At 70.4% G+C, this 57,111-nt stretch carries 50 protein-coding genes and 1 pseudogene (1 of these 51 running past the window's edge); 21 read left to right on the top strand and 30 right to left on the bottom strand.

The window, feature by feature from the left end; all coding sequences use genetic code 11:
• The 3 genes in view from ABTY61_RS23225 to ABTY61_RS23215 are tightly spaced (each overlapping or abutting the next) and all read left to right on the top strand, a layout consistent with a single transcriptional unit that may run on beyond the window.
• Positions 1-866, top strand: the 3' portion of a protein-coding gene (locus ABTY61_RS23225; protein WP_350506960.1) for a DUF2398 family protein. It extends 445 nt beyond the left edge of the window; 866 of the gene's 1,311 nt are visible here — the last part of the coding sequence; its start codon lies beyond the left edge, outside the window; its stop codon occupies positions 864-866.
• Positions 866-6,232 carry an SbcC/MukB-like Walker B domain-containing protein gene (locus tag ABTY61_RS23220; RefSeq protein WP_350506954.1) on the top strand — a complete coding sequence of 1,789 codons (5,367 nt, stop codon included), beginning with the start codon at positions 866-868 and terminating at the stop codon, positions 6,230-6,232. The genes ABTY61_RS23225 and ABTY61_RS23220 overlap by 1 nt, the downstream gene beginning before the upstream one ends.
• Positions 6,225-7,493, top strand: coding sequence for a DUF2399 domain-containing protein (locus tag ABTY61_RS23215; protein WP_350506953.1), 1,269 nt, complete (start codon positions 6,225-6,227; stop codon positions 7,491-7,493). The genes ABTY61_RS23220 and ABTY61_RS23215 overlap by 8 nt, the downstream gene beginning before the upstream one ends.
• Before the next feature lie 165 nt (positions 7,494-7,658).
• Here the strand turns inward: ABTY61_RS23215 and ABTY61_RS23210 are convergent, their stop codons facing one another.
• Both ABTY61_RS23210 and ABTY61_RS23205 read right to left on the bottom strand, forming a co-directional pair.
• The gene (locus ABTY61_RS23210) at positions 7,659-8,891 is read right to left on the bottom strand and encodes a hypothetical protein (RefSeq protein WP_350506952.1); all 1,233 of its coding nucleotides are present in this window, start codon (positions 8,889-8,891) and stop codon (positions 7,659-7,661) included.
• Complete coding sequence (locus ABTY61_RS23205; RefSeq protein WP_350506951.1) at positions 8,888-10,039, bottom strand: HesA/MoeB/ThiF family protein; 1,152 nt, start codon at positions 10,037-10,039, stop codon at positions 8,888-8,890. The genes ABTY61_RS23210 and ABTY61_RS23205 overlap by 4 nt, the downstream gene beginning before the upstream one ends.
• A 315-nt stretch (positions 10,040-10,354) precedes the next feature.
• Here ABTY61_RS23205 and ABTY61_RS23200 point away from each other — a divergent pair, with 315 nt between their 5' ends.
• Together ABTY61_RS23200 and ABTY61_RS23195 are read left to right on the top strand one after the other, a co-directional pair.
• Positions 10,355-11,665, top strand: coding sequence for a M14 family zinc carboxypeptidase (locus ABTY61_RS23200; protein WP_350506950.1), 1,311 nt, complete (start codon positions 10,355-10,357; stop codon positions 11,663-11,665).
• Between the two features lie 363 nt (positions 11,666-12,028).
• Complete coding sequence (locus ABTY61_RS23195) at positions 12,029-12,772, top strand: M48 family metalloprotease (RefSeq protein WP_350506949.1); 744 nt, start codon at positions 12,029-12,031, stop codon at positions 12,770-12,772.
• Between the two features lie 56 nt (positions 12,773-12,828).
• On the opposite strand, the gene ABTY61_RS23190 is transcribed toward ABTY61_RS23195, so the two are convergent.
• A complete protein-coding gene (locus ABTY61_RS23190) occupies positions 12,829-13,158 on the bottom strand; it encodes a hypothetical protein (RefSeq protein WP_350506948.1) in 330 nt (109 codons plus the stop codon).
• 48 nt (positions 13,159-13,206) lie between these two features.
• On the opposite strand from ABTY61_RS23190, the gene ABTY61_RS23185 reads away from it, so the two are divergent.
• Positions 13,207-14,295 carry an IS630 family transposase gene (locus tag ABTY61_RS23185; RefSeq protein WP_350506947.1) on the top strand — a complete coding sequence of 363 codons (1,089 nt, stop codon included), beginning with the start codon at positions 13,207-13,209 and terminating at the stop codon, positions 14,293-14,295.
• A 14-nt stretch (positions 14,296-14,309) separates the two neighbouring features.
• On the opposite strand, the gene ABTY61_RS23180 is transcribed toward ABTY61_RS23185, so the two are convergent.
• The 4 genes from ABTY61_RS23180 to ABTY61_RS23165 form a co-directional block, all read right to left on the bottom strand.
• A complete protein-coding gene (locus ABTY61_RS23180) occupies positions 14,310-14,849 on the bottom strand; it encodes a 2'-5' RNA ligase family protein (RefSeq protein WP_350506946.1) in 540 nt (179 codons plus the stop codon).
• A gap of 975 nt (positions 14,850-15,824) precedes the next feature.
• The gene (locus ABTY61_RS23175) at positions 15,825-16,553 is read right to left on the bottom strand and encodes a phytanoyl-CoA dioxygenase family protein (protein ID WP_350506945.1); all 729 of its coding nucleotides are present in this window, start codon (positions 16,551-16,553) and stop codon (positions 15,825-15,827) included.
• A gap of 17 nt (positions 16,554-16,570) precedes the next feature.
• Positions 16,571-17,446, bottom strand: a complete 876-nt coding sequence (locus ABTY61_RS23170) for a nucleotidyltransferase family protein (RefSeq protein WP_350506944.1) — start codon at positions 17,444-17,446, stop codon at positions 16,571-16,573.
• 69 nt (positions 17,447-17,515) lie between these two features.
• Entirely contained in the window at positions 17,516-18,055 is a 540-nt protein-coding gene (locus ABTY61_RS23165) for an NUDIX hydrolase (protein WP_350506943.1), read from the bottom strand.
• 127 nt (positions 18,056-18,182) lie between these two features.
• Between ABTY61_RS23165 and ABTY61_RS23155 the strand changes: the two genes are divergently transcribed.
• Positions 18,183-19,448, top strand: a complete 1,266-nt coding sequence (locus ABTY61_RS23155; protein WP_502895402.1) for a helix-turn-helix domain-containing protein — start codon at positions 18,183-18,185, stop codon at positions 19,446-19,448.
• 248 nt (positions 19,449-19,696) lie between these two features.
• On the top strand, positions 19,697-20,329 hold the full coding sequence (locus ABTY61_RS23150; protein WP_350506942.1) for a hypothetical protein: 633 nt from the start codon (positions 19,697-19,699) through the stop codon (positions 20,327-20,329).
• 159 nt (positions 20,330-20,488) lie between these two features.
• Here ABTY61_RS23150 and ABTY61_RS23145 read toward each other — a convergent pair whose 3' ends face one another.
• The 3 genes from ABTY61_RS23145 to ABTY61_RS23135 all read right to left on the bottom strand — a co-directional run bounded on the left by ABTY61_RS23145 (position 20,489) and on the right by ABTY61_RS23135 (position 22,935).
• Positions 20,489-20,701, bottom strand: coding sequence for a hypothetical protein (locus ABTY61_RS23145; RefSeq protein ID WP_350506941.1), 213 nt, complete (start codon positions 20,699-20,701; stop codon positions 20,489-20,491).
• Between the two features lie 192 nt (positions 20,702-20,893).
• Entirely contained in the window at positions 20,894-21,727 is an 834-nt protein-coding gene (locus ABTY61_RS23140) for a zinc-dependent metalloprotease (protein ID WP_350506940.1), read from the bottom strand.
• A gap of 83 nt (positions 21,728-21,810) precedes the next feature.
• On the bottom strand, positions 21,811-22,935 hold the full coding sequence (locus tag ABTY61_RS23135; RefSeq protein WP_350506939.1) for a HesA/MoeB/ThiF family protein: 1,125 nt from the start codon (positions 22,933-22,935) through the stop codon (positions 21,811-21,813).
• Between the two features lie 225 nt (positions 22,936-23,160).
• On the opposite strand from ABTY61_RS23135, the gene ABTY61_RS23130 reads away from it, so the two are divergent.
• The gene (locus ABTY61_RS23130) at positions 23,161-24,609 is read left to right on the top strand and encodes a M14 family zinc carboxypeptidase (protein ID WP_350506938.1); all 1,449 of its coding nucleotides are present in this window, start codon (positions 23,161-23,163) and stop codon (positions 24,607-24,609) included.
• A 20-nt stretch (positions 24,610-24,629) separates the two neighbouring features.
• On the opposite strand, the gene ABTY61_RS23125 is transcribed toward ABTY61_RS23130, so the two are convergent.
• The 6 genes from ABTY61_RS23125 to ABTY61_RS23100 form a co-directional block, all read right to left on the bottom strand.
• The gene (locus ABTY61_RS23125) at positions 24,630-25,175 is read right to left on the bottom strand and encodes a helix-turn-helix transcriptional regulator (RefSeq protein ID WP_350506937.1); all 546 of its coding nucleotides are present in this window, start codon (positions 25,173-25,175) and stop codon (positions 24,630-24,632) included.
• A complete protein-coding gene (locus tag ABTY61_RS23120) occupies positions 25,172-25,837 on the bottom strand; it encodes a helix-turn-helix transcriptional regulator (RefSeq protein WP_350506936.1) in 666 nt (221 codons plus the stop codon). The genes ABTY61_RS23125 and ABTY61_RS23120 overlap by 4 nt, the downstream gene beginning before the upstream one ends.
• The gene (locus ABTY61_RS23115) at positions 25,816-26,757 is read right to left on the bottom strand and encodes a hypothetical protein (RefSeq protein ID WP_350506935.1); all 942 of its coding nucleotides are present in this window, start codon (positions 26,755-26,757) and stop codon (positions 25,816-25,818) included. Before ABTY61_RS23115 ends, ABTY61_RS23120 begins: the two co-directional genes overlap by 22 nt.
• Positions 26,758-27,280: 523 nt before the next feature.
• Positions 27,281-27,868, bottom strand: a complete 588-nt coding sequence (locus ABTY61_RS23110) for an ATP-binding protein (protein WP_350506934.1) — start codon at positions 27,866-27,868, stop codon at positions 27,281-27,283.
• 9 nt (positions 27,869-27,877) lie between these two features.
• Positions 27,878-28,492: a hypothetical protein gene (locus ABTY61_RS23105; protein WP_350506933.1), complete on the bottom strand. Its 615-nt coding sequence runs from the start codon at positions 28,490-28,492 to the stop codon at positions 27,878-27,880.
• Between the two features lie 121 nt (positions 28,493-28,613).
• On the bottom strand, positions 28,614-29,855 hold the full coding sequence (locus ABTY61_RS23100; protein ID WP_350506932.1) for a helix-turn-helix domain-containing protein: 1,242 nt from the start codon (positions 29,853-29,855) through the stop codon (positions 28,614-28,616).
• Between the two features lie 413 nt (positions 29,856-30,268).
• On the opposite strand from ABTY61_RS23100, the gene ABTY61_RS23095 reads away from it, so the two are divergent.
• Positions 30,269-31,128, top strand: a protein-coding gene (locus ABTY61_RS23095) for an IS5 family transposase (protein WP_502895405.1) whose coding sequence is annotated in 2 segments (ribosomal slippage) — positions 30,269-30,614 and positions 30,614-31,128 — 861 coding nt in all. Because the reading frame shifts where the segments join, the coding sequence is not laid out codon by codon here.
• 16 nt (positions 31,129-31,144) lie between these two features.
• Here the strand turns inward: ABTY61_RS23095 and ABTY61_RS23090 are convergent.
• Positions 31,145-31,645, bottom strand: coding sequence for a hypothetical protein (locus ABTY61_RS23090; RefSeq protein WP_350506931.1), 501 nt, complete (start codon positions 31,643-31,645; stop codon positions 31,145-31,147).
• A gap of 434 nt (positions 31,646-32,079) precedes the next feature.
• Here ABTY61_RS23090 and ABTY61_RS23085 point away from each other — a divergent pair, with 434 nt between their 5' ends.
• Positions 32,080-32,772, top strand: a complete 693-nt coding sequence (locus ABTY61_RS23085; protein ID WP_350506930.1) for a hypothetical protein — start codon at positions 32,080-32,082, stop codon at positions 32,770-32,772.
• A 185-nt stretch (positions 32,773-32,957) separates the two neighbouring features.
• Here the strand turns inward: ABTY61_RS23085 and imuA' are convergent, their stop codons facing one another.
• Complete coding sequence (gene imuA' / locus ABTY61_RS23080) at positions 32,958-33,674, bottom strand: DnaE2-dependent mutagenesis accessory factor ImuA' (protein WP_350506929.1); 717 nt, start codon at positions 33,672-33,674, stop codon at positions 32,958-32,960.
• 304 nt (positions 33,675-33,978) lie between these two features.
• Positions 33,979-34,797, bottom strand: coding sequence for a helix-turn-helix transcriptional regulator (locus tag ABTY61_RS23075; RefSeq protein WP_350506928.1), 819 nt, complete (start codon positions 34,795-34,797; stop codon positions 33,979-33,981).
• Between the two features lie 104 nt (positions 34,798-34,901).
• Between ABTY61_RS23075 and ABTY61_RS23070 the strand changes: the two genes are divergently transcribed.
• Positions 34,902-35,645 (top strand): alpha/beta fold hydrolase, encoded by a 744-nt coding sequence (locus ABTY61_RS23070; protein ID WP_350506927.1) that lies wholly within the window; start codon positions 34,902-34,904, stop codon positions 35,643-35,645.
• Positions 35,646-36,067: 422 nt separating this feature from the next.
• On the opposite strand, the gene ABTY61_RS23065 is transcribed toward ABTY61_RS23070, so the two are convergent.
• From ABTY61_RS23065 to ABTY61_RS23035, 7 genes and pseudogenes are all read right to left on the bottom strand, one after another.
• Positions 36,068-36,469: a hypothetical protein gene (locus ABTY61_RS23065; protein WP_350506926.1), complete on the bottom strand. Its 402-nt coding sequence runs from the start codon at positions 36,467-36,469 to the stop codon at positions 36,068-36,070.
• The gene (locus ABTY61_RS23060; RefSeq protein ID WP_350506925.1) at positions 36,466-37,320 is read right to left on the bottom strand and encodes an IS5 family transposase; all 855 of its coding nucleotides are present in this window, start codon (positions 37,318-37,320) and stop codon (positions 36,466-36,468) included. The genes ABTY61_RS23065 and ABTY61_RS23060 overlap by 4 nt, the downstream gene beginning before the upstream one ends.
• 558 nt (positions 37,321-37,878) lie before the next feature.
• A complete protein-coding gene (locus ABTY61_RS23055) occupies positions 37,879-38,631 on the bottom strand; it encodes an HAD family hydrolase (RefSeq protein ID WP_350506924.1) in 753 nt (250 codons plus the stop codon).
• 91 nt (positions 38,632-38,722) lie between these two features.
• Entirely contained in the window at positions 38,723-39,274 is a 552-nt protein-coding gene (locus tag ABTY61_RS23050) for a hypothetical protein (RefSeq protein ID WP_350506923.1), read from the bottom strand.
• 161 nt (positions 39,275-39,435) lie between these two features.
• Positions 39,436-39,975: a 2'-5' RNA ligase family protein gene (locus ABTY61_RS23045; protein WP_350506922.1), complete on the bottom strand. Its 540-nt coding sequence runs from the start codon at positions 39,973-39,975 to the stop codon at positions 39,436-39,438.
• A gap of 42 nt (positions 39,976-40,017) precedes the next feature.
• A pseudogene (locus ABTY61_RS23040) lies at positions 40,018-40,368 on the bottom strand (transposase); the annotation flags it as partial.
• A gap of 158 nt (positions 40,369-40,526) precedes the next feature.
• Positions 40,527-41,072 carry a GNAT family N-acetyltransferase gene (locus ABTY61_RS23035; protein ID WP_350506921.1) on the bottom strand — a complete coding sequence of 182 codons (546 nt, stop codon included), beginning with the start codon at positions 41,070-41,072 and terminating at the stop codon, positions 40,527-40,529.
• 281 nt (positions 41,073-41,353) lie between these two features.
• On the opposite strand from ABTY61_RS23035, the gene ABTY61_RS23030 reads away from it, so the two are divergent.
• The 5 genes from ABTY61_RS23030 (at position 41,354) to ABTY61_RS23010 (ending at position 49,094) form a co-directional block, all read left to right on the top strand.
• Positions 41,354-41,995: a TnsA-like heteromeric transposase endonuclease subunit gene (locus tag ABTY61_RS23030; RefSeq protein ID WP_350506920.1), complete on the top strand. Its 642-nt coding sequence runs from the start codon at positions 41,354-41,356 to the stop codon at positions 41,993-41,995.
• 26 nt (positions 41,996-42,021) lie between these two features.
• Entirely contained in the window at positions 42,022-44,268 is a 2,247-nt protein-coding gene (locus ABTY61_RS23025; protein ID WP_350506919.1) for a transposase, read from the top strand.
• A complete protein-coding gene (locus ABTY61_RS23020; protein ID WP_350506918.1) occupies positions 44,265-45,569 on the top strand; it encodes an AAA family ATPase in 1,305 nt (434 codons plus the stop codon). Before ABTY61_RS23025 ends, ABTY61_RS23020 begins: the two co-directional genes overlap by 4 nt.
• Before the next feature lie 3 nt (positions 45,570-45,572).
• Entirely contained in the window at positions 45,573-47,498 is a 1,926-nt protein-coding gene (locus tag ABTY61_RS23015; RefSeq protein ID WP_350506917.1) for a TniQ family protein, read from the top strand.
• Positions 47,499-48,812: 1,314 nt separating this feature from the next.
• Positions 48,813-49,094, top strand: coding sequence for a hypothetical protein (locus tag ABTY61_RS23010; protein WP_350506916.1), 282 nt, complete (start codon positions 48,813-48,815; stop codon positions 49,092-49,094).
• A 338-nt stretch (positions 49,095-49,432) separates the two neighbouring features.
• Here the strand turns inward: ABTY61_RS23010 and ABTY61_RS23005 are convergent, their stop codons facing one another.
• The 3 genes from ABTY61_RS23005 to ABTY61_RS22995 all read right to left on the bottom strand — a co-directional run bounded on the left by ABTY61_RS23005 (position 49,433) and on the right by ABTY61_RS22995 (position 51,419).
• Positions 49,433-49,870, bottom strand: a complete 438-nt coding sequence (locus tag ABTY61_RS23005; protein WP_350506915.1) for a hypothetical protein — start codon at positions 49,868-49,870, stop codon at positions 49,433-49,435.
• Between the two features lie 13 nt (positions 49,871-49,883).
• Positions 49,884-51,068, bottom strand: coding sequence for a helix-turn-helix domain-containing protein (locus ABTY61_RS23000; protein WP_350506914.1), 1,185 nt, complete (start codon positions 51,066-51,068; stop codon positions 49,884-49,886).
• A gap of 156 nt (positions 51,069-51,224) precedes the next feature.
• Positions 51,225-51,419 carry a hypothetical protein gene (locus ABTY61_RS22995; RefSeq protein ID WP_350506913.1) on the bottom strand — a complete coding sequence of 65 codons (195 nt, stop codon included), beginning with the start codon at positions 51,417-51,419 and terminating at the stop codon, positions 51,225-51,227.
• A 459-nt stretch (positions 51,420-51,878) separates the two neighbouring features.
• On the opposite strand from ABTY61_RS22995, the gene ABTY61_RS22990 reads away from it, so the two are divergent.
• Positions 51,879-52,301 (top strand): hypothetical protein, encoded by a 423-nt coding sequence (locus ABTY61_RS22990; protein ID WP_350506912.1) that lies wholly within the window; start codon positions 51,879-51,881, stop codon positions 52,299-52,301.
• Between the two features lie 116 nt (positions 52,302-52,417).
• On the top strand, positions 52,418-54,472 hold the full coding sequence (gene ligA, locus ABTY61_RS22985) for an NAD-dependent DNA ligase LigA (RefSeq protein ID WP_502895404.1): 2,055 nt from the start codon (positions 52,418-52,420) through the stop codon (positions 54,470-54,472).
• A gap of 244 nt (positions 54,473-54,716) precedes the next feature.
• Here ligA and ABTY61_RS22980 read toward each other — a convergent pair whose 3' ends face one another.
• Complete coding sequence (locus tag ABTY61_RS22980; protein WP_350506910.1) at positions 54,717-55,034, bottom strand: hypothetical protein; 318 nt, start codon at positions 55,032-55,034, stop codon at positions 54,717-54,719.
• Positions 55,035-55,195: 161 nt separating this feature from the next.
• Here ABTY61_RS22980 and ABTY61_RS22975 point away from each other — a divergent pair, with 161 nt between their 5' ends.
• Positions 55,196-55,381, top strand: coding sequence for a hypothetical protein (locus ABTY61_RS22975; protein ID WP_350506909.1), 186 nt, complete (start codon positions 55,196-55,198; stop codon positions 55,379-55,381).
• A gap of 120 nt (positions 55,382-55,501) precedes the next feature.
• Entirely contained in the window at positions 55,502-56,107 is a 606-nt protein-coding gene (locus ABTY61_RS22970) for a hypothetical protein (RefSeq protein ID WP_350506908.1), read from the top strand.
• The last annotated feature ends 1,004 nt before the right edge of the window (positions 56,108-57,111 follow it).

Below are 57,111 nucleotides of genomic sequence, written 5' to 3'. Positions count from 1 at the left end.
CCGCCGCTGGGGAAAAGCTGGCGACCGCGGCTTCGCACCGGCTGGCGTTCATCGATGCTCTTCGGCTCCTGGAGTCATGGCATGTCATCGCCTCGGATGTGGCGCTGGATCTTCTGGAGCATGATCAGGGGCTGGACATGGTCATCACGGCGCGCCGCGAACGCCTGGCCCTGTTGATCGCGTCCGTCGCGCCGTCGCTGCTGGACATCGACCTCGATGCGCCACACACGCATGTCGACGCGCTGTGTGCGGACCAGCGGGAGCTGCCCGAGGACGCACCAGCGAAGGCGCACGAGAGGCGCCGTCGGCATCTGGCGATGCGGGCAGTGCTGGATGACCCCGGCCTGACGCCGGACCCCGACACGGAGGTGGGGCGGTACCTGTCCTCCTACACGGGGCGCGAGCGTGCTCTGGACGCGGCTGCGGTGGCCGGGCTGGCGTGCACCGTGCGCCGGGACTGGTGGACTGTGGCCGACCCGCAGGGGCACACCACCGACCTGACGTTCCCTCACGGCCGCACTCTCGAGCAGCAGGGTGCGCTGCTGCTGTTGGATGTCCTGGCCGGGCGGGACGATCCGATGGGGTGGTTCGGCATCGAGTGGGCGTGCGCCGAGCTGCGCAGGGTCCTGGCCGAGCGCCCGTGGTGGGCCCGCAGGTACCAGGGCATCAACGGCGATCGCTCGTTGGCCGCGGCGGCGATCGGACAGCTGCTGTCCGCCGGCATTGTGGCCGCCGATCCGCCGCCGGGCTCGGGCTGGCGGCCCACGCCTGCCCTCCATTTGTGGCAGGTCCACATTTCCCACGCCGCGAACGCGGTCCAGGACACGGCTGGTGCCGACGGCGCCGCTGAACAGGAGAATCAGTGATGACTGAGCAGCACCGTACGCTTGAGAGCCTGGCCCGCCGCACGGGCAGGAAGACCGTCGTGGTCGATCCGCACCCCGCTGCGGTGGGCCGGTGGCAGCCGACCCGGGCCGGGGCGGTGAACTCCTGGCAGTGGAGCGAGGAGCAGTTCCTCTACAGCTCCGGATGGCTCGCCCTGGTGGGGATGAACGGCTCCGGTAAGTCCTTGACCAGCGGGGTCCTGTGCCCAACGTTCATCGACGGCGAGATCAGCTCCAAGAGCCTGTCGGCCTCGGGCGAGGCGGCCGGCACCCTCACCTCCATCCACACCCAGGGCCGCTCCGGCCCGGCGAAGACCGGCGCCTGGTGGCAGGAGTACGGCCGCACCGATCCCGGTCCCGACGGCCGCAACTGCACCCAGTGGCTGACCGCCGGGCTGTGGCTGAAGACCGGCGGCGGCGAGCGCGCCAGTCTGGAGCGGGCTTGGTTCCTGGTCCCCGCGCGCGTGGACGCCGGTCTGACGCTGGCGCGCGAGGGGATGCCAGTGGATATCGAGGATCTTGCGGCTCAGCTCGCCGAGTACGGCGGCCTGCTGTTCACCTCGAACAACCGCCTGGAGAACGCGTGCAAGGACCACGCCGCCGTCGTGCGCGGGGAGGATGAGTATCCCGAAGCGGTCCGCACGGCCATGTACCAGCCGCTGGACGCCTCGCAGATCGAAGCGCTCGGGTCGGTCCTGCGAGCGCTGCGCAGCGTCCAGGCCAACGACAAGGTCAGCCCCGGCTCGATGCGGGCCACGCTCACCTCCGCGCTGCCTTCGCTTGACGCGGCGCGGGTGCAGAGCCTCGCGGACGCGCTGGCCAAGACGGAGCAGTTGCAGAACCGCCTTCGGGACGCCCGCCGGGAGCAGGAGGTTCTCAACAGCATCCGCAAGTTCTACCGGCGCTACGTCGCCGCGGCAGCCGCCAGCGCCTCCGTCGGGTTGCGCGACGATCACGCGCGGCACGGCGAACTGGTCGCCGCCGAAGCGGCCCTGAAGGAGCGGAGGGCGCAGCAGGAGGAGGGCCTGCAGGCGGCTGGTGAAGCGATACGCGATGGCGAGCAGCAGCTTGTTCTGCTCGCTCGGACCATCAAGTCGCTGGAGAGCCGGGTTCATGGACACCCGGGCGCGAACCTGGACGAGCTTGCCGTTTTGGCACAGCAGCATGAGGAGCGGGCAAGCCGGAGCGTTGAGGAGGCCCAGGTCGGGGCCGAGGCGCAACAGCAGGCTGGGGCGGTGAGCGTTGCCGCCTCGGGTGAGGCCGAGAGCGCCGTCGGGCAGCTGGGGACGCTGACGCGCCAGCTCGGCCAGTCGGCGGGCGAGGTGGGTGGCGGTGCCTTCCACGCTTCGCTTGACGAGGTGGCCGGGCGGCTCGCGCAGACGCGCGACGAAGCGCCGGCCGCTGAACTGGAGCGGGAGGCTCGGGCTGCTCGTGAGCAGGCCGGTATCTGGCTGGACGCTCAGGCGACGGCCGGCGAAGAGGTGAGTGCGGCCATCAGCCATCTCGCCGCGAAGCTCGATGCCCAGGCGGCGGCCCAGGAGCGCCACGATGCCGCTCAGCGTAAGTCAGAGGCGGCCGTTGAGTGGGCGCAGGGCCGGGCGGATGAGGCGGAGCAGGCAGAGGATGCCGCACGTCAGGCGCTGCAAGGGTTCGCCGCTCGTCTGGTACGTCTGTCGGCTCCGCCGCACGAGCTCGTGGGTGGCGCCGTGCTGGACCCGCAGGCCATCAGTACCTGGCTCGAGGACGCGTCGGCCCAGGCGCTGGCCGACTTGGACCTGACCGGCGTGCAGGCGCACGCCCGTGCGCTGGCCGACGGGGCTGCATCGGCCGCTGCGTGGGCCGAGGTCGCGCAGATCACCAGTGGCGAAGCCGGAGGGCGGCTTGCCGGTCAGGCGGATGAACTTGCCCAGCACGCTGACGGCTTGGCACAGGCCCCCGAGGCTGTTACGGGCCTGGTCGAGAGGTCGCGCGTTGTCGCCGACTTCGCCGCCGCCCCTGTTACTGCTGGGATGGAGTCGGCGCCCGTTGTCCGGGAAGAAGCCCTGTGTGAGCTGGCCGAGGCTGCCCGCAGCGAACTCGGCCAGCGGCGAGAGCTGCTGCACGCGGCCTCCAAGGCACTCGACGCTTCGGCCGTCGCTGCCCACGACTGCGCGCGCCTGGAGACCGAGGCCGCCGACGCACAGAGTGTCGCGGAGCAGGCGCGGCGCCAGGCCGACGAGACGAGCGCCAAGTCGCTCGAGGCTGGGCTGACGTGGGCGGTCGGGGTCCGGGAGTGGGCCGACTCCCTGACTGTCCTCGAGCGCGATCGCCTGCGGCTGCCTGCTGTGAACGGCCGACCGGTGCCGCCGGATGCACAGAACCTGCGCGACGATGCGGCCACCGTATACCAGCTCGCATCCACGCGGATCACTGCCGATCTGACCGGTGCCCGCATGGAGCTTTCGGCGTGCGAGGACCGTCTGGCCGACCTGGACGATGCGATTGCCGAAGCCAAGCGCAGCGAGGCCCGCCCGGGCCAGCCTGCCTGGCGGCCCTCGCGGGCAAACCGAGCTGGCGCACCGCTGTGGGCACTGGTCGACTTCGCCGGGCATCTGCCGGAGGAGGAAGCCGGTCGTCTCGAGGGTGCGCTGCTCACGGCGGGGCTCCTGGACGCCTGGGTGTCACCGGGTGGTGAGCTGTCAGCAGGCGATGTCTGCCTGGTCGCGGCCACCGTGTCCGATGGCTCCTCGCTTGCCGACCTGCTGGTGCCTGATGCGCACGGGCCGCTGCCTGCGGAGCTCGTCCAGCAGGTGCTGGCCGGTATCCGGGTGGTGGAGCACGGCGAGCAGCCCGCGGCCGGGCAGGCCGCCTTCGCCAAGGACGGCACCTTCCACCTTGGCCCGTTGATTGCCCAGAGTCCCAAGGGCTGGATCCCGCGCTACATCGGTGCCTCCGCCCGTGAGCGCATGCGTCAGCTCCGGCTCACCGAGCTGCGCGAGCAGCGCGCGGAAGCGGCCGACGCCCTCGACGCTGCCGAGGACCGCGTCGAGGCGCTCGCCACCCAGCTGGCCGCCGCCGAATCAGAGCAGACCTCCTACCCTGACCCGGGCGCCTGGCTTCGGCTGGAGACGGCGGCGACGGCCATCGCTGGCGACGCCGAGCGGCACGAGAGGGCGGCGCAGCAGGCCGTCCACGCCGCCGAGATCGCGGCAGGCAAGGCCGTGCAGGCACAGCGTGCTGCCACCGTGGCGTGCGACAACGCCTTCGTCGATGCGACCAGCGAGGCCGTGCGGGCTGCGCAGGAGCGGTGCGCCGACCTTCCCGGTTTGGTCGCAGCATGCCTGGAGGCCGCTCGAACGGCCATCGCCTGTGCGATGGCCATGCACCGCGCCGCGGCCCAGGCCAGAAGCGTGAAGGCCGCGCACGCCGAGGCCGAAGCCGCATGGCAGGCCGCCCGCCGAGCCGCGGAGGAAATCAAGAAGGACCGCTTCAGCCTCCCGGCCGAACTCGCCGACGTGCTGCCAACGCGGGCCGGCGCCGATGAGGCGCAGCGTTCGGCCGCCGTAGCCGCCGGTGCCCTGATCGAAGCGGAACAGGACCTCGGGCGGCACAGCACGCTCGTTCGCGAGGCCACCAGCGCCCTGCACCACAAGGCGCGCATGCCGCACGGCAGCCTGCCACTCGAGGAAGAGGCCCTGCGCGGCTACCGGTCGGCGGTGCGCAATCTCCAGGGCCTGCTGGGCGAGTGGGCGGCTGCGGCCACGCGCGCCTATTTCGCTCTTGCCACTGCGGCCACGCGCCGCGCCGCAACCGTTGAGGCACAGCGCCACGCCGACGCTCTGCGCGGCCGCGCAGAGGCAGACACCGCCGCCGCCGCCACGGCCCGCCACCACTACAACGAGGAACTGCGCCAGCACGACCGGTCCTATCGGGACCTTCAGACCGAACTGGACCAGCGTCGCGACGAGGAGGTGCAGCTGCGCGGGCTTCTGACGGGCCACCGGCAGCAGGAGAGGGCGGAGGAGGTGGGCCTCGCCCTCGCCGTCCAGGAGCTGACCGCCAACGCGCAGGCGCTTCACAGTGCTTCACGGTCGGTCGGCACGGCGGTGGCGATCCTCCAGGACCTGTTCGACCAGGGTCTCGTCGACGAACTCGCCGAAGGAGAACTCCTCAGCCGTCCCGAGGACGCGCCCGAGGGTATCCATGTAGCCCGGCTGATCCTCGAGCAGCGGGGCCTGTCGGCCGAGCTGAGGGCAGAACAGGCGCGCCTGGAGGAGCAGTCGGCCCGCGGTGCCTTGGAGGGGCGTGTCCGTAAGGCCCTTGAGCAGCTGCTGCGGATCCGGCGGCATGTGACCACCGAGGAGGCTCCCGGCACCGGCTGGCGGCGGATCGTGGTCACCGAGCACGGCCACGACCTCGAAACCGGAACCTCCTCCCTCGGAGCCAAGACACTCCGCCAGGCCCTGGACGAACTCGAGAGCACCATCGCATCGCTGGAGGCGGACTTCAACGACCAGGTCCAGAGCGAGGTCAAGGGCGTGGTCTTCTCCGAGCTGCGCAAGGACATCAACGTCCGGATCCACACCGCGGAGCAGATCGTCAACGACATCCGCACCACACTCAAAGACGTACGCACCGGCGTGGCCCGGGTCGGCGTGAAGCTGGACTGGATACCCAAGACCGACGACCCCGTGGCTCTCAAGGCCCTGTCGCTGATCCGTGACGCCAACCACGAGAGCAACTTCGACCAGATGTACGACTTCTTCGTCGAGCAGCTGAAGAACGAGGAGAGCAACCACCCCACCTGGGCCAAGCGCGTCGAGCACGTCTTCGACTACCGTAACTGGTACACGTGGGAGATCTCCGTCACCCACCGCTCGTTCTCCGAGCACCCGAACAGCGACGACGAGGTGTTCAAGGCCGTCACCCCGCGCCGCAACCCCCTCGCGAAACTGTCGGCGGGTGAGCAGCGGCTGGCCACCATGCTTCCCCTTCTCGCCGCAGCGCACGCCTTTTACTCCACGGCCGGCTACGAGGGCCCGCGAGCGGTCTTCATCGATGAACTCAACGCCGCGTTCGATGCCCCGAACCTGCGCATGCTGCTCAAGCTCCTGCGCGTCTGGGACTTCGACGCCATCGTCACCCTGCCCGCGATGCAGCCGCTCCTGGTCGCCGAGACCGGGGCCGTGGGCATCCACCGCATCCACCAGAAGAGCGACACCATGCGCTACACCATCCCGAGCGTCTGGACCGGACGAGGCACACCGCAAACCGCCCGTATCCGTGTCGGCCAGCCCGCGACCGACACCGTCGCGCCCGAGTGCGGCACTGTCATCTCCATGACTTCCCCTGAGGCATCCGATGTCTGATCTCACCGATCCCGACATCCGCCCGCTCTGGGAGGCCATCGCCGCCCGCCTGGCGCGCGGGGACGGGCCAGCCTCGATCAAGAACGTCACCGCCGCACTCTCCCGAACCGGCCAGGCGATGGTCTCCGGCTGGCTCGCCCGCAGCCGGCGTGCCGGCAGCCGGGCAACCCCGCTGCGGGAAGTCCGAGGCGGCTTCGCCGTCCCCGTCCCCCGCCTGCTGGAGGCCCTCGGCTACACACCCGGCGACCTACGCGGCCTGGTCGAGGCCGCCGGGGTAGAGGTCCCGGATACCGCGGGCGTCCGCCGGGCCACCGAGCAGATGCGCACGGACATCAACCGCTACGCCGAACTCGCTCTCCCCGATACGCCGTCGCTGACGGCCCGCCTGTGCTACGGCATCAGCGTCGACACCATCGCCGAACGGCACCGCCTCATCGACGCACTGGCCCGGGCCCGCGCGCTGCTGCCACTGCCAAGGCCCGTGACGCTCGCCCGGCTCGCCCACCACTGCGCCGGCGACCCCCACTACTTCGACCTCAACGACAACGGGCATGGAGACAAGCTGCTGCTCCTGGCGCGGGACCTCCTGCAGGCCGAACAGCCAGACACACCGGCCGCTGACCGCGCGCTGCTGGCGCGGCTCGGCATGGCCGCCGACCGTCTCTCCCAGACCGTCCTCGTCCTAGGCGTCGGCGCCACCGGCGACGGGCCGACCGACCGCGCCCTCAACCTCGCCCGGGCGGACGACCGCCCGCACCACCTCACACTCCACGACCTGACCGCCCACCCGCCAGCCCTGGATCCCAGCCGGGCCTGGCTGGTCGTGGAGAACCCCTCCGTCGTCGACGAGGCCCTCATGCGCCAGTTCGACCGGCCGATCGTCTGCACCTCCGGCACTCTGACCGCCGTCGACCACACTCTGCTCGGCCTCGCCCGCAACTGCGGCGTACCGCTGGAGTACTCGGGCGACCTCGATCCCGCCGGCCACGCCATAGCCGCCGCCGTACGGACGCGGTACCAGGCCACCATCAAGTACATGGGCGAAGCCACAGCACCCGAATCGACTGATGGCATGGCTACACCAGAGGGGCCGAGCCCGGACACGACCGTGATCTTCCAGGAGCACCCGGCGCTCCTCGACCTGCTACTCGGCCCCTGTCGAACTGACCCGCTGGCGCAGGTGGTGCTGCGTGGTGATGCTGCCAGGTTTGGACAGCGGCTTCGACTTGGTCCCATAGGCGCAGGGGTCCGCGTTGGGTGACGGTCCACCCGCCATGGGCGTTGGGGTGGTGCGGGTGTGGGAGCCGGTGGCGAAGTCGATGAGGATCCCAGCCTTGACAGCGCGATCATGCTGAAGGAGACCGACCGCAACGACCGAACCTACGAGCCCGGGCGGGCTGGTGCACGACGTCCAGTGGCTGACCGGTCAGTCACCTCGACGGATCCTGCGTCGGTGACGCACGTACTGCCATTTGGTCCTCGCCCAGAGGGCTTGGGAGCCACCGAGAATGATCAGTACGGTCGCAGCATCCAGGCGTTCGACCAGGGAGTGGTCTGGGCCGACCCGGTGTGCGGCACGGACGAGGAGAGCCAGGTCTGCGGGCGCCGTGACCGACGCCAGGGCGGCGAGGCACAGTACCGTGCCTGCCACAAGAACGGCGGCATAGAGCTGTACGACGCGGCGCTGGGCCGCGGGCAGGTCCGAGGTCCGGTCCGGCGGCGCGCTGCGATGCAGGGGGATGACCCGGTGGGCGAGGTAGCGGGCGTAGGCGAGGCCGTCGCCGTACAGGTCCGCAGTCTCGGTGAGGTCTTGGAGGACGAAGTAGACGTCAGTGCGCATGAAGATCAAGAACTGCCATGCGAGCGGTAGCAGTGACAGGAGGGCCAGGAGCTGCAGAGCCGGGCGCAGGGAGGACCAGGGCCCGGCGGCGGCAAGGAGGCAGAGACAGGCCACCGCGAGGTTGACGGCCATGCCGGACAGGTAGGCGGTGAGCCGGTGGCGGCGGGGCGCGAGTTCGATGCCGCTCATGTCGGTCTGGGCCACGAGGAACTGCAGGCGGGTGCCGAGTTCGACTCTGGCCGGCACTCCGCTGGCGCGGGCCGTGACGAGGTGAGCAAGCTCGTGCAGGAACACCAGCGGCCAGCCGACGCCGAACCCGACGAGGAGTACCAGGCTGCCGTGCGGGCTCCACAGCAAGCTGTGGTACCCGGGCATCAGGCTGGGGTCGTGGGCAACCGCGACGACCGTCGTGATGGCGAGGATGCCAACGGCCCACGGCAGGAGCGGACTGAGCGACCACGCGGCGCGCCTCGGAGTGATCCAGGCAAATGCTGGGCGTCGGGGCGCAGGGCCTGGCACGTCGACGTCGTCGACGCTTGCGACGAAGCCGAGATTCGTCAGGTCGGTGACGAAGTCGGCGACGTCGTCGGTGTCGACCTCCTCGCCCGTCTCGTGAGCGACTCGTCGAGCGGTCTCGGCCACCGTGAGGTGCTGGCGGAGGTGCCCGATGATGTGCGCTCCCACCGGGGGCAGCTCCACCACCTCACCGGTGGCGAGACGGCCGACGATCACGGCATCGCCGTGGGGACGGCTCTGAAGGTCATGCAGGCCCACCCGGCTGGAGCCGGTGATCGGCGGCAGTGAAGGCAGACCACTCACCTGTCGTCACCGTCGGACGACTGCGGCACGGACTCCGTACTGGTGCCGCAGGCCGGGCAGTCGGGCAGTCGGCCGGAGTGCAGCAGCACCGGGTCGTGCAGGGCTCCCAGGTTGATGCCGAACATGGTGCCCGGCTCCGTCGGTGGGGCACCGGTCAGCAGCGAGAGGGCGGCATGGGCCACCAGGAGGCCGGACAGCCCTGCGGTGACCGCGGTCACCGGATTCCAAGGCCTGCGCGGCGAGGCGACCGCCGGGTCCTCCCCGGGGGACAGCCCGAGTTCGCGGCGCCGGATCTCCGCAGTGCGTATGCACTCCCAGCAGCCCCCCGTTCCGGGCACGTGGACACCGGCCGTCGCGACCGGCCCGCGGTAGCCGCCGTCAACCCAGGCCGTTCCGGTGCGCAGGCACACTTCGTTGGCCCACCGGCGGATCTCCGGCGGGTTGTCGGCGCACATCAGCAACAGGTCGTACGGGCCGGCTCCGGCACGGAGCAGGTCCGCGATGTCCTCGGGGCCCTCCACCAGGCGCCGCTCGCAGGTGACTTCGACATCGGAGTTCAGGGATGCGAGGTCCGCCGCCGCAACCTCCGCCTTGTACCTGCCGATATCCCTCTCCCGGTACAGCGGCTGCCGGTTGAGATTCGACAGGCTGACGGTGTCCGGGTCGACGCAGTGCAGGTGCCCGATCCCGGAGGCGACCAGAGCCTGCGCCGCATAGCCACCCGTACCGCCCAGTCCCACCAACAGCACCCGCGCCTGGCACAGTTGCTCCTGCATCTGCCAGGCGCTGGGCCGGGGACTGCGGTCGAGCCAGCGCAGCAGCGGCACACCCCGGCTGTAGCGCTCCATCTGCCGAGCAGAGAGATCCGGGTCCGGAGCGGCACCGTCATCGACATGGCCGGCCTCGTACAGGTCCGTTACGGCCTGGGTGACGTCGGCTCGTGTGATCTGCGGGTGCGACGTACTCACGAGGTCGGCCAGCTCGGGCACCGAACGCGTGCCGTCCATGGCATCCACCAGCGTCCACACCCAGCCCTCTGGGTCCTCGATTTCCACCCCGATCCCGTAGACGACACTCCCCAGTCGAACTGTCCCGTCCTGCGCCTGATATCCGGAATGCTCCGGCTTGACTCGTGGACGCCCCAGCATGGAAACCCCCGTTCCCCTCAAATCGCTTGACGTCCACGAATCACATATGACGTACTGACATTCAGTCAACCGTGCACTCACGGCTGATTCTCTTCGAACCCAAGATTGGGGGGACGGCATGAAGATCGTGATCCGGCCGCTCGACAAGAAGAAGACCACCGCGGTGAGCGGCCCCAGCGGGGGCTGACCAGCAAGCCGGGACGGGCGTAGCTAGCGCGTCCGTCCCGGTCGGGGGCGGTCGTCGGCACAGGCCGACGTCCGCCCCCTTCGCATGAACGCCCACCAGAGAGCAGGCGCATAGCTATGGGGAGGACCATGTTCACCGACGCCTCGACCGCCGCGGGCAAGGCAGTGCTCGACGACCGCTACCCCGCGTTGCACGACCTCGCCGACGCGGCTCACCAGTTCGCCGCCCGCCACCCGAACATGTGCCGAGTGCGCACCCTCGGCACGTCGCGGGGTGGCCGTCCCCTGCTGCTGCTGACCATCGGCCACGCTACGGAGCACGTGCTGGTGGTCTCCGGAGCGCACGCAGACGAGTTTTCCGGCCGCGCGACCGTGCTGGAACTCGCCCACCGGATCCTCGCCCAGCCGGCCCTGCACACCGTCACCTGGAACTTTCTGCTCTGCCTCGACCCGGACGGCGCCTTCATCGCCGAGGACAGCCGCCATGCCCGCACCCTGAAGCAGTACTTCGCCACGTTCTACCGCCCCGCCGCCGAGGAGCAGCCGGAATGGGCTCCGGCCATCGGCGCTGATCTGCCCGAGAGCCGCATTCTCCTCGACCTGATCGATGAACTCCGCCCCCGCCTGCAGTTCTCCCTCCACAGCACGGACATCGGCGGCACCTTCGTTCAGGCCACCTGCCACCTGCCCGGCCTTGCCGAACCGTTCGCCAAGTCCGCCGCCGCTCTCGGCATCCCCGTCGACTCCGGTTCCTTCGACACCTTCTGGCTCCAGGAACCAGGCCCTGGGGTCTTCACGATGAACGCCGGCGAAATCGACCGGCAGGAGAGCACGACCGGAATGCTGACCGCATCAACCGGCGACGAGGATCCAGCCGCAGGTGTCCAGGCCACCAGCTGGTTCGTCCCTCAGCGCCACGGCGGCGACACCCTCATCATCGAAGTCCCGGTCTGGGCCTCCCGACCCAACAGCCAGGGCGCCGCAGACCCCCGCATCCACCTCGCCACCTGCTCAGACCACCTCCGAGACCGCGCACGCCAAATCACCACCCTGTTCGACACGGTTCGCCCTCACCTCGCGGACACACCCCTGCTCCGCGCCGCCCACACCCCCCTGACCGCCATGAGCCAGCTGGCCGACCAATGGGACCCCAACGGCGACGGCAAACGCCTCCTGCAGTCCGGCCTCATGACCCCAGCGCGCCTCGAAGGCATCGAACTGTGGGCACACCGCCTCCCCATCCGCACCGCCGCCCTGCTACGCCGCGCCCTTACGCCCGACAACGCCGACTCGGCCCAGCCGCTCGACATCCTGCTGCACGACTGGTGTGCTCGTTACGAGAAGCGCTTCGAGCCCACCTGGATCCCGGTTGCGCACCAGTCCGTCCATCAGGCCAACACCGTTCTGGCTGCTATGGAAGCGAGAATGCACGTCGCGTAGATCTGCCCGGGGCAGCACCCGAGGAGTTGTCCAACGGCCCGGACGGGAGTCATCGGCCGGACCTGATCTTCCAGCTCATCTCGAACCGCTCCGGAAGGGCCACCGTGGACTGACCACCACCGTTCCGGACATGCTGCGTCCTGTCTCGTTCAGCACGCGGCTTCGTGGCTTGGTAGGGGTGTCATCTTGAAGGGGTACGGAAGAGCGGAGTCGAGTGTGACTCAGGGGCTGCCCGGCCGGGTACGGACAACTATTCGTCGGGCTCCGTGGTGGTGGTTGCCGTTCGTGGTGGCGGCTGGGGGTGCCTTGTTGCGGGTTGCGGGCCCGTGGCGTGGCTGGGAGCCAGGGCTGTGGACCGTGCTGATGTCAGCGGTGGTGGTGGCGAGCCTGCAGTCGAACGCCGGGCGCGCAGCCATGGACACGGCGGTGTTGCTCGATGCTCCGCGATGGCGGGCTTTCGCCACGTCGGACAGCGACTTGGCGGGGATCCCCGCCGCCCGGCGCCGCAGCACCATGGACCTGGCTGCCAGGCGGGTGCGCGAGTTTGCGGAGCTGAGCGGTCTCGGCCATGTCAGCATCGGCATCCCGTACCCGTCTCCTTCGGGATACGAGGAGGCTTTCACGTTGCAGCACGGCCGTGAGCGCCATGTGTCGATCGGTATCGCCTGGCTGAACGAGGACGCCGAGCACCTGCCGCTCGTACTGGAACACGAGTTGGCCCATCTGCGGCGCGCGCACGGCCCCCAGAGACGAGTGCGTCGCTGCGTGGGTTCCGCGATCGTGGTGGCCGCAGGCTGGTTCATGCCGGTGCTGGGGGCGGCAGCGGCCACGGCCGCGGTCCTGTTCCTCGGAGCGGCTTGGAGTTGGGTGGAGGAGCTCGCCTGTGATCTCGAGGCGCGGCGGCGCTGCGGCGCGGCCGCCCAGGTGGCCAGATGGCGGGAGCAGGTGATCCGCGATCGCGGGGTTCCCCGGCTGCAGCGCTGGTGGATTGCTCTGGTCGGTTCCGGGTCCCACCCGCCCGTGTATCTGAGGCTGCTGCTCGGCGGTGTGCCGGCGTTTCAGGCCTTACGCGAGACCCGGAAGGAAGCGGGAGCACCGTTGCGCTGACGCTAGGTCAAGGTCGCCCTAGTGCTGCTCCGCGTTAGTTCGTGGAGGGGCGTTGGTTACGCTGGCTCGTCGCCGAGGTAGAGGTAGCAGGCGCAGTCCAGGCAGTCCTCTGGGCTGCCGAAGGGCAGGCCGGTGGGCAGGAAGTTGTCCTCGTACTTGTCTCGGCTGGCCAGGTACAGGGCGAAGCCCCAGGTGTGCAGTACGCCGGTGAAGCGCAGGCGGCACAGGGGAATCTGCTCGCCGTCCTTCAGTTCGCCGCTCACGTAGGCGAATCCGGTGCGGAAGCGGACCTCGACGCGGGCCAGTTGCGGCCAGCGGTCCTTCGCGCGGGCGTTCAGGCGAACGCGCAGGTGGTGCTGCATCGAGTCGGGTGGGTTCTTCGGCACGGCCCCCATCCTGCCCGGTTCGCAGGCGGGCCGCCGTGATCATCGATCATGGACGTACGCAGGCAGCTGGGCGGAGCGGTCGCGGCGGTTGCCGTGGCCTTGGACGAAGCCGCGCGCCGGGCACTGGAGCGGCTGGTCGCGTCAGCGAAGGCCCAGGTCCGTGAAGTCCTGCGGGCCCGGATCGTGCTCGCCGCCGCCGATGGCCTGGCCAACGCGGAGATAGCGCGCGAGCTGGACGTCGCTATCAACACGGTCCGCAAGTGGCGCGGGCGCTTCGCCGAGCACGGACCCCAGGGCCTGAAGGACGCCGGGCGCCCGGGCCGCCCCAAGGTCTACGACGACCGGGTCCGCGTGGCGATCGTGGCCGCCGCGACCAGCGCGCCGCCGCACCCGGCGGCGACCTGGAACCATCGGGCGATCGCCGAGCGGGTCGCGGGCACCGTCTTCGCGGCCGTCTCGCCCTCCCAAGTCGGGCGGATACTGGCGGACTTGGACCTGAAGCCGCACAAGGTCCGCGGCTGGCTCACTCGCCGAGACACCCCCGAGTTCTGGGCGCGCGCCGAACACATCTGCGAGCTCTATCGCAACCCGCCCCAGGGCGCGGTACTGCTGTCGATCGACGAGAAGACCGCGATAGCCGCCCGTTCCCGCAAGCACCCAGGCCGCCCCGCTACCCCGGGCCGGGCGGCCCGCCAGGAGTTCGAGTACGTCCGCCACGGCACCGCCTCCCTGGTCGCCGCCCTGGACGTGCGCACCGGCGAGGTCCTCACCGAGGTGATCGCCCGCAACAACGCGGTGACCTTCACCGCCTTCCTCGACCGCATCGACGCACTCGTCCCCGAAGGCACGGACGTCCACGTGGTGCTGGACAACGGCTCCTCGCACACCGCCAAGCACACCAAAGCCTGGTTCAAGGCCCATCCGCGCTGGACGGCGCACTTCACCCCGCCCCACGCCTCCTGGCTCAACCAGATCGAACTGGTCTTCTCCGCCCTGACCCGCAGCGTCCTGCGACACGGCGACTTCACCAGCCGCGACGACCTCATCGACAAGCTGGACAGCTACGTCATCAACCGCAACGAGACCGCGAAGCCCTTCCGCTGGACCTACGACGGCACCCCGCTCAAAGCGGCATGACCAACTCCGGCCCATCAGCCCCGCAGGGCGAACTCTGCACGTTCGTGCCACGTAGTGCCGTCGTACACCAGCAAGTGGACGGAGCCAACGCGCGCCGTGACGGGCAGCCGGCCCGAGAGATCCGCTTCGATCTCATCGAACACACTCGACTCCTCGCCGTACGCCACCGTCAGGTGAGGAACGATGTCGGCGAACCGGCCCTGAAACGGCGGCGCCTCCGGCCACCGGTCGGCCACAGCCAAGGTGAGCGCCCGTAGCCGATCCTCCTGCACCGGGGCGAGATAGAGCACACCGGGAAAGCGCCCGCAGCCCTCGAACCCAACGTCAAAGGCACCATGCGCACCGAAGAGTTCACCGAGTTCGCCGAGAACCTGACCGCTGATGCGATCGTGATGCAGGAAGGGATAGAGCACGGTCACGTGCGCCGGAATCCCGACGGCCGCAGAAGAGTCGAACTGCTCACGCCATCCGCCCACGACTGGCTCGGCTTCAGGCACCTTGATGATCAGCGCTGTCTCGCCCGCTCGATACCCGCCCGCACCGTCCTCCGCCATGGACGACATGATGCCACCCAATAGATCTCCGCTTCGAGGTCACACCCTCCACGAACTTCTGCGGGGCAGCACTAGGCGGTCCGGGACACGATGTCACCGGGAACACGCGTCGACCGTCTGCCGGACGGCACGGATCAGGTTCAGCACCGCCGAGGGCAGCGCGGGTCGCCTGATGCACGAGGGCGTTCTGGGCACCGACGAGGATCACGGGCCGGCGGTCGTGGTCGCCTCCGAAGTCGAGCGTTTCTCAACGCGGCGGGTGAGGGCACGTGGTGAGGCGCCCGCGCCTGCCGATCGGCCCGGCGCTGACCACCCGGCTGCTGGCCCATGGTCTCCATGTCTGCGGGGCGTCACCTGCAGGTCGCCCACCTTCGCCCCACCCCGTGGAGTGACCGGTCGCGCTTCGACGCCCTGGACGTCCTCACCGCCGTCTACCTGGTCACCGACACCGAGGGCCGACTGCGCTGGCTCGGCCAGGCAATCCGCGCCGACGGCCTCACCGGGCGCCTGAACGACCACGACGCTGCCCCCACCAAACGGGTGGTGTTCACCGCCGTCCGAGTACTGCACCTCGTCCCGACCACACCCCGCCCGACGCCCTCAACGCCATCGAGGGCCGCTGCGCCGACGTGCTCGGCACCCGCAGCAGCACGCGACCGCTACACCGGACACCCTCCACGGACTGGCTGTCGCTGGTCGCGTAGATCCTGCAGCAGCCGGGGCGGGCACCTCCTCTGCCGCGAGAACGGCCAGGCGCAGTGCGAGTCCTCGCGGCATTCGTGGCATTGGACGACCGAGGACCAGCACACGGCGGTCTGCAGGAACCGGCGGCGCGCAGGGCGCTACCCTCCATGGCCCACGCGCGGCGGTCGGCCGAGGTCATCCCGTGTCCGGCTCGGGGGCTGTCGCGCTCCATTCCCACACCTCCCGGAAGCGGCTGTCAGCCCCATGCCTGAGGCTGACAGCCGACTCGTATCAGCTCGGGCGGTCGTTGCCGCGGTACAGGCGCTCTCCCGTGACGACGATCTGCCGGTCGGGGTCGGGGTGGGCGTCGAGTTCGTCGACGCTGCGGTAGCCGAGGACGACGCTGGTTCGGGTCGACGTGCCGGTGTTCGGTCCGACGGTGTGGAACACGGTGGCGTCGAAGAGCAGCGCGCCGCCGGCGGGGACCGGGACGGGGACGGCCTGGTCCCCGAGGTCGGCGAGTTCGGGGTGTTCGTCCAGCCAGGTGCCGCCGCCGTCGGGCTGTGGGACGCCGACGTAGGGGGCTCGGTGGGAGCCGGGGATGATCCAGGTGCAGCCGGTGTCGACGGTGGCGTCTTCGAGGTACACCAGCGCGGTGAGCAGGCCGCGGGTGGGCTGGAGGATGTCGCGGTGCAGCCGCACGTCCTGGGAGCCCGGGGTGCTCAGGGAGCCCTGGTTGTGGCGGTTGAGGACGTAGACGACGTTGGGGCCCAGCAGCGCGGTGAGCGGGCCGGTGAGGGCGGGGTGGGCGACGAGGCGGTGCATCAGGCCGGGGTCGTGCTGGTAGAGGCGGTAGGCCTTGGCCTGCCCGGCGGGCAGGTGGGCGGCGCGGGCGCGGACCAGGGCGGCGACGTCGTCGAGGAGGTCGCGGGGCAGGCCGGGGTCGGGCAGGCGCAGGTAGCCCTGGTCGCGGAAGTGGCGGGCCTGCTGCTCGGTCAGCGCCTGGGTGGTGGTGGGCATGGTGCTGGTCTCCTTCCTCAGGCGGCGGCGGTGCGGCCGAAGGCGGCGAGGCGGTCGGGGGTGCCGAGGTCCGGTGCGGGGGCGCGGAGGTCGTAGGCGCCGACGGCGTGGCCCTGGCTGATGGCCCAGGGCATGAACTGCCGGTACAGGTCGGCTTCGCCGGGGCAGGCCTGGCGCTGGGCGTACTGCTCGAACAGGGCCCGGAACGGGTCGGGGGTGAGGATGACGGCGCCGGTGCTGGTGGCCTGCCGAAGGTTGTGCCGGGTGCCGGCCGGGAGGGTGGCGTCGACGCCTTCCAGCGCGTGGACGACCTGTTCGCCGTCGGGGGACAGGAAGAGGCGGCCGGTGTTCTGCGCTTCGGGCCCGGGGTCGGTGGTGACGGTCCAGGTGATGGCGGCCGGGCGGGCGAGGTGCGCGGCGACGACGGCGGGCAGCAGGGTGTACGGGATGAGGGTGTCGGCGGGCAGGACCACGGCGAGCGGGGTGTCGGGCAGGTGGGCCAGGGCGGCGTAGGCGGCTCCGGCGGTGCCGAGCGGGTGGTGCTCGCGGTGGAGGGTCAGCTCCACCTGCCGGGCGCAGTGGGTGAGGGCGTAGTCCTCCACCTGCTGGGCGCCGGTGGCGGGGTCGGAGCTGGTGAGCACGGCGATGCGGCGCACGCCGACGGTGGTGAGCTGGGTCAGGGCGTGGCCGAGCATCGGGGCCGGGCCGCTGGTGGTGTCGATGTCGATCGGGACGAGGACCTTCGGCGTGGACTTCAGCTCGGGGTCGTCGGTGGCGCGCAGCCGGGTGCCCCGGCCGCCGGCCAGGACCAGGGCGACGGTGCGCTCGGGCAGGCGGAGCAGGGTGCTGGTGTAGTACTGGGCGGTGGTGGGGGTGGTGGTCGGTTCGGTCACGGGGGGTCCTCCCGGGTGGCGGGTGGGCGTGGTGTGGTCGGCCCGGCCCCCGTGCCGCGGTGCCCCGGGCTACAGGAGCCGGAGGTGGTCGAGTGCGAGGTAGGCCGCTGCGGTGTCGGTCATCGCTCCCCGGCGCAGCACGCGCTCGCGGAACTCGGCGAGGGGGAGGGTGACGACGTCGATGAACTCGGTGCGCTCCGGCTGGGGTTCGGCGACCCTGATGCAGTCGGTGGCGAGGAAGGCGTGGCGGTGAACGGTGGAGTAGGCGTCGAGCCAGTAGGAGCCGGCCTCGGTGATCGTGCCCTGGTAGCCGGTCTCCTCCAGCAGTTCCCGGGCGATGGCGGCCGCGGGCTGCTCGCCCGGTTCGATGTAGCCGCCGGGCAGCTCGTAGAGCACCTGGTTGGGGCCGGGCCGGTACTGGCGGGCGAGGATGACCTGCTGGTCGGGGGTGAGGGCGAGAACGGCGCCGGCCGGCCGCTCGCGCTTGAGGTAGAACTGCTCCTTACGTCCGTCGGGCATCTCGAAGTCGACTTGGTCGACGGCTCGCCCGAACTTGCTGAACACGGTGGTGCGTTCGATCTCGCGCCACGGCGCGGTGGTGTCGCTCATGCGAGGACTGTACGGGCCCTGCCCGGTACGGCGCGGGCGTGCGGCGGGCTTCGTCCGCCGGTGGCTGGTGGCCGGTGGGGCATCTCCAGGAGACCACCTGATCGGGTGACCGGGGCAGGGCATTTCGGTGGGCAGTCCGCAGCCGGGCCGATACGCTGGATCCTCGCCCTGCGACGGAGGTTGGGGGTGGGGTGCCGTGACGAACACGCAGTTCAGGAAAGCACGTTGCGCTCTGGGCCTGACGCAGCGCCAGGTGGCCGAGCGCGTTCGGGCCCGTGTGGAGGAGCTGACCGGACGGGATTCGGCGTTTGACGCCGGCTACGTCTCACGCCTAGAACGGGGCCGCATTGCATACCCGCACGAGCCCTACCGGACGGCTCTGTGCCAGGTGCTGGAGGCGGGTTCACCAGCCGACCTGGGCCTGGCACCCAAGGCACCTCTCCCCGACCCCGATGAGGTGAGTGAATCGCTCCGCCGAGATGTACTGACGGCCGCCATGGCGGCTCTGGTGCCCCCCAGCCTCACGCCGTCCCGCCTGCGCACGGGCGACGTCACCCGAATCACCCAGCAGACCGCCCTGCTGGAGCGCGCGGACCGGCGTGAAGGCGGGCAGGCCGTGCACGACCTCGCGCTGCGCGAACTGCGCGACGCGGTGGCCCTCACCAGCGCCTCGACCACCCCCGAGGTCCGCACGGCGCTGCTCGGTGCGATCGCCCGCCTGGCCAATCTCACTGCCTGGGCCGCCTTCGACGCCGGCCGGTACAGCCAGGCCCGGCCGCTGTTCCGCCTCGGCCTGGCGACCGCGCGCGAGCACGGTGACGCGGCGCTGCTGTGCCACGTGGCGACCAACGCAGCCCGGCAGGAGATCCACCTGCGCCGCTCCGTGGTGGCGCTGGAGCTGGCGGATCAGGTGGGTGGCCGGCTGCCCGCGGCGGCAAGGGCGATGCTCGCCGCCGTCCGCGCCCAGGCCTACGCCGTGACCGGTGACGAGCGGCAAATGGCACGGCACCTGCTGGCGGCCGAACGCGCCTATGGCCGGGTCGGTGACCTCGCCTCGGGTCCGGCCTGGACGAAGACCATCACCCCGGCCAAGGTCGGCTCCGACGGCGGCTTCGCCCGCTATCTCCTGGGCGCCGCCGCCGGGTGTTACGACCCCCAGGTCGTCGCTGACCTGCGCCGCGCCGCCGAGGCTGACTCCGCCCAGACGCGGGTGCGGGCCATGGCGACGGCCCGCCTGGCGACGGTGCTCTACCGGCAGGGGGAGCGCACCGAAGCCGACCACCACGCGGCGCGGGCCACCGAGCTCGCCCGCGCCGTCGGGTCCGCCCGATTGGCCTCCGCCCTTGCCGAACTGCGTGCCGCCGCTGGAACGCCGGCTGGCGCGGCACGCTGACCAGCCCCGGTTGGGACCTCGTCTGTGTGCCGCGCCATCTGGGCGGGTCCGGTTACGCGTTCTGGTGGCGTACGCCTGCTGAGCACCCAGATAACCCCGGGAACCGGCGGCTCGGCCGGCCGAATGTCAGCGGCCAGTTTGCATTGGCTTTGGCGCGAGTTCCGTGAACGATCTTGGATCTGGTGTAATCCCAGGATGGGAGGGTGCAGGAGCCAGGGGCTCGGTGCGGGGCGGGGATGGGCGGACAGATGGCGGCGGTAGAGCACCGGGATGCTGTGCTGAGGCGGGCGCGGGCGGACTGGGAGTTGATGCCTCTGGACGGTGTCGGGCCGTTGCGGTTCGGCATGACGATCATCGAAGTCACGGCCGCGCTGTCCGGTATGAGCGAGCTGCACCGCTTCCAGGCCGGGCCGTCGGAACCGAACACCCTGGGCGTCGCGTTCGGCGAGAGTCCCGCAGAGCCTGCGGTGTACGGCTACTTCATCCGCGGGCAGCTGTTCTGCGTCGCGGTCGATGCGGCCTTCGGGCCCCAGGTCACACTCTGGGGAAGGGAGTTGACGGCCTGCGTGCCGGCAGATTTGGAGCGGTTCCTTCTACACGCTTCCGAGTGTGGGGTGCTCCGTGTGCACTATGGTCCGCGGGGCAACCCCGGGGCCGTCGGCATCGGCTTGGTCCTGCGAGTGCAGGAGGTCGCGGGCAATGCTGTGACCCGGCCGGTGATGGTGGGACGGGGCTGGGAGGACCGGTGCACCGACGACTGGGAAGGGCCGATACCGGAGTGCGAATGGATCGGCCGGCAGTGGTTCTACCCGGGCTACTCGAAGTACTGGCCTCCACCTGGCCACGCGACGTCTTGGGGCGACTGGCAGCCTCCTTTCTAGGCTGGGCGTGAACGGCCACGATGCCAACAGGCACCCATCGCTACGGCGCGAGTTCCGTAAAGTCCGCATGTTGACGGCCGAACTCGCGCCAGAGCCAATTCCACGTGGCTGCTGTCAGCCGAACTCACTTAGCCGTAACCATTCTCAAGGTGGCGGCCGTCACTGTGGCCCGGAAACCACTTTGGAATCAGACGGCCTCGCTGGCGCCGCTTCAAGGGTCCGCGCGGCCGACCCGAGCGAGGCGGATGCTTCCCCGAGCTGGAAGGCCACGGTGGGCGTCACGTCCAGCTCGGCGAGGGCGTCGTGCAAGTGCTGCCGGAGTGCCTCGGCATCGGCGGCAAGGGTGCGCAGGTGGCTGGCGAAAGCGGGCATGGCTCTCCCCGGATGCAGCGGATGGGAGACCAGGCGGGCACCGCGCATCACCTACCCGATCGCCCGGGACACCACCACCGTGTGGCGCGGGCGGGGGCCGGCCCCACGCTGTAGGCGGCCGGCCGGGCCGCCGCGCGTGACCAGCCGCTCGGCGAGCCGCAGGTCGAGCCCGAAGCGGCGGCCGGCGCCGGTTCAGCCCGCGGGCTGGTGGCGGTCCAGCCAGGACTGAGGGTCCCGGAGCTCACGGTTGGTCGGGATCAGGTCCTCGTCCTTGAGAAGGCGCTCCAGCAGCGGGTACCCACCGTAGGCGTAGACGGCCGCGACGAATGTCTCGCCGAGCTCGTACGTGTCCGTCCGGGGGGACTCGGAGACGAGCCGGGTGAAGAGCTCGGTGGGCTCGGGTTCGTCGTCCAGGCGCGTGCGGGTGGCGATGCCGGACAGCTTCTCGGACGCCCTTGCCTGGACCCATCCGGCGTGGCCCTCCAGGACGGCGCTCGGGGCGCGGTGTTCATCGCGGGGCCGGCCTGCCTGCTGGTCTTGGAGGCCGAGGCGCATCACGGAGTAGGGGAGAGCCGGGTTGAGCTCGAACTGGCCGAGGTGCGTGATCTCGTGGGCGAGGCAACAGGTCAGGAGGCGGTCGGTGCCGCGGGACTCGGCATGGGCGGTGGGCATGACCACCAGAGTCGGGGCGCTGGCGCGGTAGATGCTGGCGCCCTGGACGGTGGGGGCGAACTTCTCCGCCATGGCCTTGGCCTTGGTCTTGACCGCCAGCATCGTCATCGTCCTGATCAACCGGCGCTTCACCCGGCCCAGTTCGAGGGATTCGATGCCCCGGTCGGCCATCAGCTGATTGTGCTCGGTCTGCCAGGCGACGAACTGCTCCGGGGTCGCTATCCGCACGGTGATGTGGGTGGGAAGCGGCATCTGGGAGAGGTCAGCCGCCAGCGGGATGGCGGCTTCCATCAGCCGGTCGTAGCGGCGCTGGTCGTCGACGGTGGCGTTGGCGTCGTTGTGGATGGTGTACATCGTGGTCTCTCGGTAGGTCAGGCGGTGGTCCCCGGGCCCGAAGGGCCTGGGGGTTGTCGGTCAGGTGGCCGGTCTCGAGGTGGTCACAGGGTTCTCCCGGGTTGGTGGTGGTCGGAGCAGGCGGGGCAGTGGGGGTTGCGGGGGTGGGTGACGGGGGCGGGCTGCTGGCCGGCCGGGGCGATCAGGCTGTGGCGGTGGACGGTGCCGGGGGCGAACTCGCGGGTGCCGGTGAGGTGGGTGAGGGCGGCGTGGGCGGCAAGGTTTCCGGCGAGGCCCGCGGTGACCGGGGTGACGGGGTGTCCGATGGTGCGGGGCAGGGCGGCGGGCGCGACGGTGGCGTCGATGCCGGTCAGGCCGTAGGCGAGGGCGTCGTGGTGGCGCAGGCACTCCCAGCACGGGCCGTCGATGCCGGGCACGTACAGGGCGGTGCTGATCACGGGGCCGTGGTAGCCGGGGTCGACCCAGGCGCACCCGGAGTCGAGGGAGGCGCGGTTGGCGATCCGGCGCAGGCCGTCGGGCTCGTCGGCGGCGAGGATGAGTAGGTCGCTGTGGCGCATGAGCCGCACGAACTGGGGGCGGCGGGTGACCTGTTCGGGGATCGTGAGGACGCGGACGCCAGGGTGGCGTTCGGCCAGCCGCTCGTAGGCGGCGTCGGTCTTGGGCCGGCCGATGTCGGCCGTGGTGTAGAGGAGCTGCCGGCTCAGGTTGGACTCCTCGACCCGGTCGTGGTCGACCAGGACCAGGCGTCCGACTCCGGCACCGGCCAGTGCGGCCGCGACGACCGACCCGGTGCCGCCGATCCCGACGATGGTCACCGTGGCGTTGGCCAGGAGCTGCTGGACGTCCCAGCCACTGCGGTCGGCGCGGCGGTCGACCATGTCCCAGTACTCGGCGCCGCGCTGCTGGCGCCGCATGATGCCGGGGTCCAGATCCGGGGGCGGGGCGGGGTCGGTGTGCTGCAGGTGCCCGTGCCGGGCGAGGTCGGCGAGGAGGCTGCGGACGGCGGCGGCCGGGGTGGCGGGGTGCTCGGTGGTGACGGTGGCGACGACCTGGTCGGCCGTCAGGGTGCCGTCCAGCAGGTTCAGCAGGGTCCAGCGCCAGCCGCCGGGGTCGGGCAGGATGCTCGCGATGCCGGGCAGCGATCCGATCTGGAGGTCGCCGTCGGGCCGGATGCTGGGGCGGTGCTCGGTGCGCAGACGCGGGATCACCGTGTCTCCTCGGAAGCGGGTGCGGATGCGGATGGGAAGAACGCCCGGGGGCGGGTGCTACTGGCCGGAGACGGTGAGGGCCAGCAGCTCGTCGGCGGCGGCCGGGCGCAGGCCGCTCTCCTCCTGCTCGGTCTCCTCGGGGTCGACGGCCGCGGTGACGGCGGTGTTCTCCATGATGTTTCCTTTCGTTTCCGCAGTGGGGTTGTGGCGGATTCGCCGGATCCTATGGAAGCATGCATCCACTGCGCATGGAAGCGCTTTCCCAGGCCTTTAGAACGCATTCTTCATGGCGATTTTTCAGGCAGCATTGAATTCCGGTCCGGCACTCTTCCGGACCGGTTTCTGAAAGGGGTGTTCGTGGTGGGTGAGGTCCTTTCCGGTCTGGATCGGCGGCTGGCCGACTGGGGGGCGCTGGTGCCGGGCGGGGAGCTGGTGCCGTCGGTCCAGGACGTGCAGGCGCGGCTGCGCGACCTGGCCCGGCGGGAGCCGGGGCTGTGCCGGATTCGGGAGATCGGCAGGTCACGGCAGGGTCGGGCGCTGGAGGTGCTGTCGGTCGGCTCGTCGCGGCGGTCCGTGCTGGTGGTGGGCGGCCCGCATCCGAACGAGCCGGTCGGCTACGCGACCGTGCAGTTCCTGGCAGAGCTGGTCACTTCCCGGCCTGAGCTGCGCGACGGGCTCTCGTGGCATTTCCTGCCGTGCGTGGACCCGGACGCGGCGGCTCTGAACGAGGAATGGACGAGTGCCGCGCTCGACCTTTTCACCCAGCACCGCTATTTCTACCGTCCCGCGCTCGCCGAGCAGCCCGAATGGACATTCCCCATTCCCTGGAAGGACAGTGGTGAGTACCGGTTCTCTCTGCCGGAGAACGAGGCGCTGGCCGACCTGGTGGACGAGCTGGAGCCTGTTGTCGCCGTGAGCCTGCACAACGCCGAGTTCGGCGCGCCGTTCTTCATCGCGAGCCGGGAGGTGCCGGGTCTGGCCGGGCAGCTGGCGGCCGTCGCCGCAGCGCGCGGGCTGCCGGTGTCCGAGGCGCCTTCGGGCGACGTCGTCGGCTGGCCCGTGCTCGGCCCCGGGGTGTACCGGATGCCGCCGGTGGAAGACCTGGTGATCCGCGACCACGAGGCCGACGTGCCCGCGTTCGGTGCGCACCTGGCCCACTACGCCGCCCGACACGGAACGCTCACCCTGCTGCCGGAGGTCCCGCGCTGGCACAGCGCCGTCGCCTTCGAGACGTCGCCGCCGGTGGCGCTCGCCGTCCTGGCCGAGTCGCTGGCCGCCGAGGCGGCCGAGGTGAGGGGGCTGCTGGAGGAGGCCGGTCGTCTGGAGGGCGCCTTCGCGCGCGCGGCCGCCGACACCGCGGCGATCGGCGACACCGTCGCCCGGACCTGGCAGGAGCGCGCCGACGGCGGTGAGCCCGTGCCGGGCGGCGACCTCGCCGAAGCGCACTACACGCGGGTCATGCTGACGCTGCGCTCGGCCGGGATGGCCGTGCGCGCGCTCGCCGAGGCCCCACCGAGCCGGGGCACCGTGCTCGCCGGTGCGCGGCTTGAGCGGCTGCTGGTAGAACGCGCCCGGCGGTGCGAACGCGAGCTGCGGGTCTCCCCGATCCGGCTGAACCGCCTGGTGGCGGTGCAGGCGTTCGCGGCGCTGGCGGCCGCCGAGCTCACCCGGTAGGACCAGCGGGACCACGGCGCTCACCGCCGGGCCGCGCGCGAGCGGCAGGAACAGGGGTGGTGGGCCGGGAGCGCGCCGATGGCGTGCAGGCTCCACACGGCGTGCGGGCCGCCGGCGGCGCCGAGGTCGGCGTACAGCCGGTTGAGCCGGGAGCGGACGGTACGGTCGGGCACCCCGAGCTGCTCGGCGATCTCCTGGTACGTCAGGCCACTCGCCAGGAGCGCGGCGGTGCGCACCTGCTGCGCTGTGACGCCGTCGACGGGCGGGCGCACGCCGCTCGGCATCGTGAGCAGCTGGGTTCGGCACCCGATGTCGACGGCGTGGACCCGGGTCTTGGCGCCGAGCACGTGCAGGACGTCGTTGATGGCCCGGTAGATCCGGTTGCTGCTCGTCAGGCTGTCGGGGTCGTGGCCGGGGTTCAGCAGGCGGCCGATGTCGTCGGTGGTGGCGCCGCGGGCGAGGTTGTCGAGGATGGCGAGCTCGCCGCGGGTGAGGGCGTGGGTGGTGTGGCAGTCCGGGCAGGGCAGGCCTCGGACGGCGATCTGGCCGGGGTAGGCGGTCGTCATGGGTTCGTCCCGGTGGTGATCCAGCAGGGGCAGGGGTGGGTGGCGTCCAGGAGGCGGGCGCGGTGGAGCAGGGTGACGCCATCGGGGCGGGTGCGCACGCCGTGCAGACGCAGGAACCTGTTCACGGCCTCGTTGACGGCGCGGGCGGTGCGCCCGATCCGCAGGCCGGTCTCGCTGTCGGTGCGGCCGTCGGCCATCCCCTGCAGCACGGCCAGCGCGGCGGCGGTGGGCTGGTGGAGCAACCGCCGGGGCCGTGCCGGCAGGCGCAGCAGCCCGGACCGGTGGCCGGTGTCGACGGCGTGGCAGGTGTTGGTCGCGCCGAGGCCGTCCGCGAGGGCGTCGAGGTCGGCGTCGACCTGGGTTCGGGAGGTACGGAGGCGCCGGGCGGCCTCGCCGGGGGTGTAGCCGTGGGCGGTGAGGGCCAGCAGCCCCACCGCGTTCGGGGTGGCCATGAACTGCTCGCCGCAGACGGGGCAGGGGGTGCCGGCGATCAGCAGCGGCAGGATCCGGCTGGGGTGCACCGGGCGCACTGGGCGCGCAGCCCGGGCCCGGCGCGCGCGGGCGTGGGCGTACTGGGCCGGGTCGAGGAGGAACATCGACGGCCAGCGCGGTGCCGGGGCCTGGCCTGCAGCGGGCGCCTTCACCGCCGTCCCCAGGTCCATGGGAGCTGGTGGGTTCCGCGTAGGCACGCGATCTGGTGCTGGGCCAGCTGCCGGGCGCGGCCGTCGAGTTCCGCGCGGGCCACGGTCCGCATCACCTCGGTGAGCACCAGGACGTCGCGCACGCTCCGGTAGCCGGACCAGGTGGCGAGTTGGTCGTGGAGCTGGACGAGGTCGCGCCGGGCCCGGGCGGTGTAGGCCCGGGTGTAGGCGTCCAGGTCGGCGGGGTGGCCGCGCAGCAGCTCGGCCTTCCAGCGGGCGGCGACCAGGTCCCATTCCCGGCGGCCCAGGCGCAGCGGGCGGCGCAGCAGCAGCCGCGGGCACCGGCTGTCCTCGTGGGCGCGCGCCATGCCGGTGTCCGCGAGGATGACGGTGGGTGGGGTTGGCCAGTCGATCCGGTCCCAGTCCTCGCGCAGCCGGGCCGTGTGCTCGCGCAGGAACCTCTTCCCGGCCTGGTCGACCTCGGCGTCGGCCAGGCTGTCCAGCAGGCCGTGGAAGGGGTCGTGGGGGTCGAGCCACAGTGCCGTCTTGGGGTGGACGGTGTGGATGGAGGCGGTCAGCCACGCGCTCACCGCGGCGTCGTCGTGGCGCCTGCCGGGCGGGTGCCAGAACGTGACGGCGCGCCCGCCGGCGGTGCGTACGGTGCGGTAGTGCGGGGGGACGACGGCCACCGACTGCTGTTCCAGCAGCTGGGCGCTGCGCAGCAGCGTCCAGGATTCGCCGGGGTTCGCGTGCACGAGGGCGACGGCGTCCGAGGCGGGCAGGGACCAGGTCTGGACGTCGGGGTGGTCGTTGACCAGCTCGGCCCCGTCGGCGGTGGCCACGCAGACCTGGGCCAGGGTCGAGTACGAGGCGGTGATCTGCCGTTGGCGCCCGGCCTTGACGACGTTGAGCAGCATTCTGGTGGACGGTCCGACGCTCACGGCATCCTCGGGTCTCGGGTACGAAGTCGGTGGTGGTCCGGGACGGCGCCTCCCACGGCTCGCCGTCCCGGACCGGCCGGCCCCGCGCCGGGTGGCGCGTGCCGGGCGGACGGCGGGCGCGCATTGCCTGGTCGCCGCGTCGTCCGGGTCGGCCGAGTGCGGGCGCGGGGGGGTGCGCTCGCGCTCGGCCATCACCCGCCTCCAGCCCCGGAGCGGGTGGTCTTGGGGTGCGGGCCCGGCCAGGGCTCCCGACCTGTCGGCCGGGCCCGCGATCGGTGGCTGGAAGACCACCGGCTGCTGGACCGTCACCCCCACAGGGACGGTCAGCAGGCACCCGGCGGCCAGTTCCCCCGGCACGACTGGTGAGGGGAAGCGGCCACCGGGCCGCGCGGTGAGCACGGACGCGGGTGGGGCCGCGCTGCTCTTCCGCTTGCCCGCCGCTCCCTGGCGGGCGTCTGGAGTCCGGTGGCGGCTACGCGCGGGGAGGCTGCAGGGCCGCCACCGGAGGTTCAGGAGGTACTGCTCACGCGGCCGGTATCCGGTGGCGGTGCAGGGCCGGGCGGCGCTCGGGGAGGGTGCCGACGCCCGGATTCGGCCGCAGTGCCCGCACCGCGTCGTCCGCGCGCAGGATCGCGATCCGCAGCGCGACCGCTTCGCCGGTGACCACCGCCGGGCGGGCCGGACCCGCCGCGGCCTCGGGGGGCAGGTCGAGTTCAGCCCAAACCGTCTTGCCGGCCGCGCCCAGGTCGTCAACGCCGAGCCGGTCGGTGACCCCGGCGGAGAGCTGGAGACCTCGGCCGCTGGTGGCGTCTTCGTCGGCCTGGCGCTGCTCCGGTCGGCCGAGCCCCGGGTCGGTCAGCGCGATCCGCAGCACACCCCCCGGCAGGTACGCCAGGATGGCGGTCAGCGCCACGTCCGTGCGCTCACCGCCGGTGTGCACGATGGCGTTGGCCCCGAACTCCGAGAGCACCAGCTTCACGTCATCGACCAGCGGGTCGTCCAGGTGCAGGCCGAGCTCAGGCAGGGCCTTGACCGCCCATCGGCGGAGGGCGCCGATCTGATCCAGGCAGGCGGGGAACTGCATCGTGGTGGTTCGTGAACTCGGCTCCATGAGAGCGCCTCACTCACTGGGGGTCGTGGTGGGCGGGAGGGGATTCGATCCCGCCAGCTCGGAGGATGATTCGGGGGACGAAGGGCCGCCGAGGCGGCAGCCGACGTCGACGCCGTGCAACAGGGCGACCGGGGTACTGGTCTGCGGCACCCATGGCGGGGTGTCCCAGCGCGTCCCGTGTGAGGGGGGCAGGGCGATCCAGTTGCTGCGGCCTGAGCGGACCTCGAGATCGGGGTGGAAGGTCCGGGCGAACCGGCCGGTGGCCGGGAGAACGAGAAGGGTGACGGCGTCGTCGGTCACGATGCACGGGACCTGGGCGATCTGGTCGAGGGCGGCCATCGTGGCCAGGCCGACCGACCGCGGGAGGACGAGGGCGTCGAAGCGGGTCGTCCAGGCGATGATGCCGGCGCCGGGAGATTGCTCCAGCTCCTGGACGATGAGCTCCGGGCCGACGTACACCGGGCTGTCCGGGCGCGGGTGGGCGCCAGGCACGGGGCAGTTCTGTTCCGTGCAGGTGCAGCCCTGCCGGGGTCGGTGCCGGTATCCCACGGACAGCAGCCAGTGCAGGCTGGTCGAGTAGGCCGTAGCGGCGTCGTCCGGCCGACAGGTGTTGATCAGCTCCATGCCAGTCTCTCCTGCGGTGATCACGCACGTACCGATGGTGACCATTCAAGAGTGACGGCCCGAACGCAGTGCGCCCCCTAGAAAACCTAGGGGGCGTCAACTGTTCGAGGAGAGGCAGGAGTTACACGACAATCTCCATGTTACGGATAAGGCCTGAGAGGCTGGCGGCCTGCGACGGCACCCCCGCCAGCGCGAGTTCCGTGACCAGGGCCCGGCTCATCGGGTCGGCGTACACGTAGTGCGGCGCGGCCGACGCCGCCTCCTTCAACTTGGCCACGGCGGAGGCACTGTGGCCCATTCGGTGCATCGCGCGTGCCTGGTCGACCGCGTAGTGCGTCCGGCGCTCCTTGGAGGGGATCTCGGAGATGTTCACCTGCGGGATGCGGTTGAGGCCGCGGTCGGGCTGGTCCAGTTCGACGCCGGCTTCCGCCGCGTGCACGGCGACGACCCCCCGCCCGAAGACCGTGTGGTTCGCCAGGTCGTACCAGCCCTCACCGAGCCGGTCGGCGTCTTCCAGGGCAGCGTCGATGCGCTCCCACGCCTGGTCCTTCTGGCCAGCTCGGGCGTGGGCGATCGAGCACCGCAGGTGCAGGGCGCCGCGCAGCGACACGGCCCGCTGGTCTGCTGCATCGCCCCGGGTGTACGGCTCCAGGTCTCGCATCGCGGCCTCGGCCACGGCCACCGTCTCCCGGGTCGAGGCCTGGTGCAGCAGCGCACCGCACCGGTCCCAGGCGACGGCGGCCCGCATCAGGGGGTCATCGACTGCCGTTGCGGCACCAGCGGCCACCTCCGCCGCCGACCAAGCCAAGTCCGGGTACCCGAGCTGGTTCAGGCACATCCGGGCGGTCCTGGCGGCGTCGGCCAGGAGCCTCAGCGCCTCGTCGCGCTGGCTTCCTTCCAGGGTGAGGACCGCGGTGTTCAGGTCTTCGATCAGCGGGGGGAGCAGAGCGCTGACTCGGGGCAGGTTCGCCGCCTGGCGGGCGACGTTGGCCTGGCGGGACTGCTTGCGCAACTCGGCCAGCTCGACCGGAGCGCCCTGCGGGCTGAGGCCCGGGTGGCCGGAGAGGATCAAGCCGGCTCGACGAATCCCGGTGCGGATCGCGAGCACGTGTGCGTGGGCGAGACCTCCGCCGCCGCGCTGGAGGCGGTAGGGCTGGCCGAGGAGCCACACCACATCGACGTCGCACCGGTCGGCGATCGCGTTGATCACGCTGTACCGGTCCAGGGCCATGCGGCCGTTCTCGACGTTGGCCATCCAGGACTCACCTCGGCCGAGGTAGGCCGCGAGCTCAACCTGCGTCAGTCCTGCTGAGTTTCGGGCAATCCGTACGCGCGCGCCGATGTGCTCACTGTTCAGGGGCATACTGGTGTCTCCGTTCTGGCCTCGACACCCAGGACGGTACCTCGGTTGGCGCCCCCGTGGAGTACTTCGGTCTCAACGGGGGCGCTTCCCGTACACAGCGTCAAATCCTCGTGCTTGCAGCACGTTCGATCGCACCGGACCAGCCCGGAGGGACCTCCCGCACCGGCCCGCAGCCGTGCGGCTTCTCAGACCGTGGGACGCCGGTCGGCATCCCAGCCCGAGTCCGCTCCGCCCTAGGAAGAGTCGACGTCGGCGATGAGGCCCCAGGTGGAGTCCTTCATGGCCTGGCAGCCCCAGATCGTGTCCGGGATCGCTCCCCACACCGAGTCCTTGCGTCCGCGAGCGGCCATGGCAGCCTCCAGGTAGATCATGATCGAGGGGCCAACTCTAGGGCGTTTCTTTCCGATCATCGGATCGTTGGCCTGGTCGTGTCATTGACTGACGCGCAGTGGGCACGGATAGAGCCGTTGTTGCCGGACCGGACGCCGAAGCGGGGCGGGCGGTGGCGCGACCACCGGCAGGTGATCGACGCGATCGCGTGGAAGTTCCAGACCGGCGCGCAGTGGGTGCACCTGCCCGCCGAGTACGGCTCGTGGAAGGGTGTCTACACCCGGCTGCGGAACTGGGCGATCGACGGCACGTGGGAACGGGTCTTCACTTCCCTGCTCGCCCAGGCAGACGCCGAGGGCGACCTCGACTGGGTCGTCTCGGTCGACTCCACGATCGTGCGCGCCCACCAGAACGCGGCCGGGGCCCGCCAAAAGGGGCCCCGGCCGATGAACCGCGCGACCACGCCATCGGGCGCTCCCGCGGTGGGCTGACGACGAAGATCCACCTCGCCGCAGACGGCCGGTGCCGCCCGCTGTGCTTCTATCTCACGGCCGGCCAGGCGAATGATGCGCCAGCGTTCGAGCACGTCATGACTGCCCTGCGTGTGCCCAGAGCGATCGGACGGCCACGTACCCGACCCCTCGTGGTCCTGGCGGACCGGGCCTATTCGTCGCGCGCCATCCGCGAGCACCTGAGTAGGCGCGGGATCCGGGCAGTGATCCCGCAGCCCGCCAACCAGATCGCCAACCGCAAACGCAGAGGTCGTCGTGGAGGCCGCCCACCGGCCTTCGATCGTCAGGCCTACAAGCAGCGCAATGCCGTCGAACGCTGCATCAACCGCCTCAAGAGCTGGCGCGGCCTGGGTACCCGCTACGAAAAGACCGCCACCGTCTTCCGGGCCGGACTCCACATCGCTGGGATCTTCATCTGGTCCGCCCGATGATTCAAGCGCCGCTTGGTCAGCCGAATGTCAGGTCGTAGGAGTTCGCGCTGCGGAGCACGAATCGGGTCTCACCGGTGATGCCCTCGAAGGCCTTGGTGCCGCCGTTGACCACTCCGCTGAAGTAGCCTGCCTCGGGCAGGGTGGCCTGGTTGTTGAGGGGCAGGACGGCGCTGAAGGAGATCTCCCCGTTGGCGGCGCTGGCGCCGTTAGTGATGCGGAGGAGGCCAGTGCAGAACGCGGTGTGGGTCTGGGTGGTCTGGTCGTCACGGTCGCAGTTGGTGTACGCGCTGCCGATCGTGTTCCCGCCGGTGTCCTTGACGGCTGCGACAGCGCCGTGCGAGGTCGCGCCCGCCGGAAGGACGTTCGTCGTGAAGTCGAGGACGAGCGGCTGGACGGAGGCGGCGCGCGGCCTGGGGGTACTGTTCGCGAAGGCGGGCAAGCTCAGCGCGCCCGTGCCGGCGATCGCGCCGGCGACCGCCAGGGCGACAGTGCGCTTGCTGGGGACGAATCGGGACATGGACTTCCTCCAACGGGACGTTACGGGCCCACTGCCCGCAGTCGATCCGCAGTCGATCACGATCCACGTCCCTGAATGGCTGTTCTGGTTGCGCCCATCGCGCACGATTCACCAGCACGGCTGAACCCAATCACCTGAATGGATGGCCCGCTGCACCCACGACCAGTTCGCTCCTCAGCTGGCGGATCGACCCACGACCGGGGCGGATGGGCCGGTGTCCACGCCGGATGCATGGCATTGTGCGCCCGACAAGATCCAGAAGAAAGGCCCTAGGCGCGCTGACTTCCTCAGTCACTACCTGCGCAGGGGGACCTGACTGTCCGAGGTCGCCGAGCTGGCTTGCTTGCGCCTGACCGCCTGACGGGCCGGGAGCGGCAGCACGCGCCGTTGCGACCCGTCCTGCACGGTGGTGTGTTGGCCCTAGGCTGAGGGGCTTGGAGCCGATCCGAGAGGTGACCATGGTGCCCCGCCGCCCGCCGCGCTGCCCGAAGTGCCGTGGCACCTACGTCCGGTTGTGGCTGCCGGGGCCGTCGGTGGAGGTGCTGGTCGACGTGGCGCGGCCTCAGGAAGGGGTGCTGGCGGCTCTGGTGCACGCCGATGACCCTGCGCCGTCCGCCAGGCCGATGCTGGTGCTGTGCGCCGTGTGCGAGGCGGATTTCGGGCACCGGCCCCGGCAGCACGGGCGGCCGGCGTACGCCGTGGCGGTCGAGGCCGCGGAGGAGGGCCCGTGGCCAGCGGCACGGGACTGGCAGGTGTCCGACCTGAACACCGACTTCTTCTCCACCGCGCTGCAGCAGCTCATCGACGCCTACGACGAGGAGCTGACCGGCGAGCCGCAGTACCGGTACGGGCCGTCGCCCAGCACGCCGGATCCGCCCGGCCGGGGCGCCCTGGAGGCCGGTCAACACGTTGACCACCTACCTACAGGTGACGATCCTGGTGCGGGTGGTCAAGGCGTTGACCACCCGCCGGGGGTGGAGGAGGCGGTGGCCACCGGCGACTGGAAGTCGACCTCGATGGTGGAGAAGTACGCCAAGGCCGGGCTCCGGCGGGCAGGGAAGGACGACCGGGGCCGCACCCAGGCCGCGCTGGACGCCCTGGTCGTCCCGCTGCCGCCCCCGACCTGACCGGCCGGCTCGGGTTGTCGGTGGCGACCGGTAGATTGTGCACCGGTCCCGAGAAGACCTGTCGGCCCCGGTGAGCACTGCTCGCCGGGGCCGACGTCGTTGCGCGGCTCCTGTGCCCGCTCGGGGGTCCGGGCCTGGGGCTGCCCTTCCACGATGCCAATCGAGGCGGCCGGCGGCGCGCCGGGCTACGCCGTGGCGGCGTCGACCGCCTGGGTGGTCCGCTCGGCGGCCGGGGCGAGGGGCTGGGCGGTCCCGTCCGGACCGGGCAGCAGCAGGCGCAGGGAGCGCGGGCGGGCGCGGCCGCGGCCCGAGCAGTGCACCGTGACCTCACGGTGGCTGACCATCCCCCAGCCGTCGCCGACGCCGTGGATCCGGGGCGAGGAGGTGGAGAGCGTGAGGACCGCGCCGTCCCACGGGTCCGGGGTGAGCAGGGTGGTGCCGGTCTCCCGCAGCACGGCCTCCAGACGGCGTAGCTGGCGGGGCGGGGCCGGGCTGGTGCGCCGAAGCAGCATCAGCGGCGTCGCGGTGGCCAGCTCGGCGGCCACCTGGGCCCACGCAGATCCTGGCTCCTCCACGAGCACGGTGCGGTCCAGAGGGATCCCGTAGGCCGCGGCCGCGCTCAGCCCGACGGTCGGGGCACCGATGATCGATACCCAATCATGCCTGGTCACGGCCCCTCCGGTCAGTGCGAGGAGCAGGGACATGTCGTTGTGGACGGTGACGACGGCACCCCGGGGCAGACGGCCGTCCGGCAGGACCGGGGCGAGGGCGGGGTGCGCGGGCCGGGTCGCGGCCTCCACCCGGGCCAAGCGGGCCTCGGGTGAGGTTTCCGCGAGGAGTTCGGCGAGTCGGTCGCTCGGGTCGCTGAGGCCGCCGGGCATCACCGTGAGCGGGGCGGTCATCGGGCTGTGACCGAAAGCGATAGTTGGCGGTTGGAGCTGATAGTTGGCGGCACAGGCGTCCCAGCACGAAGCGTGGTGATGAGCCAGGCCACGATAGTTGGAACCTGGCCACGCATGTTGGAACCGAGTGGCTCACGACACTCCTGGCAGGTGTGACCCAGCACGCCAACTGCCGGATCAGCACGGGATCTGTCGTTCACCCACAGCGCCAGCTGAAGCGCGAGGTCCCCTTGGCCTCTAGGCTGCCCAGGGGCACTACCTAGACCCGGCCCGGGCCCGCACCTAGACCCGGCCCGGGCCCGCGCTATCCGCCAGCCCGGTAGCGGCCCGGGGTCGTGCCGACGAGGTCGGTGAACGCCGCGATGAAGCCGCTGGGGTTGGCCCAGCCGCAGGCGTGGGCGGTGTACGTGATGTCGTGGCCCTCGGCCAGGAGCACAAGCGCGTGGTGCACGCGCAACTGCGTGCGCCACTCGTAGAACGTCATGCCGAGCTCGCCGCGCAATAGTCGGCTCAGGGTGCGGGCGCTGGTCCCGACCTGCCGGCCGAGCCCGGCCAGCGTGGTGGCGTCGGCCGGCGCCTGGGACAAGATCCGCTCGATCGCCCGCAGCCGGTCGTCGCGCGGGTGCGGCAGGTGCAAGGGCTGTTCGTCGGCCTCGCGCAGCTCCTCGACCAGAACCCGCAACAGACGCTCACGCGCGGCGCGGCTGTAGCCAGGCACGGCCCCACCCCCACCGCCTGCGCCGTCGTGGCTGTTGCCACGCGGGTCAGTCAGGGCGAGCAGCACCTCCCGCGCCAGGCCGGAGACGCGAAACACCGCCGGACGCCCCGGCACCAGCCGGGCCAGGGACGGCGGCAGGAAGACGATCCGCATGTCCGTGTCACCGTGGGCACGGTGGCGGTGCGTGAACCCGGCCGGCGTCCACGCGACCCGGTTGGCCGGGACGATCGACGTCCCGGTCTCAGCGTGCAGCACCAGGACACCACTGGCCGCGTACACCAGGTGCCCGCGCGCGTGCGCCTGCGCCCCGCTGCTGCCGCCCGAGGGCCACAGGTGGCGCCCGCCGGAGGGCCACGTCAGCGACGTGGCGCCGGCGTCCGGGCGGGATTGGCGGCGAACAGGCATCGATTGGCATCCTATCGGTAGGACGCCATGATGCGCGTCGATGAGACTTTCCGTCATAAGCGGTGGCCCCCGATGCCACGGCCGAGCAAATGAGGGGAAGTCCCATGGCAACGTTTGTCCTTGTACCTGGTGGTTGGCACGGCTCCTGGGCGTTCGAGGCAGTGGTCCCGCTGTTGGAGCGGGTCGGCCACACCGTCCACGCCCTGACCCTGACCGGCCTGCGCCCCCACGACGACCCCGCTACGATCGCCACCGCCAACCTCGACACCCACGCCGACGATGTGTTGCGCCTGCTGGAGAGCGCCCACCTCAACGACGTGACGCTGGTCGGCCACAGCTACGCAGGGATGGTGATCACCGCCGCCGCCGACCGCGCCAACGGCCGGGTCTGCCGCCTGGTGTACTTGGACGCCTGCGTACCGCGCGACGGCGAATCGTGTTGGTCCATCATGAACGAGGGCTACCGGAAGTCGTTCGTCGCCGGCGCAGCTGCCAGCGGCTACGCCGTCCAACCCCCGTGGCGGCCGAACGGCGACCCGCGCCGTCGCCCCCACCCGCTCGCCGCCTTCCTGCAGACGGTCCACCTCTCGGGCGCCCACGCCGACGTCCCCCGCCGCGAGTTCGTCTACTGCTCGGGATGGGAGGACCACACACCGTTCGCCGACCAGCGCACCCGGCTGCTCGCCGACCCGGGATGGACCGTCCACGACCTGCCGACCGCCCACAACGCGATGCGCGAGGCCCCGCGGGCGGTCGCCGCGCTCCTGCTCGACGAAGCAGACGAACCTGGCGGACTCGGCGAGAACGCCGTCCTCGCCCCGGGTCGGATGGCTCAGTTGAGGTCGTAGCGTGCCCGGTGAATCTGGGTGACATGGGCGGTGAGCCAGGTCCACGCTTTGTGGCCACTGAACCAGGGACTCGTATCGTTGCTGAGCCCCGAGGTCAGCTTGGCGGCCCCGGCCCAGGAGACCTTCGAGATCGGCCATCCGCAGCTGAAGCAGGAGACGGCCAGACCGCTGGCCAGTACGGACACTGCGGGCCCGGGACGTTCGGAACTGGTTCCAACATGAATGGCAACTCGTCGATGGTCGCAAGAAGCGTGGCCAGGCGGTTCCAACAAGCGTGTCCCGAGGGTCAAATCCACCAGGTCACTACATCGCACCGGTTCCCACTATCGTGTCCCGGCTCAGGTGAGCCACGACATGGTGAGTGGAACCTGGCCGCACAGGTTGGAACCGGGCCGCCCTTGTCGCTGAACCTTGAGAGGACGTTAAGTCCGTTTCTGGTAACGGCCTCGTTCGGGTTGGGTGAGGAAGCCTTGGCGAGTGAGGCGTCCGAGGCGGCTGCGGGTGATGTTTACGGACGCCTCATCGGTGGGCATGCCGAGGAACTCGTGTAGTTCGCGGGCTCGGAACACCTGATTGGGGTGCTGGTTGAAGGCGTTCACGATGGCCTGGTAGGCCGTGTTCGTCTCGGGTGGATCGGGTTCGGGTCCTGCTGCTGGCGCGATGTCTGCGATGATCTTCCGGGTGGTAGCCAGGTCCGCGAGGCGTGCGTTGGTCTCGGTCAGGGCGGCAGTGAAGTGTTCGATCTGACCCCGTAGTTCCCCGGCCCGGATGGTGGCCTCATCGTGCTGGGCCTGGAGGCCGGCCAGGAGCTCGGAGACGTTCACGCGGCCAGTCCGAGGGTGTCGCGCCAGGCTGGACTCGGTGTGGTGAGGCGGCGGGTCATGTTCGCGGTGGAGGCCCAGTAGACGCGTGAGGCGGAGGTGTCGGGCCGGTGGTCGTACTCACGGGCCAGGCGCCGGTGCAGCATCAACGTGCCGTTCGTCTGCTCCACCACCCACCGCTTCGGCTGCGGGACGAAGCCTTTGCCCTGGTCGGCCGGGTTGCGGCGGACGACCTCGACGCCGATGTCCAGCAGTGCTCCGTGGATGATGACTTCGTCCTTGAAGCCCTGGTCCACCAGGGCTTTCTCCAGACGGTTCCCACACCGCTCGGCGGCCTGGTCGAGCAGGGCGGTGCCGGCGGCGTTGTCATGTGCGGAGGCGGCCAGGACGACGACGCCGATGATCAGTCCCAGCACGTCGACGGCCAGTCCCCGTTTGCGCCCCGACACCTTCTTGTTCGCGTCCAGTCCCGTCGTGGCCTTCGGGACACCGGCGGCCGCGTGGACGGACTGGGTGTCGATGACCACGAGGGACGGGTCCTCTAATCGGCGGGCCTTCTCCCGCACCTGGCAGCGCAGAAGTTCCTGGATCCGCTGGTCGAGCCCGTCCTGGCGCCACAGCGTGAAGTAGTAGAACACCGCTGACCAGGCCGGCAGGTCATGGGGCAGGTAGCGCCACTGACAGCCCGTCCGGTTCTGGTAGAAGATCGCATTCACGACCTCCCGCAGATCGCAGGACCCCGGATCCCCGGTAGCCGACCGCGCCACCCTGTCCTGCTTCCAGGCTGTGATCATCGGCTCGATCAACGCCCACTGCTCATCCGATAAGTCGCTCGGATATGCCCGTCTGTCCATGAGTCGCAGAACATCACCCGAGCGCCGATTGGCACGCCAGTACGGCCGACGTTCACACGAACGAGCGATCACGAACCGCGAGAAAAGGGACTTAACGCCCTCTGAGTGACCGGTCGACCCTGCGGGATGTGGGCGCCGCCGGCCTGGAACCAGTCAGGAGCTGGGGATGTCAGCGCCAGGAGCTACGGTCTCGGTCCATGGGTTTCTCCGGAACTTTCGTCGTGGCCCGGGTCGAGCAACCAGTGACCGAGCTGTCAGCCATGCAAGCGGTCGACGCTACACCGTGGTGGTCGGCCAGGGATGGCGCCTGGCAGATCCTGCAGCTATCTCCAGGCGTTGATCCGGATGACTCGGTCATGAGACGGGAGCCCCGACCCTCGTCATGTATGTCCACGACAGCGACTTCGTCGGCGTGCAAGCCGCCAGTCCAGGCGGTCTGATCTGGCACTGCGCACTGTCCCCGCACATGGCACGGGACTACGACGTCCCCGAGCAGTGGATCGGCAACCCCGACGAGGTCACCCGCCAGGCCGTGGCCTGGGCGGAGGAAGCCGGCCTTCAGCCTGACCAAGTGGCGGTGAGAGCCACCCTTGAGGCGGAATGTGACCCACTCGCCGAGGACTTGGTGCTCGACGTGGCGTCCCGGCTCCCCCTGGACATGGACACATACGCGCCGAATACAGAGGTATCGAGATCCTTGAGGGACTCCAGTACCAGAGTGGCAATCGCAAAGCGAGGATCGCAGCGATCAGCGGCCTCGGGAACGGCGACGACCGTCATCTGGGCTGACATGCCAGCGAGGACGCCGTTGAGCGAGTCCTCGATCACAATGCATTCGTCGGGTGACGCGCCGAGGGCGGCGGCTGCGCGGAGGTAGGCGCCCGGGTGGGGCTTGCCGTGTTCGTCGTCTTCGGCCGAAAACACGGCATCGAAAGATCGGTCAAGGCCGGCGCTCGCGAGCGCATGCCGAATCACCGACTCCGGCGAAGATGACACGACGGCCATCGCCCTCGATGCACGCGCGCACGCCGCGACGGCGTGTTCGGCGCCGGGTTTCGGCGCCACTCCCTCCAACCGACGGCACACGGCGGCCACGATCTGCTGCTCGACGTCGTCGGGGTCGGCTTGAATGGTGGCCCGATCGAACCAATAGGCCACCATGTCTCTTTGTCGCAGCCCGCGCGTCGCCGCCTGCATCTCCGTTGTGAGGTGCAGGCCAAGCGGACCGAACACTTCACGCTTTGCCGCGTCCCAGATCGGCTCGGAGTCGATCAAAAGGCCGTCTAGGTCGAATAGGACAATCGGTTGCATCGGTTGCTCTTTCGTTGGCGATCACGCGAGGACGAGACGATTCGCTGCCCCGCCGTGCATGAGCAGATGGTGCTGTGGTCGATGACGATACTCATGAGCCGCCGGCTGGCCCGGCGGCGAGCGTGAACCGTCCCGGGGTGGGCTCGTCGGCCCAGCCCCGGTCGGCCAGCCGCTTCATCTTCGACCGAACTCCTTCCACACTTGCCGGAACCGGCTCCAGTCCGAGTGCGGCAGTGATCTCCTGACAGGACATCACTGGCTTCCCGCCGGATGCTTGTTCGGTGAGCGTAGCGAGGATGCGCTGGTAGTGGGGAGCGAGCGCGTCCATGGAAAGCGCGGGACGCCACACCGGGACGATCGAGCCCGATCGCGCGGCCCTCGGTAGGGGAACCTCGGCGGGCGCGTTCGTCGCGGGCTCCGACCCGGAAGACTCACCGGCTCCCGGGCCAGCTTCAACTGCCTGTCCGGGCCGCGGCCCGGACAGAACCTCGCCAACGCGCTGCCGGGCGATCAGCCACTCGTGCCAGGCCGTCTCCGCTTCGGCGAGCTCAGCGAGTACCCGGTCCGCCACCTCCCGAAGCTCCTCCACGCGCTCACGCGCGGCCAGCTCCCGCTCCTCCAGGAGACCCACCACCGACGCCATCCCGGCACCTCCACTAACGAGACAACCCAACGGCCCGAGCATGCCTCGCCATGCCGGCGTCATGCCTGAACTGCGGAAACCCGCCGATCAAGTTCGGTACGACAACGGCTTCTGAAGGCTGACAACTCACGTCTGGTTGCTGGCCCTTCGCCGGGAAGCGATTACCCGAGCATCGGGAACTCCATGTGGCGTCGCCAGTTCTCCCCGTCGCTGACGAATAGGCTCACCGTGGAGATCGTTGCCGTGGTGGGTAGCTGGACGGCCAGCGCCGCCTCCAGCTCTTCCAAGGCGCGGGGCTGCTGGCCGTGGGCGACGGTCAGGTGTGGGATGACCTCGGTGAACTGTCCTCCGTAGGGCGGCGCCTCTGGCCACCGCCTCGCTATCGATTCGGTCAGTGCGCGGAACGGCTGGTCCGGCGCTGGCGCGAGGTAGAGCACCTCGGGGAAGCGTCGGCATTCGTCGAATCGGACCGTGAAGGGGCTGCGTGCGCCGATCAGGGTCCTGAGATCGCCGATGACCGCGGTGCTGATGCGATCGATGTCGAGGAATGGGAAGAGCACCGTCACGTGGGCGGGAATCCCGGCCGAAGCCGAGGAATCGAAGCGGCGACGCCAGTGCCCGACCAGCGGCTCGGCCTCTTCCACGGTGGCCAGCAACGCGGTCTGGCCTGCTCGGTAACGTTCTGGCTCGTCATGGGACACGTCCGGATGATCTCGGACAGCGAGGTGGGTGCGCCACTGGTTTCATGCCGCGGTGGTCGCTGGTCGTTCCATCAGGACGCCGTTCTCGAAGCGTGACCCGGCTTGGACGAGAGGGACGAGGTGGGCTCCGGTGATCGCGCGCCAGCGGGTCTGGGCGGACTCGACGAGTTTGAACACCATCGCGAGGGCCGCGGCCGGGCTGCCGGCGCCGCGGGTGACCTTGGTGCGGAGTTTGACCGTGGAGAAGGTCGACTCGATGGGGTTCGTGGTCCGCAAGTGGATCCAGTGCTCGGCGGGGAAGTCGTAGAACGCCAGCAGCTCGTCCCGATCGTCGGTGATCTTCGCGACGGCTTTGGGCCACTTGGCGCCGTAGGTGCGGGCGAACGCCTCGATCTTCCAACAGGCGTGTCCCGTAGTCCGGGAACCGCCTACTCACGATTCCTCACTGGTGCCGACTACCGTGTCCAGGCTCACGTGGCTGCGACTTTTCTGGATAGCTGACACCTGTTCGCGGTGACACCAGGGGCTGGGGCGCGAGGCAGGCGGAGCGCTCAGTTTCTCCGTGCCTTCTCGGCGGTAACGGCCCAGCGCTCGTGGTCCCTCCACTCGCCGTTGATGAACTGGAAGGCGGCCGAGTAACCCTCGCGCTGGAAGCCCAGGCGTTTGACGAGGTTCAGCGAGGAGGTGTTGTCCGGCTGGATGTTCGCCTCCAGCCGGTGCAGTTCCAGCTGGTCGAAGGCGAGCTGGATCACGAGCCCCAGCCCTTCGGTCATGTAGCCATAGCCTGTAGTGGAGGCGTAAGCGGTGTACCCCAGAGTTCCGCTCTGGAGCGTGCCCCGGACGATGTTGTTGATATTGACGCCACCCACGATCTCGCCGGTGCTGCGAAGGCAGATCACAAAGCCCTCATGGGTGGGCTGTTCGAACCGCTCAAGGTAGCTCTCGAACGCTTCCGCCGTGTTCTCACGAGCGCCCAGCCAGCGGCGAAGCATCTCGGCGCTCTCCTGAGCCAGCGCTGTGAGCTCCGCGTAGTCCTGAAGGCAGACGTGGCGGACGGCTACTCGCGGCCCCTGCAGGAGGTAACTGGCGCTTGTCATCCGGGAATCCTATGCAGCCTCCTCTGTTCTCGTTTCGTTGAGTTACGGTCAGTTCCGAAGACTTGCCTCCCGAGGAGGGCCGCTGGTGCTGCTGTGCGTGCGTGAGCACGGCAGCGCAGGCGAAGATCCCGTCGACTTCGAGTCATTTGGACGGGTTGATCACCCCCTACGACGGGGATACAGCGGTCCGGGTACGGCTACGGCTCGGGGACGACTGGCTGCGGCGGTGGAGTACAACGTGGCGGGCGGGTGCGGGCGAGGTCTGCTGGCCGGTACGGGATATGGCCCACGTGCCGGTGCTGTCGTCCAAACCGCTGCGCGGGTTCTCCTGGCAGGCCAAGCAGCGGCACCGCCCGGGCCTGGAGAAGATGACGTCGACGGGGCGCCAGCACGGCTTCGAGTCGTTGGAGGAGATGCGGCTTCTGGTCGCGCTGGACTTCCTGCGCGCGTCGGAGGTGCTGTCGCAGCCGTTCCGGCTGGACTTCGAGCACGAGGGCGGGAAGTCCTGGCATATCCCTGACTACTTGGCCGTGATCGGCGGCAGGTTCTGGTTGCTGGACGTCCGACCGATGGATCTGGTCGAGGACACCGACGCGTTGAAGTTCGCGGCGTCCAGGGAGATGGCCGCTGCCTGCGGCTGGCAGTACTCCGTGATCGCGGGTTGGCGCCCGCACGTCTGGAGCGTCCTGGACCACCTGTCGTCGCGGAGGCGGCCGACCCGGGACCTGTTGGGCATGAGGGACCAGTTGCTCGCGGTGATCGCCGAGCGGGACGGCGAGGCGATGCCGTTCGCCGAGCTCGCAAGGGCGACCAGCCTGCCGGCGGTGGCCCGGGCGGGCATTGTCCGGCTGCTCTGGCAGCGCGAGCTCGGCGTCGACCTGGGCAGCCCGCTGGTCGACAGCTCGCCGGTCTGGACGGCGTGATGGCCACGGCACGGAAGCTTCTGCAGGTGGCGCCGGGCAGGCGGGTCGGTCTCAACGGCATCGAGTGGGCGATCGAGGAGGTTCGGGCCCAGTCCGGTCAGGTCGTGCTGGCGAATGCCGAGGGCCGGGTCGAGACCCGCTCGTTCCGCTGGCTGGTCAATCACCCCGATCTGCGGCTTCTGCCGGCCGCAGAGGCCGGGGAGCGGCCCGCGGCGGTGTCACACCAGCCCAGGACGCTAGCCGACCTGACCGAGGACCAGCTGGTGAGGGCCCGGCTGCGGGCCGCGCACGTGCTGGAGGCGGAGACCGGGTTCCGGGAGGGCCACCCGGCTCGGGCCCTGCCGGGCGAGCCCAGGCCGGCCTACGACCCGGACCGGACGGGACTGACCCAGCGCCGCTACGCGAAGGCTGCCGAGCTGAAGGCGATGCCCCGTCCGGAGGCGATCCGGCTTGGCCTGCAGCATCTGAGCTTCCGGACCCTGGAGCGGCTGACCGGGCTTGCCGGCGAGAGCCTGCTCCTGGCCTGCGCGGACGGGCGGTGGACGCGCCGACGCGGCGGTCACCCGAGCATCACGGAGGAGGTCCGCGAGGCGATCTTCGCCGTCAAGGAGGAGTGCGAGGAGCGCGCCCGGATCAGCATGGCCGCCAAGCACCGCCTGCTACACCAGTACATGCGCGAGAGGTTCCCCTCGTTCCCGACCGAGAAGGTCCCTTCCCGCGTGACGCTGGCGGTCGTCTGGAAGGAGTGGTTCGGGCCGGGCGGCGCCCGTCAGCGCTACCAGCGCACGGCCCAGGCCGCCGCGGAGGCCGGCGTCTCGGGCCGGTTCGTGGTCCACCGGCCTGGCCAGGTCCTCGTCCTGGACTCGACGCCGATGCCGGTGAAGCTGCGCGAGACCGTGTTCGGCGAGGCGGTCACCGCGACCCTGACCCTGGCGTTGGACCTTTACACGCGGGGGCTGCCGGCCTTCCGGCTCACGCTCCAGTCGGACACCTCGGTCGACGTCGCGATGCTGCTGCGGGACGTGATGCTGCCGCTGCCCATCCGGGAGGGCTGGGGCGAGGAGATGGAGTGGCCCTACGTCGGCGTCCCGGCGGACGTCATCGCCGAGTTCACCGGGCACAGGGTCGCCGCGCTGCCGTTCTTCGCGCCGGAGACGGTCACCACCGACCATGGTGGCCCTTATCGGAATCACGACCTGGTGGAGGCCGAGCGGGAGATCGGCTGCCGCATTCTGCCGGCCCGCGTCCTGCGGCAGACGGACAAGTACGCGGTCGAGCGCCAGTTCCTCAGCATCCAGACCATGCTCTTCGAGCATCTGCTGGGCTTCACCGGATCGGATGTCGCGGACCGCGGGGCCGACCCTGAACGCGACGCCACGCTGACGCTCGCACAGGCCGAGCACATCATCGCCACCTGGATCGTCCGGGTCTGGCAAAACCACAAATTGGGCGAATATGCCCCAAGTTGGGCGCCCGGCGAGGAACACAGCCCGAACACGCTGTTCGCCGCGGCGATGGAACAGGGCGGCTTCGACCTGGACTTCCCCGAGCCGAGCTTCTACTACAAGGTCCTGCGCAAGCACCACGTGAAGATCCACGCCCGGCGCGGGGTGAAGATCCTCAACCTCTGGTATTACGACCCGATCCTCGACGAGCCCCGGTTCCAGCAGCCGTCGGGCCGCGGCGGCAAGCACGCCAACTTGTGGGTGGTCCGCAGTGACCGAAGGGACCGAAGGCGGGTGTTCCTCCAGGACCCCGACGACCACGACCGCTGGCACATCCTGCCCTGGAGAGGCCTGCCGCCAGAGGGCGAGATCCCGGCGTTCTCGGACAAATCCGTCGACGCCCTCCTGGAACACCTTCGAGCGAACAAGATCACCGTCCACTCGGAGAAGGAACTGCTGACTCCCCTGCTGGAGATCCTCGGCTCGGTCACCCCGGTCGGCCAATGGCCCAGCCAGGCGAAGAAGAAGGCCGGCAAGAAGCAACGCGTCGCCCAGGCACGCGAACGCACTCGCGCCGAGGCCGCCGCCGCCGACCGGCCCGCCGCCCCGACGCCGCCCGCCGAGATGCCGGCGGCCTGGGCCGCGCAAGCCCGCGCGATCGACCAGGCCGTCGACGCCGACCGGCGCCGCCGACGCGAGGAGGCCCTGCTCGACGAGGAACCCGTCGCACCGCCACTGCTGGAGGACTTCCTTCGCCGACGGCGCATGTTCCTGCTCCCACCGGACCCGGCCCCCGGCAGCAGCGAGGCCACCGAGGAGAACACGTGAACCAGTCCCCACCGGAAGACGACCGACTGGCCGGACTGCCCCCGAGATCACGGATCGCCGAACTGATCCTGGGCAGCCGCCCGCACCGCGACACCTTCGCCGGCTGGCAGCACTACCGCGCCCGCCGCGGCCAGCTCATGCCACCGGCGGCGCTCACGCTCGCCCAGTGGAAGACGACTCCGCTGCCGCGCCGGAGTGACTACGACCTCTACCGGCGCCTGACGAACGTGAACCTGCCGCTGCAGGCCACGCCGATGCACGACAAGGTCACGGAACTGATCCAGCTCCGGCTGGACGGCAACACGATGAAGCAGGACGACCCGACGCTGGCCGGTGTCCTGGTCAGCGGCTGGGGCGGCTACGGCAAGACCGCCGCCGTCTGCTCGTCCGTCGCCGCCTTCGAGGACCAGTGGCGGGACCTGCACAGCTCCCTCATCCCCGGTTCCATCCCGGGGACACGCGACGTCCACGCGCCGGTCGTCTATGTCTCCACGCCGGTGACGGCGACCCCGAAGAGCCTCTGCGCGTCGATCCTCGGGTTCTTCCGGGCCGAGGTCCGCAAGTCGGCGACGTTTCCCGAGCTGGTGCGGCTGGTCGCCGACTCGTTTCATGATCACGGGGTCAAGGCCCTGGTTCTGGACGACATCAGCCGGTTGCGGATGCACCGGGCCGACGACCAGGACGTCTTGGACCTCATCCGGGCGTTCATGAGCATGGACGTCACGGTGATCCTCTCCGGCGTCAACATCCCCGGCACCGGGCTGCTGCGCGAGGCCAAGTGGGACAAGAAGACCGCGCAGTGGATCCTGCCGCCGCTGGAGGCGACGCGCATCCACGGCCGGGAGGTCACCCAGACCGAGCACCGTTTCGAGCTCGTCGAGATCGACCGCTTCCGCTACACCACCCCGCGGCAGATCCGGGCCTTCGTCAGCCACCTGCGTGGGATCGAGGCCCATCTGCGGCTCTTGAACGGGAAGCCGGGCATGCTCACCGACGGCACCATGCCGGAGTACTTGATGCGCCGCACCGGCGGAGTGGTCGGACTGCTCGGGCGGCTCATCGAGGACGGCGCCCAGCTCGCGATGAACACTCAGCAGGAAACTCTCAGCGAGACCTTGCTGGACGGGATCGTCCTGCGACGGGACGATCCCGACCAGCCGCCGGACGAGCCGGCGATCCCGGCCGAACCGCCCGCCGCCCCCCAAGCCCCGGCCACCTCAGAGAAGACCGTGCCGAGGAAGCGCCGCCCCCGCAACACCGTCTTCGACGACCACGGTCCGCAGGCCGAAGCGGCGGGGTGACCCATGAACCGGATCATGGACCCGCTGCCCAGGAGTCTGAGCCCGCTTCCCGACGAGAGCCTGCCCGGCTTCCTGCTTCGTCTCGCTCACCGGCTCGACCTGTCCCCTTCCCAGCTGATCTGGAGAACGGGCCTCGGCGGCGACAAGCCTGGCTCCCGAGCACTCGCCGGGCACCTCCTCATGCTGGAAGCCGCCCCGCTGGAAGCCTTCGCCGCAGCGACACGCCTCGCCCCGATCGACGCCGAAGCGCTCACGCTGCGGCCATTCCTGAGGCACTACCCGCCACTGACCCGGGCACTGGTCCGCGAGGGCAGCCAGCCGCGGCCCCGCAACATCTTTCCGCCCGGGCTCCTGGCCGCCTACTCCCGCTACTGCCCCCTCTGCCTGGCCGGTGACGGCTCCCCCGTCCAGAACAAGTACGGCGGCCCCTGGAAGCGCCAATGGCGCCTCGCCATCACGTTCGCCTGCCTCGACCACAACGTGTTCCTCCGCCACCACTGCCCTACCTGCGGCCAGCTCGCCCTCAGCGGTTACCCGGACAGTCCCCTGAGCCTCATGCCTTCTGCGGGCGCTCACGGGCTCCACGCCGCCCAATGCCGCAACAGCCGGCCCGGTGAAGGGCGCCACCAGCACGTTCTCTGCCGCCAGCCACTCGACCAGGTCGCCCCGCCGGACCTGGAGCTCTCGCCTGACCTAGCCGAGCTCCAACGCAGGCTCCTGGCCCGTCTGGACGGCAGACAGCCCGCCGAACTCGCCGCCCAAGGGTTTGCCGACCTCCACGTCGTGTCTTCCATCGTCAGGGCGACCTGGCCCGCGGCTATCGACCACGTCCCCGAAGAGACGCGGACAGCCCTCACCGATCACGTCTCGGTCCAGGAATCTCTGGCGCGAAGCACCTGGCCACGCGCCAACAACCGCGGCAGGCGATCCTCCATCGCCTGGACCACTCCTCCCGCTGCCGCCCCGGCCATGGCGGCCATGCTGTTCGCAGCCGAACGCCTGATCACAGCACCTGAACAGCCTGACGCCCTCGCCGAGCTCCTGCCGCTCGCTCCCGTTCAGAAGGAACCACGCTGGGACGACACCTGGAGAACACTCGCCCGGGACTCCTCCCAGCTCCTGCGTCAGCGAATCGACCGCGACTACCGGGTCCAGTTCCCGCCGGAATGGATCAGGCACGGAACCCCGATCCAGTGGATCGCCCAAACGCATCGCGCCGAGGCGCTCTTCGAGCCGGTTGTTGAGGTCCGAGATCGTGGCTTCGGGCCCGAACACATCCCGCAGAGGCTCCCCGACGACTGGTTCAGGGTCTTCGCCGACCACGCTGGCCTCCCCGCCCCGAGCAGCCAACTACTCAGGCGGATCATCCCTATTCAGATGGTCCAGTCCGTCACCAGCCTGGGCTTCCAGGACGCCGCTGAGTTCCTTGGCATCCCCACTGAGTGGATCACTACGGAGCCGCGACGTCTGCATCCACTCCGGCTGCATAGTCAGTGGCGGACCTACGACTTCCCCGGCGCAGTCGAACGCCTTGCCGGGCACATCGCACACAATCCCGGACGCACGGACTACAAGGCCCGCCGCCGCTTCTTCGCCAGCTGGAACCTCGACGACGAGGATTGGGAGAGGCTATGCCAACCGCACGCCCGAGTCGGCACGCAGAAGACGAGAAGTCGGATCCGCGACTGCGTGTCGGCCCTCATCTGGAGCCGCGCAACAGGCAGCGAGTTCGTCCTTGCCCCCGTCTTCCATCCGCCCTGGTCATCACCGGACCGAGGCCTCCCATGGACCTCGCTGGAGATGACCATCCTCTCCCGCTGGGACAAGCGGTCCGTCCTCCGGAATCCGCCCAGGTTCCGGGCGTTGTTCGAGGCCGTCGAAGAGCTCGCTACCGAGATCACCCGGACAGCCAGCGGTCACACACCGTGAGCAACCCTCATCGGTGATCCGCCAACTAACGTCACCAAGATCCGCCAACAACCATCTACTGCGATCCCTCGACCTGCACAGGAGCACGACCGACCCGCCAACCAGCGCTTTCAGTCACAACCGAAATCTGGAATGAGATCCAGAGCCTAGCGTGGCGGGTGGCGAGATGGTCACCCGCCATCGGGCCACCGCCGGCGTCCGGCTGCCACCCTTCGGAACGAACATCGCTCTGGCCTGGCGCGGGGTCAGGCGTTTTGCCCGTTTTGAGAGAGACCAAAGGGACCGAACTCCCGAACTGTATCGGGCGACACGCTGAAGTCTGAAGGACACGCCGGTTTCGATGAGCCAATAGCCGAATTGGGTCCCTCCAGTCCCTTAGGAGTCTCCTGCGGTGTCCAGGGACCGGCGTGGCGTCGGGAGGGGCTGAAGTGTGCGAGGGTCCCTTCCGTTGGTCCCTGCCATAAAAACCCAGCTCAGAGGGCATCTGCGCCTACTGGCAGGGACTGAAGGGACCCAACTTTCCAATTATGGGCAGAACTCTTACGGAGGTACCTACGCGCGCCCACATGCAAGTGTCATCCCCTGGCGCAAAGAGCCACTCATAATTCGGAAGTTGGGTCCCTTTAGTCCCTCAATGGAGGTTCGCAAGGCCTCTGACCTGCGAAAATGAGACAGGGACCGAAGCTGGATCCGGAAGGGACCAAAGCGCGTCGGCCCCTACACCTCCACAGAACGTTCCCCGGTGGTGAGGACCTGCCCGCTTCAGGCCGGGGACCGCCGGACGTTCAGTCCCTACGAACGGACCACGCGCTCAGCCCCCTGCTCCCCATGGGAGTCGGCAGTGCTGCTGGGCGAACACCAGGCAGGCCTCGCGCCTACGCAGTTTCAAGATGGCAGGGCGGAGGAGTTCGAGAGCTTTTTCCTGCCGCGGGCGCTTCCAGCCAGCCACCGACTGCGGATGGCTCATCACCAGGCCCGTATCAGCCGAGCTCACGGTACGCCCGCCACGCACGCGGGGTACCGACTAGGTCTCCGACCAGGTGGTCGGTCTGGAAGCCTGGACCCTGCCGCGTTGCGGAGCGACACAGCCTCAGAGGCCCCCTGTGCCCGACACGCTGCGCTCACCGCGACCGATCAGGTGAGGGTAGTCGATGACCCTGCACGAGGAAGCCGCTACGGAACACCTCGCCCAGGTCCGTCGCGACTTCGCCACCGGCATTGTGAGTGCAGAGCGGACGACGTCTCGTACGGCGGGCAGACCCACCGCGGTGGCCCCGCCAGTGGCGCCCTGCTCAGATCGTCGCCTACCTGTACGTGCACGTCGGGATCTGCGACGGCATCTACGGCCGCGTGTCCATCAACATCGGCGCCGAGCCCGGGCCCGACGCCGACCGCGAGAGCAACGCCTCCAAGCTCACCCCCGCCCCCGCCCCCTGCCGGATCGCCGCCAGCAATGCCCCGCTGGAAGTCGGCACCACACTCCCGAGCCGGACCCTCCTCCACCTCGACCTCGAAGGCGCCGTGGCCCGCTGGCGGTACGCGTCCACGTGGATCACCCTCCTGTGGCGCATCGGTCCGTCCCCATACGGTCCGTAGCCACAAGTCGGCGCGCCCCCGCACCGACGAGCAAGTCCTGCCGCCCAGCAGGTCACCGTCAACGCTTCTCAGCAGGCCAAGACCACCTCGCCAGCGCTTCGGGCGGGGCGGTGCCGAGCTCATCAGGGGCCAGGAATCACCCGGATCACACGCACGAGGGCGGATATTCCGACGGACTACCGCGGCAAGAACTAACCGCCGTCCCACCCGCGGCACCACGAGCTGGTGCTGTTCGCCGGCGTCGGCGACCGTCCCCGGCGGCGTCAGCCCTGTACTCGACGACTCGCAGGCCCAGCTCGGCGAGCCTCAGGGACGCACCGGTGATCGGTGCGGGTTGCTCATGGGACTGTGGGGATGGCCTCCGGGACGGCGATCCTGGCGAGCGCGCGGGACGCGGCTGCGAGCGCGCATCGGTCGGTGCCCGTCACCGTGATGATGGTCGCGTCGCTCCAACCCAGGGCGTGGCGCATGAGAACGACGTCCTGCTGGCTGGCCGTCAGGCGGGCCAGCGAGGCCAGGGCCTGCGGTCGCGCCCTGGCGACCAGGACAACCCGCACGATCGTCCAGGTCGCGGCCGTCGCGTCGGGGGCGGCCAGAGCGGTCTGCCAGCAGGACGTGGCCTGGACGGCGGCGGAGTGCACGGCGCGCTGCACCTCCTCGGGCGGCAGAAGCAGCCCGGCGTAGTCGAGGTAGTGGTGGTAGCGGGACTCCAGCAGGGTGACGACCCCCAGTGCCAGGTCGTGTCGACGGTGCTGCGGGAACGAGGAGCGGGTCATGGTGGTTTCCCGGTCAGCCGAAGGCCTCGGCGGGCGGTCCGTCGCGGTAGGGGCGTTGATGGCGGATGAGCTGGACGCGCTCCCACAGCGCCAGGACGAAGGCCGGGTCGGCGCCGAGGACTTCCAGTAGGGCTTCAACCGTCGGCCAGTCCGCAACCCGGGTGCCGGTGAGCAGGCCGGCTGCGGCCTCGGGGTTTACTCGTCCCCGGGATTTGTCGCTGATCGCCAGCGCGTCGGGTGCGAAAGCGGCAAGGTGGAGGCCGCGCAGCGCTGAGGAGAACGCCCCCACGAACTCCGCTTCCACCTGTGGCGTCGCGACGAACGGCCGCTCCGGCAGGATCCCGTGGGCGGCGTCCCACAGTGGGCGGACGTCGGCGGGCTCGCCCCCTGCTGCCCGTACCAGGGCGCCGGCGACCTGCCAGGACGGGATCCGCTCACCGGCGAAGACCCTGCTGACGAACGACGGCGACACTCCGGCATCGGCGGCCAGTTCACGGGAGGACCGCCGGGACCGGCGGTGCAGGAACGACAGCGCGCTCGCCAACTTGGCCGCCGCCACCGGCGCCAGGGCCTCGGCGAAGTCCGTCTCCGGGACAAGGTCCATCGGGGCGGCCAGGGCCTGCCCGGGCTCGGAACCCCCGCGCTCCGTGGGTGAGGCCAGGCCGTCCGCAGGGGGAGCGGCAGCCGTGCCCACAGTTGTCCCGGGCCGGACGGTGGAAGAGGGCATCGTCCCGGCGTCCGCCTGGAGGCGCTGACTGCGGGCCGCGCGCTGCGAGCGCCGCCGCGCGGCATACGCCTCGTCCCATCGCCGGCGGGCCGTGTCGGCCGCCCAGCCGGTCAGCTGCCCGATAGCCGCCCACGGGAGCTTTCGGGTACGCGCCTGGAGCACGGCGTGTGCGCGCAGGTCTTCCAGGCTCTCCTCCGCTTCGGAGATGAGCCCGAGGACGGCCTGGACGTCCTGGCCAGGCTGCGCGGCGGCGATCGCAGCGGCAGTCTGGGCGAGCTGACGCGCGATAGCGAGGTGGTCGTGCGCAAGGATGGGGACGAGGTCGTCGAGCGAGCGATCGGCTGGCGCGACCTTGCGGGCCCGCTCCGCCTCCTGCTGACAACGCGCGCGGCAGTAGGACGGGGTGCGGCCGAGCCGCTGAGGGCGACCGAAGGGGCGCTGGCACCAACGGCAGCGCAGGATCTGGCTCACGAAGGGCTCCGGGGAGGCCGGTCCCGCAATACCGTGGGGACCGGAACGAGAAGGGGAACGATCCCTCTGCGGCGGGGCAGTCGCCCGCGGAGGGAGAACACCGTGCGGTGCGGCGTCGCGCGGGCTAAGCCCCCGCGACGCCGCAACGCGCAGCCGTTAGGTCCTCCGGCGGGCTCGCGGCTTCCTCTCGGCGCTGTGGGCGCCGGTGACGGTCCAGATCAGGACGGTGGCCAGGCGAAGGAGATCCCGGACACCCTGCTGGTCCGGGACCGTGCTGATGAGCAGGATCGCCAGCACCACCAGGGCGACGAAGGCGCAATCCTGCGGATTGCCCGCCAGGTCAACGCCCATGCGCCGGGCCTTTCGCGTTTGGCCCTGGGAACGGGCGGAAATGGTAGCGTCGAAAAGACCGATCTTCCGGCGCGTGCAGGCGCGACGGGACCGGCCCAGGGCAGGCAGCCGCACAGGCTCCTCCAGGGTGTTCGGACGGTTGGCGAGTAGGGACCCCGGCGGCTTGGCGACCAACCTCTACCCCGGGGCCCTCTTCGTTTGTGTCGGACAGTAGCCCGGGGCACGCGCAGAGTGGGAGCCGATCCAGGCAGAAATGCGGCTAGTCCTCATATCTACAAGCAGTGCCATCTGCAACGCCTACACCAGCGGCCACATTCGCTCATCCTGCATCATGCTTCTGTCATATGCGGCGCATTCACGCACCCGAAGCCTTCCCACAACCGTCCGCCCGGTCCCGACCTGCAGAGCTGGCTCACCCCGCCTTTGAGTCCCCAGGCCGAACTGCCGATACCTGCAGGCGTGACCTGGTACGACCCCCGCAAGGACCCCGCCTTCCTGGCCTGGAACACCGACCAGCAGGCCGCAGATCGCGCACGCGGCACCGTCATCCCGATCGGCGACGTCCCCGAGCTCGTGGAAGGCCTCAGACAGCTCGACATCGCCCGCGAGCTGCTGGAACACCCCGACAGCGCTGGCGCGCTCGCCGGGGCCCGGAAAGCGATCCGACAAGCACTCGGCCTCATCCCCCAGCCCCGTCCCGACTCCGAATGCGCCGTCGAACGATGGAACCGCAGACACCGGCCGAAGGGGAAACCCGCCGAACTGTGCACCCGCAGAACTTGCGGACGATGCCTTCCGCTGCGCGCGGCCCAGCGGGCAGCCGAAGACGACCCCGGCCACCCGACCGCTCCACCCCCGCCCCAGGCCCCGCCCGGCACCTGAACCCCGTCCTCGCTCCGCCAGACGCCGGAACCAGGCCCCGGTACAGGCCCGCCTCAGCAGCCACGCCCCACACCGGACCCGGACGTGCACCAGGACTGTCGGTGCCGCCCGGCATGATGCCGAGCATGACCGACGAAACACCCACACTTCCCTCCCCCGCCGCCTACGCCGACGCCGTCACCACCGCCGTCCAGGCGGCCGCCGCCTACTACACCGACGGCGCCACCCCGCTCGGCGACGACGAGTACGACGCCCTGCTGCGCGCGATCGCGGCCTACGAGGACGTGCACCCCGGGGAGGCACTCCCCGAATCGCCCACCGGGAAGGTCGCTGGCGGCGCCGTCCAGGGCGACGTGCCGCATAGCGTGCCGATGCTCTCGCTGGACAATGTGTTCTCCGCCGAGGAACTGGAGTCCTGGGCCGCCAGCCTGGAGCGACGCCTCGGCCGCCCCGTCGCCGCCTGGTGCGTCGAGCCCAAGCTCGACGGCCTCGCCGTCGCGGCCCGCTACCGCGCCGGACACCTGCACCAGCTGATCACCCGCGGCGACGGCCTGGCCGGTGAGGACATCACCCACGCCGCCGACGCCGTCCTCGGCCTGCCGGCAACGCTCACCGAGCCCATCGACGTCGAACTGCGGGGCGAGGTCCTCCTCACCAGCGCCCAGTTCGAGCACGCCAACGAGATCCGTACCGCCCACGGCGCCACACCCTTCGCCAACCCGCGCAACGGCGCCGCTGGCACCCTGCGCGCTAAGGACCGCCCCTACCGCATCGAGCTCACCTTCTTTGGCTACAGCGCCCACGGCCTGCCCGGCCTCGACCACGCCGCCCTCCTGCAGCGCCTGGCCCACCTCGGCGTCAACACCGCAGCCACCACGGCAGCCCACCCGCTGCGCTGCACCGCCCTGGCGCAGGTCCAGCAGCGCATCGAGGAGATCGCCGCGCTCCGCTCCGAGCTGCCGTTCGGCATCGACGGAGTCGTCATCAAGGCCGACTCCGCAGCCGACCAGCAGGAAGCCGGTTCAGGCTCCCGGGCACCGCGCTGGGCCGTCGCGCGCAAGCTCGCCGCCGAGCACAAGGTCACCCGCCTGCTCGACGTCGAGTGGAACGTCGGGCGCACCGGCATCATCGCCCCGCGCGCCGTTCTGGAGCCGGTCGTCATCGACGGCGTCACCGTCACCTACGCCACCCTCCACAACCCCGCCGACATCACCCGGCGCGACCTGATGCTCGGGGACCTCGTCTTCGTGCGGCGCGCCGGTGACGTCATCCCGAGGGTGGAGGCGCCGCTGGTCGACGAGCGCACCGGCGCCGAGAAGCCGATCGTCTTCCCCGAGGTCTGCCCGCGCTGCGGCGACGCCATCGACCGCGGAGAGCAGCGCTGGCGCTGCGTCCGGGGCCGTAACTGCCAGCTGGTCGCGTCGATCAGCTACGCCGTCGGCCGCGACCAGCTCGACATCGAGGGCCTCGGTGGCACCCGCGCCGTTCAGCTCGTCGAGGCTGGCCTCGTCACGGACCTCGCCGACCTGTGGGCCCTGACCCGCGAGCAGCTCCTCGGCCTGGAGCGGATGGGCGACACCAGCACCGACAACCTGCTCGCCGCGATCGAGGCCGCCCGCACCCGGCCGCTCAACCGGGTCTTCTGCGCGCTCGGCGTCCGCGGGACCGGGCGTACCATGTCCCGCCGACTGGCCGCCTATTTCGGGTCGATGTCCGCGATCCGCGCCGCCGACGCCGACACCCTGGCGCAGGTCGACGGCATCGGCGGCGAGAAGGCCAAGTTGATAGTTGCCGAACTCGCCGAACTCGCCCCCCTGCTGGACCGCCTCGCGGCCCAGGGCGTGGGCACCGCCGTCACCGCACCGCAGGCCCCGGCGGCAGTCCCCGCCGACACCGCAGCGGGGCAAGAGAGCCCGGCCGGGCCGCTGGCGGGCGCGGCTGTCGTGATCACCGGGTCTATGACCGGTGCGCTCGCCAAGCTGACCCGCAACGAGATGAACGAGCTGATCGAGCGGGCCGGAGGCAAGGCTTCGTCGTCCGTCTCCAAGCGCACCACCCTCCTCGTCGCCGGGGAGAAGGCCGGCTCCAAGCGCGCCAAGGCCGAGGAGCTCGGGGTGCCGGTGAACACCCCAGAGGAGTTCGCCGTCCTGGTGGCCGACTACCTGGCGTAGGGCGAACCGTGGCCCGGTCCGGCGCTCAGGTGTTCTGCACGGCGAGGCCGCCCGGCCCGAGCGGCCGACGGGCCGACGGACGGTCCAGGCCGGGTCCGCGGCCTCGTGGGGCGTGGTACTGAAGGGCTGGGCCAGGCGCTCGGCCGGCTGCAGGCGCTCGCCGACCGGCTGGTCGACCGCGACCGCAGCGTGGGAGAACGGCTGGACCAGGGGGCGTCAGGCCTGACGCCCCGGCAACTCATGTTCACTCATGGAAGCCCTCATCGACCACCAACCGCCCCACGGCCGGATCGCCGACGGCGGGAGCCAGGGGCAGGCAGGGCGGCGCGTAGACACCCGGGTCGTGGAGCTCGCGGCGCAGCGCGTCCTCGTGATCGGGGGACAGCTGGCGTACGGAGCCGAGCAGGACCCCGAAGAACCCGTCCTGGACGGCTGCGGTGAACTCCACCCCTTCGGGAAGGCGCAGCGGCCCGCCCGTCAGCAGCGTGTTCATGGTCTCGGCGAGCAGCAACGACACCTGCCGGTCGGTTCCGGACCGCGCTTCGCGTCCGGTCTGCTCCACGGTGTTCCATCGGCCGGTTCTCCTCTGGTGCGGGCGCCCATACGCCAACTACGTGGCGAGCGGCCACTTTCCGACATGGGTCACGAACTGTCAGTTCCCATGGATACCGTCTGTGGCGGAGCGGCCGGAGCCGTTTCGACGAGAAGGAGGGGGAGTGCCGGGTGGATCTTCTCGCGCGGAACGGAGCGGTCGTCCGCTCCGGAAAGGCCGACCTCCCCACCGCGCTCTGGAACGCCATACCCGACGGCGTCGGCACCCTGTGGATCTGCGGCGACCTGCGCAGGCTCTACGGCGTTCCGGCTCACGCACCGCCGTCGCGGGCCTGCCGCCACCAAGCAAGGGCGTAGGCGCCGAGGGACGCTTCTGGCCCGGATGCCAGAGATCCCGCCAGCCGCACGCTCACGGCGCAGCTGGCCAGCCCATCTTGTACCGACCTCTCCACTCACTCGACGTAGAAGGGCCTGCCGATGAGCGCTCCCGTTCAGGAGGACAACGACGGGTGGGACCCCGAACGCATCATGATCGCGTTCGCGGAAGCCCTCGGCAGCACGCCCCCGGACCGAACCCCGGAGGAGCAAGCCCTCGTCCTGGCCGACGACCTGGCCCGCCGCGCTGCCGCCCGCCCGACTCCGGGCCGAAGCTGGACCGCGCACCGCCAGGATGACGGCACAGTGCACGCCACTGCTGCAGACGGAACCGTCGCCGTGGGCTGGGCCACCACTCCCCAGGCGGTGACCGAACTCGTCGCCCCATGGGAGCCCAGCACCGTGCAGCAGCCGCTCGTCGACCTGCACGGCGCCACCGACCGGACAGCCGCAGTGACGAAGCCACGCTTCCCCTACCCCGACAGCGAGCAGTTCGACGACGCCTTCGACGCCCCCTCACGAATCGCCGACATCACCGAAGCCATCAACGCCCTGCGCAGCCAGTGGAGCAGCGACAGCGTCGCGGACCGGGTCGAAGAGGCCACCCAACGCCTTCGGCAGACCGCCCGCCAGGTCCCCGAACTCTCCCTCGATGACAGCGATGAGTTTCACGGGATTCTCGGTTGTGATGCCGGTGCCGGCCGTTGAGGTAGACAAACTAGCCCCAGTGCTCGGGCCTCTGATTGAGCTGCAGGCCACCTCCGGCTCAGGCCAGGGGGTACTGGAACGCTGGCTGCGGGGCGGCTCCGAGGCCGTCGATGTCCTGGACCTCCACGACTCGACCGCCCCCTACCTTCTGGACGACCACCTCGACCTGCTCCACGAGGTCTGGGGTGCGTATGAGAAGGCAGGACCGTTCCTCAAGGCCCCCTGCCGCAGGGGCCATCCCGGTGTCTGGCTCGCCCACGGCCTCGGGCCCCAACCGTTCGGCGCGCTGCCTGGCTGGTTCGGCCCCGTGCGGTCACCACGACGCAGTGGATGAGATGGTTCCTGGCGGCTCGGACGGCGAGCGGGTTGATGTCGACCCGGCAGGTCTGCTGCATGGCCGTCAGCCAGTGAACCATTGGGGCCGCTGGCTCGACGCTGCGCCTGGTGGCGCCAGCCACGGCGATCCTTGCCCGCGCCAAGGCTTCGCCTGTTGAAGGCGGAAGGCAGGCCCCCTCTACTGGGGACCTGCCTCCTTTTGCTGCGGCGTAGTCGCCGACTACTGCACGATCTCAAAGTGCGCAGTCAGCCGATCAAGGACGATCTCGGCTACGGCCATTGCGGCCTTAGCGTCCATGTTCCGGCACAGGACATCGGCAACCGTCTGCGGGCTCTGCCAGTCCAGCGCTTCGCTTTCGAGGCCATTGCTGTCGGAGTGTCGCGGACCGGGCAGCTCGGGGTCAGGAGCCGGCTGCGACGCTCCTGCGCCAGCGTTCGCCAGTGCCGGGTCAGCCGGACTGTTCGACCCATCTTGTGGCTTCGGTGCCTCTGGCGAACTGGCTGCGGCTGCCCGGCTCTCCGGCGAGGACAGCCCCGTGTTTACCGTGGTAAATCCGGGAGCCTCCGCCAAGCCATCTTGTGGCTTCGGTGCCTCTGGCGAACTGGCTGCGGCTGCCCGGCTCTCCGGCGAGGACAGCCCCGTGTTTACCGTGGTAAATCCGGGAGCC

The organism is Kitasatospora sp. NPDC096128 (genome assembly GCF_040303105.1).
Classification (GTDB): Bacteria; Actinomycetota; Actinomycetes; order Streptomycetales; family Streptomycetaceae; genus Kitasatospora.
This window is presented reverse-complemented; position numbering and strand designations above follow the sequence as displayed.

Bases quoted from the DNA above. Each gene is read 5' to 3' on its own strand.
- ABTY61_RS23220 (WP_350506954.1), top strand. From the start codon at position 866: ATGACTGAGCAGCACCGTACGCTTGAGAGCCTGGCCCGCCGCACGGGC.
- ABTY61_RS23215 (WP_350506953.1), top strand. From the start codon at position 6,225: ATGTCTGATCTCACCGATCCCGACATCCGCCCGCTCTGGGAGGCCATC.
- ABTY61_RS23205 (WP_350506951.1), bottom strand. From the start codon at position 10,039: ATGCTGGGGCGTCCACGAGTCAAGCCGGAGCATTCCGGATATCAGGCG.
- ABTY61_RS23200 (WP_350506950.1), top strand. From the start codon at position 10,355: ATGTTCACCGACGCCTCGACCGCCGCGGGCAAGGCAGTGCTCGACGAC.
- ABTY61_RS23195 (WP_350506949.1), top strand. From the start codon at position 12,029: ATGTCAGCGGTGGTGGTGGCGAGCCTGCAGTCGAACGCCGGGCGCGCA.
- ABTY61_RS23185 (WP_350506947.1), top strand. From the start codon at position 13,207: ATGGACGTACGCAGGCAGCTGGGCGGAGCGGTCGCGGCGGTTGCCGTG.
- ABTY61_RS23180 (WP_350506946.1), bottom strand. From the start codon at position 14,849: ATGGCGGAGGACGGTGCGGGCGGGTATCGAGCGGGCGAGACAGCGCTG.
- ABTY61_RS23175 (WP_350506945.1), bottom strand. From the start codon at position 16,553: ATGCCCACCACCACCCAGGCGCTGACCGAGCAGCAGGCCCGCCACTTC.
- ABTY61_RS23165 (WP_350506943.1), bottom strand. From the start codon at position 18,055: ATGAGCGACACCACCGCGCCGTGGCGCGAGATCGAACGCACCACCGTG.
- ABTY61_RS23150 (WP_350506942.1), top strand. From the start codon at position 19,697: ATGGCGGCGGTAGAGCACCGGGATGCTGTGCTGAGGCGGGCGCGGGCG.
- ABTY61_RS23145 (WP_350506941.1), bottom strand. From the start codon at position 20,701: ATGCCCGCTTTCGCCAGCCACCTGCGCACCCTTGCCGCCGATGCCGAG.
- ABTY61_RS23140 (WP_350506940.1), bottom strand. From the start codon at position 21,727: ATGTACACCATCCACAACGACGCCAACGCCACCGTCGACGACCAGCGC.
- ABTY61_RS23130 (WP_350506938.1), top strand. From the start codon at position 23,161: ATGGAAGCATGCATCCACTGCGCATGGAAGCGCTTTCCCAGGCCTTTA.
- ABTY61_RS23125 (WP_350506937.1), bottom strand. From the start codon at position 25,175: ATGACGACCGCCTACCCCGGCCAGATCGCCGTCCGAGGCCTGCCCTGC.
- ABTY61_RS23120 (WP_350506936.1), bottom strand. From the start codon at position 25,837: ATGGACCTGGGGACGGCGGTGAAGGCGCCCGCTGCAGGCCAGGCCCCG.
- ABTY61_RS23110 (WP_350506934.1), bottom strand. From the start codon at position 27,868: ATGGAGCCGAGTTCACGAACCACCACGATGCAGTTCCCCGCCTGCCTG.
- ABTY61_RS23105 (WP_350506933.1), bottom strand. From the start codon at position 28,492: ATGGAGCTGATCAACACCTGTCGGCCGGACGACGCCGCTACGGCCTAC.
- ABTY61_RS23100 (WP_350506932.1), bottom strand. From the start codon at position 29,855: ATGCCCCTGAACAGTGAGCACATCGGCGCGCGCGTACGGATTGCCCGA.
- ABTY61_RS23090 (WP_350506931.1), bottom strand. From the start codon at position 31,645: ATGTCCCGATTCGTCCCCAGCAAGCGCACTGTCGCCCTGGCGGTCGCC.
- imuA' (WP_350506929.1), bottom strand. From the start codon at position 33,674: ATGACCGCCCCGCTCACGGTGATGCCCGGCGGCCTCAGCGACCCGAGC.
- ABTY61_RS23075 (WP_350506928.1), bottom strand. From the start codon at position 34,797: ATGCCTGTTCGCCGCCAATCCCGCCCGGACGCCGGCGCCACGTCGCTG.
- ABTY61_RS23070 (WP_350506927.1), top strand. From the start codon at position 34,902: ATGGCAACGTTTGTCCTTGTACCTGGTGGTTGGCACGGCTCCTGGGCG.
- ABTY61_RS23060 (WP_350506925.1), bottom strand. From the start codon at position 37,320: ATGGACAGACGGGCATATCCGAGCGACTTATCGGATGAGCAGTGGGCG.
- ABTY61_RS23055 (WP_350506924.1), bottom strand. From the start codon at position 38,631: ATGCAACCGATTGTCCTATTCGACCTAGACGGCCTTTTGATCGACTCC.
- ABTY61_RS23050 (WP_350506923.1), bottom strand. From the start codon at position 39,274: ATGGCGTCGGTGGTGGGTCTCCTGGAGGAGCGGGAGCTGGCCGCGCGT.
- ABTY61_RS23035 (WP_350506921.1), bottom strand. From the start codon at position 41,072: ATGACAAGCGCCAGTTACCTCCTGCAGGGGCCGCGAGTAGCCGTCCGC.
- ABTY61_RS23030 (WP_350506920.1), top strand. From the start codon at position 41,354: ATGGCCCACGTGCCGGTGCTGTCGTCCAAACCGCTGCGCGGGTTCTCC.
- ABTY61_RS23015 (WP_350506917.1), top strand. From the start codon at position 45,573: ATGAACCGGATCATGGACCCGCTGCCCAGGAGTCTGAGCCCGCTTCCC.
- ABTY61_RS23005 (WP_350506915.1), bottom strand. From the start codon at position 49,870: ATGACCCGCTCCTCGTTCCCGCAGCACCGTCGACACGACCTGGCACTG.
- ABTY61_RS22995 (WP_350506913.1), bottom strand. From the start codon at position 51,419: ATGGGCGTTGACCTGGCGGGCAATCCGCAGGATTGCGCCTTCGTCGCC.
- ligA (WP_502895404.1), top strand. From the start codon at position 52,418: ATGCCGAGCATGACCGACGAAACACCCACACTTCCCTCCCCCGCCGCC.
- ABTY61_RS22970 (WP_350506908.1), top strand. From the start codon at position 55,502: ATGAGCGCTCCCGTTCAGGAGGACAACGACGGGTGGGACCCCGAACGC.